Genomic DNA, 57,671 nt, shown 5'->3' with positions numbered 1-57,671 from the left:
GTAAGTACGCCTTCTAGACCAACAATGGTGTCATCAATACGAATGTAGTCTTCTGTTGAACCATCTTGATCAATATCGGTACGGCCAAAGTCTGGATAGAAAGGAACTTGTCCATCACCCGCTTTTTGATCGGTTTCAACGAAAAGACGACGGTCTGCGTTATCTTCCGTTTGTTGTTTCGCGTCTTCAGAACCTGCTGCGAAAAGCTGGTTCGGTTGCATGTTAATACGCTCATGCGCCAGTACCATGTTGTTACGACGACCTGAGTAGTCATAGCCAAAGGTACGAGTCACACGCATATCAAGCGCTTCGGTCGTTTTCACCAACATGCCTTCGTAGCGTTCAAGCGTTGCAGCGAAGTTCTCATCACTGTCTAGCGCTTCTATCGCCGTTGCTTCAGGTGCTTGTTGTTCGCCCTGTTTTAGCCATTGGTTGTTTTCAACTTTAAGCTGAGTATGGCTGTAATATTCTTGAACCTTACCTTTCACACACACTACGTCGCCCGCAGCCAGTTCTGAGCTCGATTGATTCGTGTGGATAAATAGACCTTCAGAAGTACTTGAATTGAAGTCATCATCAAGTGCTTGCAGGTAGAAACCTTTGGTTATGCCCGTTGTCACCGCACTCACAACACCTTTAACGAAGTACTCATCGTCAGTGATGTAAGGATAGCCATCAATGAACGGCGATGTTGCACCCTCGCCTTGGATCTCTTGAATGGTTGTGAATACTGGGTCAGAGCCATCTTGTGTACAAGTGAACGCTTCTGGCAGTTCAACACTGTCTAATGAACCTAAGCCTTCAATGCTGTCTTTTGGTAACGACACCCACTGTGAAGCATCGAATGTTGCCGAAGGGGTTTGTGTCGCTCGAACCAAAGTAACATCTTTACCCCAATCCACATCGCCCATCAAACCAACAATATCGTGTACCGAGTTATCTGAATTCAAGATAGCCAGCGGGTCGTCACCGTTATGGTTAGCAATCGACGCATTGAGAATGTCAGCGACGGCTTTAATCTCATCACTCGCACTCGTATGAGCGACAACAAGTACCTCACCAGGCGCTAAAACGTGGCCATCTAAAGGTAAAGTGGCGCCCCATGAGCCGTTGCCATTCGCAGACTTCGCCAGCGAGTAACCATCTAAATTCATGCTGCTATCGTCGTTATTAGCAATCTCAACCGCTTTGTTGTAGCTGCCGCCTTCCACATATTGTGAAATAAACAAATCAGCGTGTGCACTTGCTGTTAGCAAGCTACCAATTGCCACTGCTAGCAATGAAGGTTTGTGTAAAAGAGCCATCCGTTTCACCTGAGTTCATCGATTTATAGTTACTGCCGTCTATGGGCAGTCATGTATTTTGTGGTAACTATCAGGTTTATTTATGAAAGGAATAAGTCAGTTAGCAAGAAAATGAGGAACTTATCACTTAATAATCATCAATTGTTTGGCACGTTATGTATTTCCAACATAAATAGAAATAAGCAAGATTTTATAAACTCCAAAGAGAAGTAATAAGATCGCCTACACAGCATTAATATTATGAATATGTTAGCGAGATAATGCTTAGATCATCAATTCAAACAAGAGATTTACTGGGAGAGCAAATAGAACGGGCACTAAAAAGCCCAAAGTAAACAGCGTCTACTTTGGGCTTCAATTCTGAAACGAGTGGCTTTAGCTCACCCTACGGGCGAGTAACAAAACCAACTGCTTCGTATGCTTTTTTCAGTGTCACGGCAGCGCGCTCAGAGGCTTTTTCTGCACCCGCTTTCATTACTGCATCCATGTAAGCACGATCAGCACGGATACGGTGATATTCAGCTTGGATTGGCTCAAGCATCTCAACCAATGCTGCGCCTACGTCTTTCTTGAACGGACCGTACATTTCAACGCCTTGGTATTGCGCTTCGATCTCTTCGAACGTTTTACCCGTCGCGGCAGAGTACAGACCCATTAGGTTAGAGATACCCGCTTTGTTTTCCCAATCGTGAGCAATACGTGGCGGCGTTTCTGCATCCGTTTGCGCTTTATTGATCTTCTTGATGATCGACTTAGGCTCTTCTAGCAGAGTAATTACGTTCTTACGGTTGTCATCCGACTTAGACATTTTCTTAGTCGCATCTTGCAGGCTCATTACACGTGCATTCACTGTTGGAATGTAAGGTTCTGGTACTTGGAAGATTGGCGTTTCAGGGCCGTAGATGTTGTTAAAGCGATTTGCGATATCACGCGCTAGCTCTAAGTGTTGTTTCTGGTCGCTACCTACTGGCACCTGGTGAGCACCGTAAAGCAGAATGTCTGCAGCCATCAACACTGGGTAGTCGTATAGGCCTACGTTTACGTCATTTGAGTGACGTGCAGACTTATCTTTAAACTGAGTCATACGGCTCAGTTCACCCATTTGTGTGTAACAGTTAAGAAGCCAACCAAGTTGAGCATGCTCTGGTACGTGTGACTGAACAAATAGCGTGCTCTTCTTTGGATCAACACCGACAGCAAGACAGATTGCTAATGCGTCTAGGGTCGCTTCATGCAGTGCTTTCGGATCTTGGCGAACCGTAATTGCGTGAAGGTCTACAACACAGTATTGGCAATCGTAATCATCTTGCATCTGTTGCCATTGACGTAGAGCACCCAAGTAGTTACCGATACTTAGTTCACCAGATGGTTGAACACCACTCAATACGATGGGCTTGCTCATGCTTTTAATTCCTTTGCTTGTTCGCTAAGCTCGTTAACTTAGTTTCTTAACCTAGTGTCTGAAAAACTTAGCTTCTTAACTTTAAAATAGAAAGCCGCACAGCTCTTCTGTACGGCTCATCCAGTGTACTCATTGATAAGTATTTTGCTAGTAGGTTAGCTAACTTTTGTCCGCTTTATGCTGAAACTAGAACGACATCTAGTAATTGTGCAATGTTGTCTGCGACATAGTCAGGGTTTGATACTGAAATCGGCTCACCGTGGTTATAGCCGTAAGTCAGACCAAACGAGTGGCAGCCTGCGTTCTTAGCCGCTTTGATGTCGTTGCTTGAATCGCCTACCATCAGCATATCTTCAGCCTTCACATTATGCTTTTCCAGCAACCAGTTCAGCGCTACTGGGTTCGGCTTTTTCTCTGGGAAAGAGTCGCCACCCAACACATCAACAAAGTACTTATCGATACCGTGCTGCGCCAGAACATCTGGTACAAATTTCGATGGCTTGTTGGTGACAAGCGCCATGGTGAAGCCCGCTTTATCTAGCTCAGCTAACGTCTCTTTAACCGATGGATAAAGGTGGCTTAGCTTATGGCCGCCCTGCTCATAGAAATCATCAAACAGGATACGCGCTTTCTTCAAAAGATCAGGTTCAAGGCTTGGATCAACCGTAAGATTACGGCTCAATGAACGTCCAATAAGAACATCAGCACCATTACCCACATAGTCGCGAACTTGTTCTTCGCTTACTGAAGAAAAACCCAGTTCCTGACAAGCTTGGTCAGCGGCGACAGCCAAATCAGGCACGCTATCTAACAAGGTTCCATCCAAATCAAAGGCAATCAGTTTTATTGAGCTTAATGACATCTTACTTTCCTATTTATTATGTTCGTCTTATGAGTTGAGCTCCAAGACGTAAAAAAGGGGCCAATTAGCCCCTTAATTTAAATTTTTTGATTTTAGGTCAACAGACCCTAGTTCTACTTTTATGCGTTAACTTTTGCAAGCTCTGCACGCATCTCATCAATCACTTCTTTGTAATCTGGTTGATTGAAGATAGCTGAACCGGCAACGAACATATCTGCGCCCGCTTCTGCGATTTCACGGATATTATCTACCTTCACGCCGCCATCAATCTCAAGGCGGATATCACGGCCTGATTCATCAATAAGTTTACGAACAGCGCGCAGTTTATCGAGAGTGTGAGGAATGAAAGATTGACCGCCAAAGCCAGGGTTCACAGACATTAGTAGAATCATATCTACTTTATCTAAGATGTAATCAAGGCAAGAAAGTGGCGTTGCTGGGTTAAGTACGACACCCGCTTTACAGCCGTGTTCTTTGATTAGCTGTAGAGTACGGTCAACGTGCTCAGACGCTTCAACGTGGAAGGTAATCATTGATGCGCCGGCTTTAGCAAACTCAGGTACGATGCTGTCTACTGGCTTAACCATTAGGTGAACATCGATAGGAGCTGTGATGCCGTAGTCGCGCAACGCTTTACAGATCGGTGCACCAAAAGTCAGGTTAGGTACGTAATGGTTATCCATCACATCGAAGTGCACAACGTCGGCACCGGCTGCGAGTACTTTTTCTACGTCTTCACCAAGACGAGCAAAATCTGCAGACAAAATCGATGGAGCGATTAGAAAATCTTTCATACCAAACCTCTTAAGAGTGAGTAAATTGCGAATATCACCGCCTTGTGACATCTCGTACACGAATACAAGACTCAATCCCAAGACTATTTGGTGTGCAATTCTACCTAAGCACCTAAGCAGATTCTAGCAGTTCGAAAGATTAGTTTATGAAAGTACCCGTTGGTCACTCAATTTAATGAGTTCGAGGGTAATGGTGACGACTACAATTCTGTTGAAGCGTGTTGCTGGTTTTTCTCTTTATGAAAAAGTGCCAGTAACTCATCCACTTTATTACGCCCTGCACCATTACGGCTAATGGTGCGCTTAACCTTGACCACGTTCAGTTCCGCACCATGGTATAAACGGCGCGTTAAGGTAGTGTCATGGTTTGAAATCAAGACAGGGATGCCTCGTTCCATTGCCGCTCTTTCTGCAACATCAGCCAAGGCCGCTTGATCATCTAAGCTGAAGCCATTACCCGCATAAGAGGTAAAGTTAGCAGTACTAGACAATGGCGCATAAGGAGGATCACAATAAACCACACAGCCTTTACGGGCGCGGCTAAAGGTCTCGCTATACCCTTCACAAACAAACGTCGCTTTCTTCGCTTTCTCAGCAAAAAACTCCAACTCAGCTTCTGGAAAGTAAGGTTTTTTATAAGAACCAAATGGAACGTTAAAACCGCCCTTCTTGTTGTAACGACACAAGCCATTGAAGCCAAATCGGTTCATGTACAAGAAAGCTAACGAGCGATACATGACGTTATCTGTACCATTGAACTCAGCGCGAACATCTAAGAACACCTCTCTACGGTTATTCTCCGGACAGAACCAACGCTTCGCTTCAGTGATATAGGTTTCAGGATCGGTTTTAAGTAGATTGTATAGGTTGATAAGATCGGGATTGATATCTGCAAGCAGGTACTGTTCAAAATCAGTATTCAGAAATACTGAGCCGGCACCGACAAACGGTTCTACCAATTTACGAGCAGGTGGCAGGTGACGTTGGATGTCTTCAACTAGGCCATATTTACCACCAGCCCATTTTAGAAAGGCACGCTGCTTTTTCATTTACTGCTCTATCTATCAACTCAAAAATAAGGCTGCGGAATGTAACATATTTTGAGGCTAAGCTCAGGGTTATTTCGCACGTTCTATCTCTCGATGCACTTGATTCATCGATTTTGCCCAAGGTTCCAACTGCTGAAGTGGTTTTGATAACGCACTTACGGCATCTCGCGCGACTTGAATCGTTGGATAATCTTGATAAGTGATAATAAACCACTTGGTGTCGTTACGAAGTGTTGGGTAAATACGAACCTTGTCTTCGACGTCATATTCTTCAATAAAAGACTGAACATCTTCTAATGACGTCATCGCGCTCAACTGTAAGGTATAAGCGCGTGGCGAGATAGCTTGTAACTCTTCGCGAGCAAATGAGAAGGTGATCTTTTTCGTCGGCGGTGTTGATTCCGTTAGGTCAGTATCTTCATCAACTGAAACTTGTGACTCGTTTTTCGCCGCATCAGGTTGCGCGCTAACCGCGGCACCTGTGTTTTCTTCTACGGCAGCATCAATCGCACTGGTATCGGCACTTTTCGGCTTGTCATCAAGCAAGGCATCAACCACATCAGAAGTAATCACAACACGTTGCTGCTCTTGTTTCACCTCGCCAACACTGGCTGTACCTTCCACCACAACCGGTGGTAAAGATGAACTGTCATCGTCAGCACCTTGATAGCTCATGTCAGCTTCGGCTTCAGAATCTGAAGATCCGTCGACTCCGGCTTGCTCGGTACCACTTTCCACTTCAAACGTTGGGATAGCGGTTTGTTCAATGGGAGCGATAAGTGATTGCGCTTTATCGTCAGGGGTTGGTTGACTGAACATCCACCAATAGCCACCACCAATTAAAACCAACAACAAGGTCACCACCATCGCGATATTGATAGGTGAGCCAATAATTGAGCGAATAATAATCCTTTTTTCCACTTTCAATTCTCCTAAAGCCATTAACTCACCGGGCAAAGGTTGTGCTTTATTAAACGCACGTCGCACGCGAGTTTCAGACTCATCATCAACATATCGAATCACTAAGGATTCAAAGAAATGTTCCGCTTCTGGTTGAGAAAGATCATCGATCTCGAGGTCGATAGGCTTGTGTGGTTGCCCGTAACTAAGACGTGTTAGTAGCGTGTCTAGATGGCCAATTTCCGAGAAGAGAACGATATTGATCGTCCATTGAGGGTTTGATTGAGCTTCAAGTACCAACATCCATAATTCGGATACCAATAACTCAGACAGTCGGTGGGCATCATCTACAACGATAACCACATTACACGACTCTCCATCCAGTAGCCTTGCGAGGCTATCTGATAAAGAATCATGTTGATTAAACAGGGGATCAGAAACAATTTGGCTAAGAATAAGCGCGCGACGTTGTTGATCGTCTTGGCTTGGGTGACAAAGCAGTAAACACTGATTTTTTTCTGTCGACCATGCTTCAAGGTAACGTTGAGCCAACCAAGATCGGCCAGAGCCAGCTTTGCCCGCAACCGTTACAAGGTTTGAACCAAAGTTAGTCAAAAGCTGTAAGCGCTCTAGCAGCTCAACTTGAGATTCTAACTCTAATACTCTTAATTCATGAGCCAAACTCATTGGGGATCCCTACTGATAAGATCGATCAGTAAAACGCTTCAGCTGCCTAGAGTTTAGCTAGGCAACCTCACAACCAAATTTAAAGAGTACGGCAGAAATCAATCGCTTGTTTAATGATGTCTTGAGGCACATCAGCGACCACTTCAGCGGTACCAATACTTGTTGGTAATACCAAACGTAACTGACCAGACAGCACTTTTTTATCACGCATCATGTGCTTCATAAAGTCTTCAAAAGACATGCTTTCTGGCGTATGGATTGGCAGTTTCGCATTCTTGAGTATAGAAATAATTCGCTCAAGTTGCTGCTGAGAGATCAGTCCCTGTAATTGAGCGGTTTTCGCTGCCATTACAGTGCCTGACGACACAGCTTCACCATGTAGCCAATTACCATAGCCTAGTTCTGCTTCGATCGCATGACCAAATGTATGACCTAGGTTCAATAACGCTCTGATTCCTGACTCTTTTTCATCTATAGCAACCACTTCAGCCTTAATTGCACAACAACGAGCAATCGCGGTAATCAGTGCATCTTCATCAAGTTGATAAAGTTTCTCTAGATTCTGTTCCAACCAATCAAAGAAGACTTCATCGTAAATGATGCCGTATTTGATCACCTCAGCAATGCCCGCTGCGAACTCACGCTCTGGAAGCGTTGATAAGCAGTTAGTATCGATGATGACAGATTTTGGTTGGTAAAAAGCGCCGATCATATTCTTGCCAAGGGGATGGTTCACTGCAGTTTTACCGCCTACAGAGGAGTCCACTTGAGAAAGAAGGGTCGTCGGGATTTGAATGAAATCAATACCGCGCTGGTAGCAAGAGGCAGCAAAACCGACCAAATCACCGATAACACCACCACCCAAAGCAATCACCACCACATCGCGGCTGTAATTTCCTTCAAGCATGTAGCTCATCACTGAGTTGAACGTTTCAAGTGTTTTGTATTGCTCACCGTCTGGCAACTCTAAAAGAGAAGTTTGACAGCCTACTTGATCCAACAACGATAAAATTTTATCGGCATAAAGAGGCGCTACTGTCACATTACTGATAACAACAACTTTCTGTTTGCCTGATAAAAAAGAAAGGTACGCCGGGTCTTCAAATAACCCGGCGCCAATAGAGATAGGGTAGCTACGCTCAGCTAGATTGACCGTAATCCGTTCCATGGGTTTGCTCTCCGAAAAAATGAACTTAACGTTCTTCTAGCATTTTTACGATCTGGTTGGCTACCACTTTTGCACTTTGATCGTCGGTACGAACTGTGTAGTCCGCCACTTCGTCGTATAGTGCGTTGCGAGATACAGCTAGATCTTCTAGCACATCACGCGGGTTGTCTGTTTGAAGTAGAGGGCGTTTCTTGTCGCGGTTAGTGCGAGCAAGTTGCTTTTCAATTGTTGTTTCTAGGTATACAACAATGCCTCGTGCAGATAGACGGTTACGGTTTTCTTTGCTCAGCACTGAACCACCGCCTGTCGCAAGAACAATACCTTGTTCTTCTGTCAGATCGTTGATTACAGATTCTTCGCGCTTACGGAAACCATCTTCGCCCTCAACATCAAAAACCCATGCGATGTCTGCGCCAGTGCGCTCTTCGATCACAGTGTCAGAGTCTAGAAACTCCATATGAAGTTGGGAAGCTAGGTGTCTACCAATTGTACTTTTGCCGGCGCCCATTGGGCCAACAAGAAAAATATTGCGTTTCTCAGCCATGTTTTTAGCAGTAATTTACAACGTTAATTCAATGACATCGCCACAAGGTAGGTCAGTACAAGTACTGAAATTAAAAGGCCCGTGGCACCGATTCCTCACAGATAATTCGTGATAAGACCCGAAATTATCAAGGTTAGGTGCCACTAATGCAACTTTATTTTTAATCTAATTGTTCATTACTGAATCACAACTTTGGGTGTAACAAAAATAAGTAGTTCACTTTTACCCACATTTTCATAGCTACGACGGAATAATGCACCCAAAACTGGCAGGTCTCCTAACAGAGGAACTTTGTCCACTGTACTGCTCACACTGTGCTGAAATATCCCGCCAAGCACGACTGTTTCACCATTATTAACAAGCACTTGCGTCCCTATGCGTTGAGTATCAATGGCAACCGCCTCACCCGTTCCGGTTTTCACTACTTGCCCTGGTCTATCTTGAGTCACGCTTAAATCCAATACCAAACGATTGTCGGGCGTGATTTGTGGTGTCACCTTAAGACTCAACACCGCTTTCTTAAATGCGACCGAAGTAGCACCACTTGAAGACGACTCTAAATAAGGAATTTCAGTACCTTGCTCAATATAAGCGGGCTTTTTATTGGTAGTGATTAAACGTGGGCTGGAAATAATCTCAGCTTTTGACTCTTGTTGTAGTGCCGACAATTCAAGATCAAGCAAGGTATCTGAACCCAGTTTAGCCACCTGAAACGCAATGCTTGATGCATTAGGAGATGTCGCCCCTAGATTAACGTTGAGGAAATCGTCAATCGCACTATTCCCACCATTATCGTCATACGGCGTAATTTGCGATGGGTGGTTGCCCTCTATCGAGCCGCCAACTTTAAAACTACCGTTGGTGGAAGAAACACCCCAACGCACCCCTAACTCATCAAGGTTACCCTCGGTAACGGTTACGATGCGCGCCTCTATCTGGACTTGCTTCACGGGGATGTCCAAAGATTCAATGATGCCTCGTATCACGGCAATGTTTTCTTCCAGTTCACGAATCAATAGGGAATTGGTGCGTTCATCAATGGTGATCGAGCCACGATCGGACAACATGCTCACCGCACCTTCACCGCCAATCATGTCGGCAATGTCGGTGGCTTTAGCAAAATTAATCTTGATGATTTCCGACTTAAGCTCCCCTAACTCCTCTTCCAAGCGAGATTTCTCTAACGCTTGTTGCTCTCGAAGATCGAGTTCTGCTTTTGGCGCCACCAAAATAACATTGCCATCAACGCGCTTATCTAGTCCTTTAACTTGCAAGATAATGTCGAGAACTTGCTGCCAAGGTACGCCATCTAAACGTAAAGTGAGGTTACCCGCTACTGAGTCAGACACCACGAGATTGAAATCGTTGTAGTCAGCAATCAGCTGCAGGACATTTCGAACCGGGATATCTTGGAAGTTAATCGATATCAGTTTGCCCTCTTTTTCTAAAACGCTTTTCTCTTTGGTCGCTTCATTGATAACAGGCTTGCTGATCACCACCTCTATGAAACGACCTTTTAGGTTATATTCATACTGATAGTCACCAGCGATCGTCGCCAACAGTCGTGTGCTGGGCGTCTCTTTATAGACTTCAATACCTTCCACTAGGGTCGCGAAATCCTTCACATCCAAAAGATAAAGCTTATCGTCATTAACTTGAGTATTGAGTAATTCGATACTTAATCCTTCCTGAGCACGTTGAACATCCACCACAGCGGTGCTGGTTGCCAGCTCAATAATAATGACGGCGCCTTTATCTTTGTTTACCCTAAAATCAATATTTTCCAATTGATTAGGTAAGCTCTCGGCGTGACTGAGCACACTAAAGACCAACATCACAGACACAGCAAAACCTTGTAGAGCCTTGCTCACTAATCCACTTATTCCTTTAATCATATTTACATCTCATATCCACATCATGTGACATTGGTTTACTTCAGAGCCAGTCTAACGTTGCGCTGATGCCAACAACCTAAGCCATCTGGAAGAGTTTCATTAATCTGAACGTACTGGCTCGTCACTTTAGTAACTCGGCCATTATTTAAGCCGATAAACTGGCCTTTTTTGACGTTTACCACGTTCCCTTTGGGTGTTTGCACTAACCCAAACACACTTGTTCCGCTTCCCATGACGCCTCTTAAACGAAACTTACTCAACGGGTACTTTTCTAATTTCCCATTACGAGAACGCGCGCTAGGTTGCCAACAGTCCTTCTTAACTAAAGGCTGGTTTTGCACGATGGCTTCTTTAGGCAGTTCAAACGGAGGACGAAAGGCTCGGCGCTGATAAGTGGCGGCCAAAAACTCAGTCGCAGGAACCAATTGTTCCACCTCTTTTCTCGCTTTGGCCTCAACTTGCACTACAAAGTCTTCTAACGAATCTTCATGCGCTTTACAGCCCGTGAGCACAAGCAATAGTAATGTTGAATAAAACACGCTATTGGGTTTCATCATTGACCTCCGATTTAAATTGGTAGGTATAAGCTCGAACCCTGAAGTGCAGCGTGCTACTTTCTTGACTGACTCGCTGCCAATTCACGTCATCAAAGCTGATGATGCGTGGCAACTTAGCGATGGCCGCAGAGAAATCACCAATCTCGTGGTAGTCACCCGTCAGCTCGATGTTGAGCGGTAAACGATAGAGAAACTCTTTGTTCTGTTTCTGGCCCCAATCAATTCGCGTAAATGTCAGCTTATTATCCAATCCAAGCTCGTTCACAGAGGCCAACATACTGGCTAGCTCTTTTTGAACGGGCAATTGCTCTAATAGATAGTCATAACGGCTAGTTAGCTCATCCAGCTGGCTCTGAAGCTTAGGTAAGGCCGCAACCTTATTGGCCTTTATTCTCAAGGTCGCTTTTAATGTCTGCTCCTGTTGCTTCATCTGCTGCAGTTCATCGTCGAGCGGCAGCACATAAAGCCAAGTGCCAACACCTTGGATTAACACTACCAACACCAGGATCACGAGAAGCTGAGGCAACAATGGCCATTCGGTGATCTCATCAACATCGAGATCTTGCAAACTCATCCTGTTTTGCCAACTAATCTTATTTTGAAGGTTAGCCATGATGCGCCCCCTTCTCTTTTCTGCTCGCGGTTGTGCTCTCTGCGGTTGTGTTTTCTAAAGACACAGGGCTAAACACAAAAGAGACCTTAAAGGTCTGAAACTCTTTATTGAAGCGCTTGCGATTATGAACGATAGAGTGCATCTCGACCCCTTTCAGAGAATCTGAACGCTCGAGGTTGTCCAACATCGTAGCGAGACGAGCAGTACTGTCGCTAATGCCCGACATTTCAATCTCCTGACCATTCATCTTTATCTTGTCGACATACACGCCCTCAGGAATAAGCTCCGGCATCAGATTCATAAAGTCGGTGGTCTTGTTGCGACCAAGCTGCAACGATTCGACCACATCAAGCCTAGTCAGAATCGCTTTATGCTCCTGCTCTGCGACCTTTAATGACTGAATTTGTCGGTCGAGCTCGACAATATATCGATTGAGGTAACTAAGACGTGCTTGCTGCTTGGCTTGTTGGTCGTAAAAATAGTGACCAACCGCCCATTGCCCTGCAAGCGCGATGATGACACCAAGAATGATCAGATGGATAAAGCGCTTCTTATGCTGAGCGCGAATCTCATCACGCCACGGCAGCAGGTTAATTTGATGCAACATGCTTTTCTCCCTGCCACTTGAGTCCACTCATCGCCATACCCGCCGCAATACCGAAATGTTGCCAGTTCGTTGGTAATCGACGTCGCTTCGCCACCTTATTCTCAAATAGAGACAAAGGGTTCAGTGACTCGCAACTCAACTGAAATTGACGTTCTAGCTCTTCGGTTACCATAGGAATGCTGGCGCCCTCACCCATCAGCCAGATCCCTGAGATAGGTTGCTGTGCATTTCCTGATGAATAGAGCTGTAATTGACGCTTGAGCTTCTCAATCAAATTAACAATAAATTGATGTGTATCTTCAGTGGTGGCGAACACACTCTCGATATCACTTGTCGCACCATGGCTGCGAAGATCTTTGGTACCAAAAGCGATATCTTTATAAAACGGTGCCAAACCTTGTGGAATAATGCCTAACGACGTTTGGTCGATTCCCACATCCACCAGCAGCCAGTTTTTCTTTTCGGGGTACAGGCGCGATGCCATTTGCCAGGTGTTAAGCAACCCATGCGCCTGCGTGTCTACCACCACAGGTTTAAAACCAGCTTTGGTCAAAGCATCCGCTCGGCTATCCACCACTTCTTTACGAGTGGCGTATACCTGATAACTGCTTGTCGAACCTTTACCAAATCGTTTGTCTTCCAGCTTTACAAAATCTAAACTCAGCTCCTCTATCGGAAAGGGAGACTGATGAGCAAAGGTTTGATAGATCGAAAACTCTTTTTCTCTGTCTTCTAACTCACTCTCTATTTGCAGTACTTTGCTGATCACCGTGTTATCAGGTACTGAAATAGCGACGTTGCAACAGCCAAAAGGCAGCCCTTTCCTAAGTTCTTTAAGTTTCTTAACAGTTTTCTGATACTCCAAAGTATGGTTAGCTGTAAAAATGTCGTCCGAAATCGGCAGCTCTTTGTATCCCACTAGGGCATACAACTCCCCCACGGGTTTTAGTACCACGGCTTTGATGCTGTGATGATTTATATCTATACCTGTAATTAATGATGAACCCATGTGACCTAGCTCCTGAAGTGCCAAGCATTTCGTTGATTATCTAGGGGTTGTGATTATTAGTTAAATAAGCGTTAATAAACGAAAGCTAAGTTTTTAGCCTAGAGTACAAGGGTTTGCTGCTTATCAGCCTTAACTAATCAGGGATTATCCGGTGAAGTTCATAAAGCGATTATTCATATTTACATTGATTTGCATGATTCTTGGAGTCAGTACAATTTTTGGGTTTTATTATTACGTAAAACCAGAGTTGCCTGATGTTGCCACTTTGCGTGACGTGAAGCTCCAAACGCCAATGCAAGTCTTCAGTCAAGACGGTAAGTTGATCTCTCAATTTGGCGAAAAGCGTCGCAACCCAGTGACTTATGACGAGATTCCTCGCCACTTAGTTGAAGCTCTGATTGCCACCGAAGATAGCCGTTTTTACGAACACCCAGGTATTGACCCAATCGGTATCACCCGTGCAGCGCTCGTCGTTGCAATGTCGGGTTCAGCCAAACAAGGGGCGAGTACCATTACTCAGCAGCTTGCGCGTAACTTCTTCTTATCTAATGAGAAAAAGATCATGCGTAAGATCAAAGAGATCTTCATTGCGATCCATATCGAGCAACTGCTTAGCAAAGAAGAGATCATGGAGCTTTATGTAAATAAGATCTTCCTTGGTCACCGCTCGTACGGTTTTGGCGCGGCTGCGCGTGTTTATTTCGGAAAGGATCTCCCTGAGCTCACCCTGAGTGAAATTGCTACGCTGGCGGGTATGCCAAAAGCACCGTCCACGATGAACCCTATCTATTCGATTGAACGCGCGACTCACCGTCGTAACGTGGTATTACGTCGTATGTTAGACGAGAAATACATCACTCAAGCAGAGTTCGATGAAGCTCGTAGCGAGACATTGATATCGAAATATCACGGTGCAGAGATTGAACTGAGCGCGCCGTATGTTGCTGAAGTAGCACGTGCGTGGATGGTTGAACGCTATGGCGAAGCCGCTTACACATCAGGTATGAAGGTTTACACGACCGTTGATTCGAAACTGCAAAAAGCAGCGAACCAAGCGGCGATTAAGAACCTACTTGGCTACGATGAGCGTCACGGCTACCGTGGTGCAGAAAAAGTATTGTGGCAGACGGCTCAATCAGCTTGGGATCAGGAACAAATCGTTAAACACCTTAAGTCTCAACCAACCTATGGTGACTTAGTCCCTGCGGTTGTTACCGCGGTTGATTCGAAAAGCGCTCAAGTTTGGGTTAAAAACCAAGGTGAAGGCACTATTGAGTGGCAAGGCATGAACTGGGCGCGTAAATTCCTAACGGATAATCGCCAAGGACCAGCCCCTTCTCAAGCGAAAGAGATTCTTGCTGTTGGTGAACAAGTTTGGGTTCGCCATGAAGCAATTACAGGAGACGAAGTATCTGAAGAACCGACAGAAGAGTCAGCAGAGGCGAAGTCAGAAACACCTGTTGAATGGCGACTAAGCCAAGTACCCAATGCGAACACTGCTTTTGTTGCAATGAACCCGAACAACGGCGCGGTATTGTCGATGGTGGGTGGCTTTAACTTTGTTCACAACAAATTCAACCGTGCGACGCAATCTATTCGTCAGGTGGGTTCTGGTATCAAACCATTTATCTACTCAGCGGCGATTGATAAAGGCTTAACGTTAGCATCACTGATCAACGATGCGCCTATCAATCAATGGGATAAGAGCCAAGGTACCGCATGGCGACCAAAGAACTCACCACCGACCTACGTGGGTCCTACGCGTTTACGTATTGGCTTAGCTCAATCTAAAAACGTAATGGCTGTGCGTGTGCTGCGTGAAGTTGGTTTAGATGATACTCGTAATTACCTAACTCGTTTTGGTTTTGATATTGACGAAGTACCGCGCTCTGAAACCATTGCTCTAGGTGCGGGTAGCTTAACGCCAATGAAAGTAGCACAAGGTTATTCAGTATTCGCTAATGGCGGCTACTACGTTGAACCTTTCTACATCAGCCGCATTGAAACACCATATGGTGAGACTGAATTTGAAGCGACACCGAAAGTGGTGTGTAAAGACGATTGCCAACAGCCAATGACTGCAGACCCAATGGCGGATGAATTTGCAGAGCAAGACGTTGATGCCAAAGTACAATACGCACCTCAAGTTATCTCTGAACAGAACGCATTCCTTGTTCGTGAAATGATGTACAGCAACATCTGGGGCGGCGGTGACTGGAGTGCTGGCACAGGTTGGAATGGTACAGGTTGGCGAGCGCAGCCGTTGAAGCGTCGTGACATTGGCGGTAAAACCGGTACAACCAATGACTCGAAAGATACATGGTACAGCGGCTACGGCCCTGGCATGGTGGCAACGGTATGGGTTGGTTTTGATAACCACAACCGTAACCTAGGTCGAACTAAAGCGAACTCTAACCTTGGCAAGAGCCAGATTACCGGTGCCGAAGCGGGCGCTAAAACGGCAGAGCCTGCATGGGTTGACTTCATGGGTACAGCGTTAGCGGGCGTTCCTGCACAACGTAAAGAGATTCCGGAGAACATCGTTCGTGTTCGTATCGACCGTGAAACTGGCTTACTGACTAACAAGTTCGATAGCTCATCGATGTTCGAGTACTTCGAGAAAGGCACAGAGCCAACCGAATACATCACTGAACGTTTCAATGACGACATCTACTCAACCTCATCAGGCGAAGCAGTAGAAGAGCTGTTCTAACTAGGGTTTGTTGAACCTAGTAAGATGAACCAACAAAAAAGGGTTGATATGAATTCATATCAACCCTTTTTTTATATCTACACCTGAACGAACTCCACTCTAAACTCGAGTACTAAGCCGTTTTTTCCAATTGAGTTCGGATAGCCTCAGCCAGTTGCTCAAAACGCCCCTTTAGCGGAGAGCCCGGTCGGTAGGCAACAACAATGCGACGTGAAGGTGTTGGATTCACCGCTGGCACGTAACACACGCCATCTTTCTGTTTTTCTTTTGGAACCGATAACTGAGGTAACAAGGTAATGCCCGCCCCTGCCGCTACCATGTTACGCAGCGTTTCTAAGCTGGTCGCTTTAAAGCGTTCATCATCTTTTGCACCCGCAGCAAAACAGAAGCCCAAGGCTTGGTCACGTAAGCAATGACCATCGCCCAGTGCAAGTACGGTTTGTCCATTTAACTGCAGCATATCGACAGCGTCCTGCTGTGCCCATTCATGGTCACACGGTACGGCAACGCTTAATGGCTCGTCATAGACATCAATCTCTTTGAACGCCGCCGTTTCATCTACCGCAGCCAGCACCAAGCAATCAAGCTTGCCATCTTCTAACTGGCTCACTAACTGATGTGTCTGCGCTTCGTGCAGGTAAAGCTCAAGATCGGGGAAACTCTCTTTTAGATAAGGAATGATCTTAGGCAAAATGTACGGGCCAACGGTCGGGATAAAACCAATGTGCATCGGCCCCGTCATCGCTTCACCGTGTCCACTTGCCATATCTTTAAACGTCTTTACCTCGTTGAGGATGCGCTTGGCTTGCTCAACAAGTTGTAAACCTGATTCTGTAAATATTACCTTCCTTGGGCTACGCTCGGTTAACTGAAGTCCAATTTCATCTTCCAGTTTGCGTATTTGACCGCTCAATGTCGGCTGACTTACAAAGCACGCTTCTGCTGCTTTTCGAAAATGTTTGTGCTCAGCGAGCGCCACCAAGTATTCAAAGTCACGAATGTTCATGCTCAGTCTCTTACCTCAGGTTTTAATAAGAACAAGGGTTTTAATAGAAACATTTAAAAGAAAAATGCTCTTGATAGAATTTACCTATCAAAACCATAACATCAAACGATTAGAGCTATCAAAGGATTTATCTAATAATGGGCTCAACGAAACGAAACAGAGCAAAGAAAAACGTTAAGCTTTGATAGAACAAAATTAAAATACTATTTAAGGAAATCAATATGTTTGCATCTAAAGAAGGTCAATCAATCCCTCAAGTAACATTCCCAACTCGCCAAGGTGATGCATGGGTTAACGTAACGACGGAAGAGCTATTCAAAGACAAGACAGTTATCGTATTCAGCCTACCAGGTGCGTTTACACCAACATGTTCTTCAAGCCACCTACCTCGTTACAACGAGCTACACTCTGTATTCAAAGAAAACGGCGTTGATGACATCCTTTGTGTTTCTGTAAACGACACGTTCGTAATGAACGCATGGAAAGCAGACCAAGAAGCTGAAAAAATCACATTCATCCCAGATGGCAACGGTGACTTCACAGACGGCATGGGTATGCTAGTTGAGAAAAACGACATCGGCTTTGGCAAACGTTCATGGCGCTACAGCATGCTGGTTAAAAACGGCGTGGTAGAAAAAATGTTCATCGAAGAAGACGTACCAGGCGACCCGTTCAAGGTTTCTGATGCTGATACTATGCTTAACTACCTTGCTCCTGAACACAAAGAGCAAGAGTCAATCACAGTATTCACTAAGCCAGGCTGTCCTTTCTGTATGAAAGCGAAACAGAACCTAATCGACAAAGGTCTAAACTACGAAGAAGTGGTTCTAGGTAAAGACGCAACAACAGTAAGCCTACGTGCAATCTCTGGTCGCACTACCGTTCCTCAAGTATTCATCGGTGGCAAACACATCGGTGGTAGCGAAGAACTAGAAACTTTCCTAGGTTAATCACTTAGTCGCTAATAAACGCTTAGCAATTAAATAACCTAAGTAATTAAATAGCTTAGTAATACCCGCTAACCCACCCTCTTGTGGGTTAGCTATTCCAAACCACTCTTATCTGAACTTTGGAAAAAGATACAGCTTCTGACTCGCCAACTTTTAACTAACCTATAGTTAGTAACAAAAAGCAGTGAGTAACAAAAAGCAGTGAGTAACAAAAAGCTGAATCACAAGCTAAACCTAATAAAACAGAATCACAAAACTGACCCACAATCCTGACTCTCAAAAAATCACCAGAGTTGGAGGGGTTCGTTCACACTAAATTTAGCCATTGCGAGAAAATTATTATGAAACAAGTCAATGTAGATGTAGCAGTTATCGGGGGCGGTACAGCAGGTCTAGGTTCTTACCGCGCTGCAAAAGCACACACTGACAGTGTCGTGATGATTGAAGGCGGCCCTTACGGTACAACCTGTGCTCGTGTTGGTTGTATGCCATCTAAACTGCTTATTGCAGCTGCAGAAAGTGTGCATCACATCGAGAAAGCTCCGGCTTTTGGCGTTCACCCACAAGGTGATATCGTGATTAACGGCCGTGAAGTGATGGACCGAGTGAAGTTTGAGCGTGACCGTTTTGTTGGTTTTGTTTTAGAAGGTGTTGATGAAATTCCAGAGCAAGACAAGATCTCTGGCTACGCAAAGTTCTTAGACGACAACACGCTACAAATCGATGACCACACGGTTGTCACCGCTAAGCGTATTGTTATCGCGACCGGTTCTCGCCCTGCATACCCTGCAGTTTGGAATGAGCTTGGTGACCGCCTAATCATTAACGATGACGTGTTCAGCTGGGATGATTTACCAGAGTCGGTAGCGGTATTCGGCCCGGGCGTTATTGGCCTAGAGCTTGGTCAGTCACTGCATCGCTTAGGTGTGAAGACCAAACTGTTCGGTTTGGGTGGTCAAGTTGGCCCAGTGACCGACCCAGAGATAATGGCTTACGCAGATAAAGCGTTCAATGAAGAGTTCTACCTAGATGCTGACGTAAAAATCGAAAGCATGAAGCGCATTACCACTGAATCGGGTGAAGCTCGCGTCGAAATCCAGTTCATCAATAAGCAAGGTGAACTAGAAACTAACGTCGTTGAATACGTACTGGCAGCAACAGGCCGTCGTCCTAACACTGATAAGCTTGGCCTAGAGAATACCTCTCTAGAACTTGATGAACGTGGTGTGCCAATCGCCGACCACTACACGCTACAAACATCGTTACCATCGGTATTTATTGCCGGAGATGCAAGCAACCAACTGCCTCTGCTACATGAAGCAGCAGACCAAGCACGTATTGCGGGGGATAATGCAGGTCGCTTCCCTGAAATTCGCGCAGGCTTACGCCGCTCTAAAATCTCTGCGGTATTCTCTGACCCACAAATCGCGATGGTAGGTGAAACATACAAAGAGATCATAACCCGCTTAGGCACATGTGGTTGTTTCGCAACGGGTGAAGTGTCTTTCGAGAACCAAGGTCGTTCACGAGTGATGCTACGCAACAAAGGTATTCTGCACGTTTACGGCGAGCAAGGTACAGGCCGTTTCCTTGGTGCTGAGATGATGGGACCAAACGCAGAACATTTGGCTCACTTACTCGCATGGGCACACCAGAAAAAGATGACGGTTTCTGAAATGTTAGATATGCCGTTTTACCACCCAGTAATTGAAGAAGGTGTACGAACAGCGCTACGTGACCTCAACGCGAAACTGCACCTTGGTCCAGAGATGGTGAAACACTGTCTAGATTGTGGCCCTGGTTGTTAATCTCAGGCTATCGTTAGCAATGAGCAAACGCTAGATACTAAAAAGGAAAGCCATTGGCTTTCCTTTTTGTTTTTGGCCACGAGCAAATTATAGATTCCTGATTACGCTCCTTCGTCGCTTTCGGGAATGACGGTGATTTTCAAAACCCACCTAAGCTGAAGCAGACCAAAGTGACGCATCAGTTAAACCAAAACTTAACCGTCATTCCAGAACCGAGGAACGAGGTATCTGGAATCTCTTGAAGCCATTACTTGTCACTAAAGGCTTAGCGATTACTTCTCAGCAGCAATCACAGAGATCTCAACAAGTAGCGCTTCGCGAGCCATATCGCCCGTCACACATGCGCGAGCTGGAGCGTGACCTTCTGGAACCCATGCATCCCAAACTGCGTTCATTTCTTGGAAGTCTTTCATGTCTTTCAAGTAAATCGTTGCTGACAGCATGTGTTCTTTGTCGCTACCCGCTTGCTCAAGTAGGGCTTCCACTTTATCCAGCATCGTTTGTGTTTGCTCAGTGATGTCTTTGGTTGCATCAGCACACACTTGGCCACATAGGTAGATAGTGCCGTTGTGTTTAACAATACGGCTCATGCGTTGTTTGGTTTCTTGGCGCTCAATCATCGACTTTCTCTCTCTGTGTCACCGTGATCCAATATCTTGTGACGTGTTATTATCAAGGCAACAAGCATAACGCGAATCAAACCTAAGATGACATGCATTCATTGCAATAAAAGTGAAAAAATCCGTAACAAACTCGGCCGCTGCCAGCGCTGCATGAATCAGCTGATGGTGTTGTCGATTTTAAGTTGGGGAGCATGGTGGTTGTTTTTCAAAGAAGACCCAAAAACCATCAATGCCATCGCGTTGATGATGGCCGCTTTCGCATTCAGTGGCTTGCTGTCGTTACATTGGATAATGAAGTTTGTCGTGCTGCCTTTAAGGAACAAAAAGCGTTAACAGAGAGACGTTGCTAGATAAGTGATAAAGACTAGATAAGCGATAAAGGCTAGATACCCAATAAAATGACCCGACTTAGCAAGCCATCATCATTTCCCAAACAACAGATAGAAAAAAGCCCCAGAACCAATCGATTCTAGGGCTTTCTTAGAAAATTCTAAGAAAAAGCAGTGGTACTTTAATAGACCGGACTTTTCTTAATTTGTTCCCAAAAAAGATCAATTTTTTGATCTTTTTTTTAGGGGCTATAAAATCAATGCTTTATGCAACATTAACCTTAGCGATGATCTGCTCTACCAAGTTCACTTCCAAGGCCACTTCATCACACGCGTGTTGACGAGGGCACTGATCACAATCTTTCAGCACCTTCTCTGGCAGCAGAGATTTTGATGTCGGTAAGAAGTCATGCTTCATAAAGAACTCTGGAGTACGAGTCAGCACAAACACCTTCTTAATGGCCATTTGTCGTGCTTTATCAACCAAGTGCTGCACAATCGCGGTACCCTGCCCTTGACCTTGCCACCCAGCCTCAACACCGAGCGAGCGAATTTCCGCTAAACCAGAATCATACACATAGAGTGAGGCACAACCGGTCACCTCACCATGATGTTCTGCAACAGCAAACGAGCCAATATCACGCACCAGTTCATTACGAGAACGAGGTAGGTTTTCACCCATGTTCGCCCAGTAGGCCACCATGCCTTCCAACGCTTCAATATCCGTCAGACGAGCAGGACGAACCTTCACGATGGAAGTGTCACGCTGTGATAAACGCTTCTCAGCTTGGTCAACCGCGTAAGCCACTTGCTGTGGTGATACGCCGCCTAGCGCGCTACGTTTTTCAAGACACGATTCAATGGTCAGGATGTCATACACATCCTCTTCAATTACCTCAGAGAACTCTTTCATCTCTGCGATGGTTAACTCTTCTAATGCACAGCCTTTAGCAATCGCCGCCACTACCGTCACACCAACAATATGGTGAGCTTCACGGAAAGGAATACCTTTCGCTACTAGGTAATCAGCCAATTCAGTTGAGTTCGCGTAGCCTTGTTTCGCTGCTTCAAGTGTACGTTCGCCGTTCACTTTAATGCCGTCAAAACAAAGAGCAGCCATTTCCATACAATCATTCCAAGTGTCTAAAGCGTCGAACAGACCTTCTTTATCTTCTTGCATATCTTTGTTGTACGCCAAAGGCAGGGCTTTCACTGTCATCATCATTGCGGCTAATGAACCATAAACACGGCCAGTTTTGCCACGGATAAGTTCGAGCGCATCCGGGTTTTTCTTCTGTGGCATCAGAGATGAACCTGACGTCACGGTATCCGCTAACTCGATGAAGTTCGATTCACCTGAGTTGTAGAAAATCATATCTTCTGCAAGACGTGAAAGGTGAAGCATTGAAATAGAAGCGATCGACATCAGCTCCATCACATGATCACGGTCAGAAACTGAATCTAGAGAGTTGCGCGTTGCACGACGGAAACCTAAGTTGTGAGCTAACTCTTCACGGTCCATCGGGTAAGCAGTTCCTGCAAGGGCACCAGAACCCAGCGGACATGTATCTAGACGCTTAATCGCATCATTCAAACGCGAGTAATCACGCTCAAGCATTTCAACGTAAGCCAAGCACCAGTGAGCAAAAGTTACCGGCTGAGCACGTTGCAAGTGAGTGTAGCCAGGAAGCACGGTTTCTTGATGCTGAGAAGCAACATTCACCATTTGGCTTTGCAGACGGTCAAGCGCGAGTAGCAGTTGGTTGCCTTGTTGACGACACCATAGTTTAAGGTCGGTCGCTACTTGGTCATTACGAGAACGGCCAGTATGCAGTTTTTTGCCCAAATCACCGACTTTGCCGATAAGTTGCTGCTCAACCCAGCTGTGAATATCTTCTGCATCAGAACGTAAGATCTGTTCAGGATCTTCCATCACCTCGAGTTTTAGCTCGTTCAGTGCAAGCTCTAGTCTTTGCTGTTCTTCTTCTGTTAGAACATTGACCGATTGTAGAGCCTTTGACCAGGCAATAGAGCCCACAATGTCTTGCTCAGCCAATCGGTAATCAAAACGAAGAGAATCGTTAAAATCTTTGAACCGGGTGTCTGCTGCTTGGGTAAATCTACCGCCCCATAATGCCATTGTGTATCTCCTAATTGCACAGTGCTCACTGTTTTTTGCAAATGATAATTCTGATTAAGATTCAGTATTTTTCTGATGGTTTAAACTTACGGCAATTCAAAATGAAAATAAAGTATTAATTCATTATTTTCACATATTTATTCACCATGAGTTCATTCCATTGATTATTTTCAGCGTGGAGCGCGAATTATATGCCATTCGACAGTAAAAACCGAAGCTGATTTATTAAACAAACAGAAAGCAAAAAGCCCACTCACTAATCAATAGTAAATGGGCTTTGCATAATAATGTCTGTTTACTGGCCTTCAACCTTTCGCTAAAGGCTAGCTCACTAACTCATTGTTCGGATTACTTTTGGCTATTCAGAGCACGGATACGGCTTGATAGCGAGTAAAGACGGATGAAGCCTTCAGCGTGGCTTTGGTCGTAAACTTCATCTTCACCAAAGGTTGCAAACTCTTCTGAGTACAGGCTGTTGTCAGAACGCTTCTGAGTCACGGTTGCATGGCCTTTGTAAAGTTTGATAACCACTTCACCATTCACGTCTTGTGCTAGCTCATCTGTTGCTGCAAGAATTGACTTACATAGCGGAGTGAACCAACGGCCATCGTATACAAGGTGAGAAGCTTTAACACCCAGCTCTTCACGGAATTCGAATGCCGCTTTATCAAGAACCAATTGCTCTACTGCACGTAGTGCTTCCATCATGATTGTGCCACCTGGAGTTTCGTAACAACCACGAGACTTCATACCAACAAGACGGTTCTCTACGATATCGATACGACCAACACCGTGTTTAGCACCCTTCTCGTTTAGGTAAACCAGCGCGTTGTATGGCGTCATTGTTTCGCCATCAACCGCTACCACTTCACCTTTTTCAACTTTAAGCGTCACTGTTTCAGATTCGTTTGGCGCTTGCTCTGGGTCTACAGTCCAAGCCCAGCAATCTTCATCAGGGGCGTTCCATGTGTTTTCTAGAACACCACCTTCTGTAGAGATATGCCATGCGTTTGCATCACGCGAGTAAATCTTGGTAAGAGAAGCCGTACAAGGGATGTTACGCTCTGCGAGGTAATCTAGACACTCTTCACGGCTCACTAGATCCCATTCACGCCAAGGTGCAATTACGTGTAGGTCTGGTGCTAGTGCAGCAAATGCACCTTCAAAACGAACTTGGTCATTACCCTTACCTGTACAACCGTGACATAGAGCGTCTGCACCTACTTTACGTGCAACTTCAACCTGAGCTTTCGCAATGATTGGACGAGCCATTGAAGTACCTAACAAGTATTTACCTTCGTAGTAAGCACCTGTTTTAAGCGTTGGGTAGATGTAATCTGCCACCATCTCTTCTTTAAGGTCAGCGATGTAACACTCAGACGCACCAGAAGCTTTTGCTTTCTCTTCGATTCCAATCAGCTCTTCATCGCCTTGGCCTACATCAGCAACAAATGCGATAACTTCGCAGTCATAGTTCTCTTTCAACCATGGGATGATTACTGATGTGTCTAGACCGCCAGAGTAGGCTACTACAACTTTCTTTACGTTAACTTTGCTCATTTTCTTTCTCCTAGTTTCCATACTGCACATGGCGGTCAGCGTTGGAAATCACTTTAATAATTATATGTTTAATCTGTTTATCTAAATTCTTTAGTAGTCACTCGTAGTGAGGTCTACTGAGGTAAAAACTGTGTTCCTATGCTCTTACCTGCAAAAAGTTGTGTCAGCTTGTCTGGGTATCGCCAGGTTGCAACTTCAATTGGTCGTCCTAGGTCATTAGCCGCTTCTAGTGCAGCTTGTACTTTCACGATCATGCCATCGGTAATCACTTTACCTTTAATAAGGTCATCGGCTTGTTGCTGATTAAGGCTTGGAATCAGGTGGCCTTTACCATCCAATACACCACTGACATCAGAAAGCAGTACCAGTTCAGCATCAAGCGCGCCAGCTACAGCTACAGCAGCTTGGTCTGCATTGACGTTCATCAGTTGGCCTTGCTCAGTCAAACCAATCGAGCTAATGATTGGCAGTGCGCCAGCATTAAGAATGGCTTGCAGGACGGTTGAGTCGCCCGGCTCCGCTTTACCTACTGCACCCAATTCAGGGCTCAGCTCGCTGACTTTACATAGACCACCGTCTGCTAGGCTCAAACCAACGGCATTGATGCCGTCTTTAATCGCCTGACCTTGAAGCAATTTGTTGGCCGTGCCCGCTAGCGCACCAGCGATCAAAGGAATCTGATCATAAGGAGTAACACGTAGCCCTTCTTTCTTAACCGTTTCAAGGTTCAACTTATTCATCAAATCATCAACAAGGTAACCACCGCCGTGAACAATCACGATTGGTCGTTGTGCCTGTTGTTGGTAAGCAGAGATAGCACCAAATAACTTGCTAAGTGTTTCACCACAAGATAGCGCAGCGCCACCTAACTTTATGATTAATGGTTGATTATTAAGGCTCATATCTAGATTTCCTTACACTAACGCAGTTAATGGTGCAAAACCATAACGTAAATTCAAACACTGCATCGCTTGACTAGATGCACCCTTTAATAAGTTATCAATCGCTGAAACAACGATGATGTGCTGACCTTGTACCTTCCAGCCTAAATCGCAGAAAGGTGTTTGCTCTACATCTTGAATTCTTGGCAATGTCTCTTCGAGTAATCTCACGGCTGGTTTACCTTGATAAGCTTGCTCGAAGGCCTCTTGTATCTGTTGTTCTGTCACACCGTCAGCCAGTTTCATGGTAATGGTCGCTAAAATGCCACGCTTAAAGTTGCCTAGGTGCGGGGTGAAAATGACATCACATCCTAGATGTGCAGCCATTTCAGGTTGATGACGGTGGTTGAATACACCATAAGCTTGCAGGCTTACTTCGCAGAAGCTGTTGACCATACTCGCCTTGCGGCCTGCTCCAGTGACACCACTGGTCGCGTTAATCACCGGCCATTGATTCTCATCCAGTAACTTCGCTTCAACCAAAGGCTTAATCGCCAGTTGTGATGCGGTTGGGTAACAACCCGCGACTGCAACAAGCTGAGCCTCTTTGATTTCTTGCTCATTCCATTCAGCTAAACCGTAAGCAGCTTTGTCTAGCCATTGTTCGTGTTGATGTTCAAAACCGTAAAACTCTTGATAGAAGTTTTCGCCTTTAACTCTGAATGCACCCGATAGGTCGAACACTTGGCAATCGTTCTCAAGGAAGATTGGCGCTAGGTCGTGACTTACCTCGTGTGCAGTGGCTAAGAAAATCACATCAGACTGTTTAGCCACTTCTTCCGGACTTGTTAAAGGTTGCACTGGCATATCAATCAGGCCAGCTAACTTACCGTGCAGTGCAGCGATAGGTTTGCCTGCGTCTACACTATTGGCTGAGACATATAAACCTGATAGCGTGAGCTCAGGGTGTCTGTTTATCATTAGAGCCAGTTCTGCTCCTGTGTAGCCGCTTGCGCCAATGATCGTGGTTTTCAACATCTCAACACATCCATTCTTGAGGTAAGTTACATTTCAAATTTGACTATTCATACTTAATTTTTAGCTTTATTTGATTTCTTATGCATTAAATATGATTTAATATGTGTTTTACCGACTTATGGTTTTCCTGTCAATAGTAGAAGTGAAGTTATTATGCAATTACCGAGTTTTCTTGAGGTCTATAAAGGCCTAATTTCCACCGACTCCATTAGCTCCACCGATCCAAGCTGGGATCATGGCAACGAGAAAGTGATCGAAAAAATGGCTCAATGGTTTAAAGACGTAGGCTTTAGTGTTGAGGTGGTAGAGGTCGAACCCGGCAAGCATAATATGGTCGCAAAGATGGGTTCTGGCGAAGGGGGCTTATTGCTTGCAGGACACAGCGATACGGTGCCATTCGATGAAGGACGTTGGAATTTCGATCCTCACGCACTAACAGAACACAACAACCGCTTCTACGGATTAGGCACCGCCGATATGAAAGGCTTTTTCGCTTTCGTTTATGAAGCCGCGAAGAAGATGGATTGGAGCAAACAGACCAAGCCGCTCTATGTATTAGCAACCTGTGACGAAGAAACCACTATGTTGGGTGCACGTCATTTCACTGAAAATGCGCCGTTTAAACCGGATTACTGCATCATTGGTGAGCCAACCAGCCTAGTGCCGATTCGTGGTCATAAAGGCCATGTCGCTAATGCTGTTCGAGTCACGGGTAAGTCAGGCCACTCTTCAGATCCAGCTTTAGGCGTCAACGCCATCGAGATCATGCATGAAGTGCTGTTTGCTTTAATGCAGCTGCGTGACAAGCTAGTCAAGGAGTACCATCACCCGGGTTTTGCAATTCCAAGCCCGACGCTAAACCTTGGTCATATTCACGGTGGCGACAGCGCTAACCGTATCTGTGGCTGCTGTGAACTACACTATGACGTTCGTCCTTTGCCCGGTATCAGCTTAGATGGCTTGGATAACATGCTGCGCAGCGCGCTTAAAGAAGTAGAAGCAAAATGGCCGGGCAGAATTGAGATTACTCCACTGCACGAACCTATTCCGGGTTACGAGTGTCAACACGATCACCCATTTATCGGTGGCATGGAATCGGTGTGTGAAACTGAATCTCAAACCGTGAACTACTGTACTGAAGCACCTTTCCTTCAAGAGTTATGCCCAACTTTAGTGTTAGGTCCAGGCTCAATTGACCAAGCTCACCAACCGGATGAGTTCTTAAGCTTCGATTTTATTGACCCAACAATTGATGTTCTGAGTAAATCGATCCGTAAATATTGTTTCTAGTTATTACTTCCCTTCCAATATTTTCGTATATAAGCCATCCAAAAAGGTGGCTTTTATTCTGTTATCCCTGACACAGCCTGATCTTGTAATTAAATTTCACTTTTTCTCTAAGTTTTGAAAAATTTACTTCTCCCGCATTTTTAAACCTAATAATTGCAAACTTAGAATGCTTTATTTGACTAGATACAGCACTTTTCGCTAGATTGTGTACTTAACAAGGAACAATGGATGTAATTTTTTTACGAGGCAGGATGACAATGAACGAGAAATACGCCGCTCTCAAGAGTAACGTAAGCATGCTGGGACGCTTGCTAGGTAACACAATCCAAGATGCACATGGTGACGTTATCTTAGAGAAAGTGGAGACTATCCGTAAACTTTCCAAATCCGCCCGCGCAGGCAACAAAGCTGACCGTGACAGCCTAGTTGAAGAAATCAAAAACCTGCCGAACGAACAACTCACTCCTGTTGCTCGTGCATTTAACCAATTTCTCAACCTCACCAACATGGCAGAGCAATACCACACCATCTCTCGCCACTGTGAGGAGCATGTTTGCGAACCAGACGTGCTGCAATCTCTATTTTCTAAACTAAATCAAAATGACATCAGCAAGCTAGACGCGGCTCAAGCCGTTCGCGACCTGAACATTGAACTCGTTTTGACCGCTCACCCAACAGAAATCACTCGTCGAACCATGATCAACAAGCTGGTTAAGATCAACGAGTGTCTGTCTAAATTAGAATTAAGCGACCTATCACACAAAGAACGCGTGAAAACAGAACGTCGCCTAGAGCAGCTTATCGCTCAAGGTTGGCACTCTGATGTGATTCGTCAGCAACGCCCAACACCACTTGATGAAGCTAAGTGGGGCTTTGCGGTTGTAGAAAACTCTCTATGGGAAGCCGTGCCTGATTTCCTACGTGATATGGATGGCCGACTAAAAGGTTACCTTGGTGAAGGCCTACCAATCGATGCACGCCCAGTTCACTTCTCATCTTGGATGGGTGGCGACCGCGATGGTAACCCATTCGTAACGCACACCATCACCAAAGAAGTACTGCGCCTATCTCGCTGGAAAGCCGCTGATCTGTACCTAGGTGACGTGAACGAGCTGATTACCGAACTGTCGATGACGAAGTGTAATGATGCCGTTCGTGAATTGGCTGGCGATGAGCACGAAGCTTACCGTGCAATCCTTAAGAGCCTACGCACTCTGCTGAACAACACGCTAGAAGTGCTTGACGCAAAACTGCATGATGCTGAAGTACCGAAGAAAGAAACACTGCAGAACATCGACCAACTTTGGACACCACTTTACGCGTGTTACCAATCGCTGCACGAATGTGGCATGGGCGTAATCGCGGATGGTTCTCTGCTTGATACCCTACGTCGCCTAAAAGCATTCGGTGTGCATTTAGTTCGTCTCGATGTTCGTCAAGAAAGTACACGTCACTCAGATGTCCTATCTGAACTGACTCGCTACCTAGGCATTGGCGATTACGACCAGTGGAGCGAGCAAGACAAGATTGCTTTCTTAACCAATGAATTAAGCTCAAAACGCCCACTGCTACCGCGCGACTGGGAGCCATCTGAACAGGTCAAAGAGGTTTTAGACACCTGTAAGGTCGTTGCTGCTCAACCTCGCGAAGCCTTTGGTGCTTACGTAATTTCTATGGCTCGTACAGCATCGGATGTGCTGGCTGTTCACTTGCTGCTGCAAGAATGTGGTTGCCCGTACCGCATGGACGTATGTCCATTGTTCGAAACGCTGGACGACTTGAACAACTCAGAAGCAGTAATGAAACAGCTAATGAGCATCGATTTGTACCGTGGCTTTATCCAGAACCACCAAATGGTGATGATCGGATACTCTGACTCAGCAAAAGATGCCGGCGTAATGTCTGCAGGTTGGGCGCAATACGACGCAATGGACAAGCTGGTTAAGGTTTGTGAAGAAGAAGGCATTGAGCTGACTTTATTCCACGGTCGTGGCGGTACAGTTGGCCGTGGTGGTGCTCCGGCGCACGCTGCTCTTCTTTCTCAGCCACCGAAGAGCTTGAAAGGCGGCTTACGTGTAACTGAGCAAGGCGAAATGATCCGCTTTAAGCTTGGCTTACCAGATGTTGCTGTAAACAGCTTCAACCTTTACGCAAGTGCGATTCTAGAAGCGAACCTTCTGCCGCCACCAGAGCCAAAACAAGAGTGGCGCGACCTAATGGAAGTGCTTTCTCAAGTTTCTTGTGAGGCTTACCGCAACGTGGTTCGTGGCGAAGAGAAATTTGTACCTTACTTCCGTCAAGCGACACCAGAGCTAGAGCTCGGCAAACTGCCACTCGGTTCTCGCCCAGCAAAACGTAACCCGAACGGTGGCGTAGAAAGCCTACGTGCGATTCCATGGATCTTCTCTTGGAGCCAAAACCGTTTGGTACTTCCAGCTTGGTTAGGTGCAGGTGAAGCAATCCAATACTCAGTCGATCAAGGCCATCAAGCGCTACTTGAAGAGATGTGCCGTGAATGGCCATTCTTCTCTACTCGTCTAGGAATGTTGGAAATGGTGTACTCGAAGTGCAACATGGAGATTGCGAAGTACTACGACCAACGCCTTGTTGATAAAGAACTACTGCCGTTAGGTGAGTTACTGCGTGAACAGCTGCAAAAAGACATCAAAGCGGTACTAAATGTAGAGAACAACGAAAACCTGATGCAGAGTGACCCTTGGGGACTTGAATCGATTCGCCTTCGCAACATCTACGTTGAGCCACTAAACATGCTTCAAGCGGAACTGCTTTACCGTACTCGTAAGTGTGAAACACCACCAGCAGAGCTAGAAGAAGCACTAATGGTGACGATTGCAGGTATTGCAGCAGGTATGCGAAATACTGGTTAATTAGTGATTCCTACTATAACCTGAACAGCATTTACATCTACAAAAAGAACAAAAGGTCGCCATGTGCGGCCTTTTTATTTTGCCAGATAACCACTAGTAAGTATTTTGTCAGTTTTTTGGGTTATTTTGTCCATGTATTCTACTTTATGCTTATTATTTAGATATACTACTGCTCCGCTGCGGAAACACTCCAAAAAAATAATCTGCAGCAACTTGACCTATAAACTGGTCAACCTAGGTGATAAACGGCTTTGTAAGGTGACATAACCAACCGCCGAGTTGGTGCTACTTAGACATAACCAATATAACGTGCCATTAGAAGCACACTTGTTGTCTAAGTATTTGTTTACTGTTTACCATTTGGATTTCAGACATGTCATTACCACACGTAATTCTAACCGTTTTAAGTACACGCGATGCTACTGGTTACGATATCACAAAAGAATTCTCTTCAAGCATTGGTTACTTCTGGAAAGCTAGCCACCAACAAGTTTACCGCGAGCTAAATAAAATGGCTCAGAACGACCAGGTAACTTGCGTGCTTGAGCCTCAAGAAGGCAAACCTGATCGTAAAGTTTACTCTATCACTGACGCAGGCCGTGGCGCGCTAGGTGAATGGTTTGAACAACCAACTGCACACCCAACCGTTCGTGACGAGTTCTCAGCTAAGCTAATGGCTTGTGCTGTACAACCTGCTGACGCTTACCGTGTACAACTTGCTGAGCTAGTTGAAGAGTCTCGCAAACTGGTTTCTCACTACAAAGAAATCGAAGCAGCTTACTACGCAACGCCATCTACACTAGACAAGCAAGCACGCCTAGAGCGTTTAACGCTTCGTCGTAACCTACTTATCCGTGAAGCATGGATTGTTTGGGCGGACGAAGTACTGCTTGAACTTGGTGCTCTTGCTTAAGTTAAGTTAGACGCTAGAAAAGCAAAAGGCTTGAACTCTTAGAGTCCAAGCCTTTTTTGTATCTATCGGATTTGAGATTTACAGCAAATAGCGCTTTAACAAGGCTGAAGCTTAATTACAGCGCAGCAACTTGTGGGCGAACACCTAGAGTATGGCAAAGTGCGTAGGTCATTTCTGCACGGTTTAGCGTGTAGAAGTGGAAGTCTTTCACACCTTCACGGCTCAGCGTACGAACCATATCGATCGCTTGGCTCGCACCGACTAACTGGCGAGTCGTTGGATCATCATCCAAGCCTTCGAATTGCTTCGCCATCCAGCCCGGTACTTTTACGTTATTCATCGCAGCAAAGCGAGACGCTTGCTTGAAGTTAGAAACAGGTAAGATGCCTGGAACAATCTCAACATCCACACCAGCCGCTACACAACGGTCACGAAAGCGTAGGTAGCTTTCTACATCGAAGAAGAACTGAGTGATGGCACGGTTAGCACCCGCATCTACTTTACGCTTTAGGTTAATAAGATCAGATTGAGCGCTTTTTGCTTCAGGGTGAACCTCAGGGAATGCCGCTACTGAGATATCAAAATCGTGGCGAGATTTAAGTAGCTCGACTAGATCAGATGCGTACATCTCTGGCGCACCGCCGCCTGCTGGGATGTCACCACGCAACGCAACAATGCTTTCAATACCATTTGCCCAGTAGTCGTCGGCAATTTGAATCAACTCTTCGCGGCTCGCATCAATACATGTGAGATGTGGTGCTGCCACTAGACCCGTTTGGTTCTTAATTTCTTTAATGATTGAGTGGGTACGGTCACGTTCACCCGAGTTTGCACCGTAAGTTACCGATACAAATTTTGGTTGAAGTGTTTTAAGACGGTGAACAGAGTTCCACAAGGTCTCTTCCATCTTCTCACTGCTTGGTGGAAAAAACTCAAATGACACATTGATGTTGTCAGAAAGCTCAGCGATATTCTGATTTAAAGCGTCGATATGACTAGCGTGTGTGTATCCCATCTTACTCTCCCTGTGGCAAAAGCAACCACTAAAACTCAAATCCTTAAACGACGTTTAGACGTCTATATGTCTGTAGAATGTATTGAATACGATTTAATGTCAACAGATCCATTATGAATTTTTCTCAAGTAGATCGTGAGTAAAACTCAAGTCGTTAGATGGGTCGCAAAGCAGAAATAATGTAGAAAAAAGGCTGACAAACACATCGTGCTTTCAGCCTTATTTATCTTAGTGAATAGTATGCTATTTAGACACTAAACCAACCGATCTGAAAATCAAAACAGGCTAGACATTCTGTTTAGGTCAGATTGAATTGCACCAGCTGTTACTTCACGCCCTGCACCTGGGCCACGGATCACCAATGGATTATCTTTGTACCATTTGCTCTCAATCGCAAAGATATTATCACAGGGCAGTAAGTTCGCCAGAGCGTGCTCTTTAGACAGTGCTTCAACGCCTACGGTTGCCTTACCGTTCTTCTCCAAACGCGCTACGTAACGTAGAACTTTCTGTTGAGAGTGCGCTTTTTCCAAACGCTCAGCCAACTCTTCGCTTAGAACAGAAGCTTTATCGAAGAAGTCATCCACCGATAGCTCTTGCAGCTCTGCAGGTACGAGCGATTCGACTTTTACGTTTTCAGGTTCGATATCCAAACCCGATTCACGCGCCAGAATCACCAGCTTACGCATGACATCTGAGCCATCAAGGTCAGCACGCGGGTCCGGTTCCGTCAGGCCTTGTTGCCACGCTAAATCAACCAGCTCGCTGAATGGCACCGTGCCATCAAACTGTTGAAACAACCAAGATAAAGTGCCAGAGAAAATACCAGACAGCGCAATGATATCGTCACCGCTCTCACGCAGGTCTCGCACAGTGTGGTTGATAGGTAAACCAGCACCTACTGTCGCGTTGTACAGCCAGTGACGGCTGATCTTAGCAAAAGCATCTTGTACCTGATGGTAATACTCGCTCGATGCAGATCCTGCCACCTTGTTAGCCGAGATCAGGTGGATACCTTGTTGTGCAATTTGCAGGTACTTTGCAGCAAGCACTGGGCTTGCGGTGACATCGAGTACTACTGCTTCATCGTAACCCTGAATAGAACCTAAACGCTCTAGCCAGTCGTTACCATTGTTGGCAATCGCTTCATCATCAAAACGTTTACCAACTGAAGTCGCATCAATGCCTTGATCGTCGAACCAATAGGTTTGGCTATCAACCACCGCAACCAATTCAAAGTTCATTCCACGACGCTTTTCAAGTTCCGCTTTTTGCTCAGCAAACAGGCTTAACCAGCTTGAACCAATGTTGCCCTTACCACACAAAGCAATCGCAACACGCTTCTGCGCTTGGAACAGTTGAGAGTGAATACCTTTCACTAGGCTTGATGTTTCACTCTTACGAATCACGGCTACCAAGCTTAAGCCTGAGTTCGCTTCTGAGATGAACTCCACTGGCGAGCTCTTGAGCTGCTGGTAGAAACCGTAGCAATGGTTCGGGTTCTTAGTCACACCCGCCCCCACAGCAGCAATCAGAGAAAAACCTTCTTTCAGTTTAATCTCAGCTTCAATCGCGTGGTCTTGTAGATATTCTAATGCACCACCAGCGATCTCTTCCGTGTAAGCAAGGCGCAAGCAGTGTTGATCGGGTTCTAATTCATAAGCAAGCGGCTCTAATTGAGCACGCTTAAGCCCTTCAAGGACTTCACTCTCCAGACGGTCGAAATCATGGCCGTGACCAAAAGTCAGTTGCACGATAAGCACTTCATCCAAAGAAGTAATGATTTTTGCACCACGCCCCGATGCCAGTACTCGCTCTATCTGTGTAGAGCCCGCCTCCGGCTGGTAGCTGCAGCGCAAGCTTAAGTCCATAGCACTTTGAGCGACAGGCTGTAGCGTTCGGCTGTGTAGCACTGGAGCCGCAAGACGAGCGAGTTCACTCGCTTCATCAAGGCGAAGCAGAGGCAATAAGCACGCATCCGAAACCAAACGAGGGTCTGCGCTGTATACGCCCGCCACATCACTCCAGATTGTCACGCGTTCAACTTCAGCCAGAGCACCAATCACGGTTGCTGAGTAATCCGAACCGTTACGACCAAGCAGCACCGTTTCGCCTTCGCAGTTCTGAGCCATAAAGCCAGTAATTACCACGCGGCAATGTGCATGCTGCGCCAAGGCTTCTTTAATCAGAGGATAAGAGCGTGCGCGGTCAACTTCAGGTTGAGCACCCGCTTCTGCACGTAAAAAGGCACGCGCATCTTGAGCAACTGCTTGTAAGTCATGCTGGCACAACAACGTCGCCAACAAACGTGAAGACCAAACCTCACCATGACCCAGTACTTGTGCTTTTTGTGCTTCACTCAAGGGAGCTGTAAGCTCACCCAAAGCGGTAAATTCTTGTTGAATGGTTGCCGTTAGTTGCGAGGCAGCTTCACCTTCAAGCAGAGCCTCAATCAGTTCAAGTTGAAACTGACGAAGGGTTTGCAGGCATTCATGAGCAATACGACCATCTTTGTCGAGCGCTTCGACAAACTCAATTAAGCGGTTGGTTGTTTTGCCTGCGGCCGATACCACCACCAAATCCGTCGCTGATGAATATTCTCTAAGAATGTTGACCACGCGTTGGTAACACTCAGGGTTCGCTAAACTGCTGCCACCAAATTTATGTAGCTGGCGAAAGGTTGCCATTATTAAACCTCCCCTTCAGCAATAAAGCGTTGTGTTTTTTCAAACGCTTGCTTGAGATCGTCGATTAGGTCTTCCGCATCTTCAAGGCCAACAGAAAGGCGCAGTAATTGTTGAGAAACACCCGCTTCTGCCAATGCTTCTTCGCCCATCGCACGGTGAGTCATCGACGCAGGGTGACAAATCAGGCTTTCAACCCCACCCAGTGATTCAGCCAAAGAAAATAGCTCTAACTTATCTACAAAATATTTAAGTGCTTCAAAAGAGCCCGCAAACTCAAAGCTCAACATGGAACCAAAGCCCAACTGCTGTTTCTTCGCGATCTCGTGACCCGGGTGTTCAGGAAGGCTTGGGTGGTAAATAGTGCCCACCAGATCTTGTTGTTGCAGCGCCGTCAGAATTTCACGTGAACTCTCTTCGTGAACACGCATACGCGCACCTAGCGTACGAATACCACGTAGAGTCATGTAACTATCAAATGGTGTGCCGGTCGCACCAATACAGTTGCCCCACCATGCAAGCTCTTCAGCGTGCTCTTCAGTTTTCGTCACGACAACGCCACCAATAACATCTGAGTGTCCGTTGATGTATTTGGTGGTTGAGTGGATAACAAAATCAGCACCCAGCTCTAAAGGCTTTTGGAACACAGGCGTCAAAAATGTGTTATCGACAGCAACCAGAGCACCAACCTCTTTCGCTTTACGGCAAGTCTCTGCAATATCAACCACACGAACTAACGGGTTCGATGGCGTTTCTATTAAGATCAACTTTGGCTTGAGCGCGATCGCCGCATCCAACGCTGCTTGATCCGATTGATCAACGAACAAGACTTTGAAGTCACCTTTTAACGAGCGGGTATTAAACAGGCGGTAAGTACCACCGTAGCAGTCGTGTGGTGCGATAATAAGATCATCACCGCCTAAGAAAGCGGATACCCACAAGTTAAGTGCCGAAGTGCCACAGTTAGTCACCACAGCACCTTTGCCAGACTCAAGCTCAAACAATGCCGTTTCTAATAAACCACGGTTTGGGTTACCAGAACGGGTGTAATCGTACTTTGGCACTTCACCAAAAGCGGGAAACCCATAGTTAGTCGAAAGATAAATAGGTGGGACAACGGCATGGTGTTGCGTGTCTGACTCGATACCAGTACGTACTGCGATTGTTGCTGGCTTCCGGCTGCTCATAGGTGCTTCCTTACAAGTTTTGCTTCTGAGAATCACAGCGGCTTGTCGGCATTCTGCGGCTGTGTTAGATATATGTTATTCACTTTACTTTCATAAATGTGAGACGTCAACACTTCTGGACGTCTATATGTCTTTGCTTATGGCAGTAAATCCCGCTAAAATCACCACTATTAATTTATTCTAACAACTAAAGTGATGAAGGTACGCAATGGCCGACTGGAATGGTGAATACATAAGCCCATATGCTGAGCATGGAAAGAAAAGCGAACAAGTAAAAAAAATTACAGTTTCTATCCCTCTAAAAGTGTTAAAGGTTCTTACTGACGAGCGCACTCGCCGCCAGATTAATAACCTACGCCATGCAACAAACAGTGAGCTACTGTGCGAAGCCTTTCTACATGCGTACACAGGCCAACCACTGCCAACGGATGAAGATCTCCGTAAAGACCGTCCAGACGACATCCCGACTGAAGTGAAAAAGCTGATGACAGAGATGGGTATCGAATTCGAAGCGTTTGACGAAGAATAAAAACAACTCAGTCACTGCCTTCAATATTGATTCGCTATAGCTGAACCTTATTTGTCACATCACCCACTACGTTATCGGTAGCTGCTCTGTGAATGATAGACATAAAAAAACCGACTCCTATGAGTCGGTTTTTTATTATTCTTTTTCGCTCAATAGAGCAACAGCTATTACGCTATTAAGGCATTAAGGCATTAAGGCATTAAGGCATTAAGGCATTAAGCCATATAGTTAGCAGGCATCTCAATACGAGCTACGCCAGATTCAACGGCCGCTACTGCAACCGCTTTTGCTACGCGAGGAAGTAGACGTGGGTCCATTGGCTTAGGAATGATGTAGCCTTTACCAAACTCCAGTGCAGTCTCACCTGCAGCAGCGAGTACTTCAGCCGGAACTTCTTCTTTCGCTAGTTCACGAATCGCTTTAACCGCAGCCAGCTTCATCTCATCATTGATTTCGCTCGCACGCACATCAAGCGCACCACGGAAAATGAATGGGAAACAAAGTACGTTGTTTACTTGGTTCGGGTAATCGCTACGGCCTGTACCCATGATAAGGTCAGAACGAACTTCATGAGCAAGCTCTGGCTTGATCTCTGGATCTGGGTTTGAACATGCAAACACAACAGGCTTATCAGCCATCAGCGTGAGTGCTTTAGCTGGTAGCAGGTTAGGACCCGATACGCCCAAGAACAGGTCAGCGCCTTCAATAACATCTTCAAGCGTGCGCTTGTCCGTGTTATTTGCGAATAGCGCTTTGTATTCATTCAAGTCTTCACGACGAGTGTGGATTACACCTTTACGGTCAAGCATGTAGATCTTCTCACGCTGAGCGCCACACTTAATCAGCAGTTCCATACAAGCAACCGCTGCTGCGCCAGCACCTAAACAAACGATCTTACACTCTTCAAGCTTCTTACCTTGAAGCTCAATCGCGTTCAGCATACCTGCAGCCGTTACAATCGCTGTACCGTGTTGGTCATCGTGGAAAACAGGGACATCACAACGCTCAATCAGGCGACGCTCAATCTCAAAACAGTCAGGTGCTTTGATGTCTTCTAGGTTAATACCACCGAATGTATCTGCGATATTCGCAACCGTATCAATGAACTCATCGATTGTGCGGTGTTTTACTTCAATATCGATAGAATCTAAACCAGCAAAACGCTTAAACAGTAGCGCTTTACCTTCCATAACAGGTTTAGAAGCAATAGGGCCAAGGTTACCTAGGCCAAGAATCGCTGTACCGTTAGAGATAACTGCAACCATGTTGCCTTTACCTGTGTACTTATAAACGTTATCAACGTTCTGTGCGATCTCGCGAACAGGCTCAGCCACGCCTGGGCTGTATGCAAGTGCTAGGTCTTCTGCAGAGTTTGCAGGCTTCGTCAGTTCTACGGCAATTTTGCCTGGAATTGGGAACTCATGGTAATCAAGAGCTTGCTGACGGAATTGTTCTTGAGGCGATAACGCTTGAGAGGATTGATCTTGGCGGCTGTCTTCAGACATAGGTGTAGGTTCCTAGGATATTATTATTTGGGGGATCTTGTTCATGTTAATAGATGTACTTCAAAGTTCCTAGGTGGTTAAAGCCTCTGTCTCATTAAAAAACGAGATTTCACTACTAATAAGACCAGTGAGCAGTTGAAATTACTATCGCTTGTTGAACTTTCGAGCGGATTTCAAGAATGAAGTGTTGGGTGTAAGTTATGAAACAAAACTCAAGCGGGTTGCCTGTCGTTTCGAGAAGTTGATGGCTGAATAAGATTCAGCGTTTTCTTAAATTTCAGGCAACAAAAAAGGACACCGAAGTGTCCTTTTTATGTCTAAATAGCGAGAATTACTTCTTGCTAGAAAGAGCACCGAAACGCTTGTTGAAGCGATCAACACGGCCGCCAGTATCTACGATACGTTGCTTACCAGTGTAGAATGGGTGACATTTGTCACATACGTCTAGGTGGATAGATTCTTTTGCAAGCGTTGAGTTGAACTCAAATGTGTTGCCGCAAGAACAAGTTGCAGAAACTGCTTTGTATTCTGGGTGGATACCAGTTTTCATGGGATAACCTCAAGTAGGCCGTGTCGCTATACGATTCTAAGCCGCACACCACACGTAGTTAAAAAATAAAATAAAGACACCGCTGCATCACTAAACTGCGATAAAGCCATACCTTTAAGGCGCAGTATAGTAATGAATCTATAAGGCAGGATCAACTGATTTGATACATTTTTCACCAATAGCCTCTTTTATTTCCTTTGTCGGCCTGAGATTTCGGGCTATCGTTATCTTCCCGCGTTAACTCGATACTCTCATCCAAACTGCTCCTCGAATTTAACGCCCTTATCCATTAGACTGTTCGCTCTCGTCAACTCAGATAAAGCTGTCCCTTTATGCGTCCAATGATTGCCCGCGTGGCACTGCCTGTTCCACTAGACAAGCAGTTCGATTACAAGATTCCTAACCACCTATTCCCGATTATTGGTGGACGAGTCTCTGTGCCTTTTGGACGACAAACCTTAACAGGTATTGTTACAGCTCTGGTTAACGAATCTGAATTCGAGCTAGACAAGCTCAAGCCCATTAAAGCCTTATTAGACAACCAACCCGTTTGGCCGGAATCGGTCTACTCACTCTTGGTATGGTGTAGCCAGTTCTATCAGTATCCACTGGGTGAAACCTTGGCTAATGCTCTACCAAGCGCTTTACGAAAAGGCAAAGCTGCCGACTTCGCAACGCTTGTCGAGTGGCAATTGACCCCATCAGGCAGAGATCAACTGATGCAAGGCTTTGGTCGTGCGGTTAAGCAAGCCAAAGTGATGCATATGCTTGAGCACGGCCCTGTTCCTCATCAAGAATTCATTGATGAAGAAGTCGGGAGCGCGGTGCTTAAGACTTTGGAAGAGAAAGGTTGGATAGAGTCGGTAGAGAAAAAGCCAAAGCGCCAACCGTGGCCAGTTGAACTTGAAAACGAACAAGACAAGCCGAAGCTCAATGCTGAACAAGCGATCGCGATTGCGACAGTAAATAGCCAAACCGATTTTAGTTGCTTCTTGCTCGAGGGGGTTACCGGCTCAGGTAAGACCGAAGTCTACCTGAATATGATCAAGCCGATTCTCGAGCAAGGTAAACAAGCGTTAGTCTTGGTACCGGAAATAGGCCTCACTCCACAAACGATTAATCGCTTTAAGCGTCGTTTTAATGTGCCTGTTGAGGTGATTCACTCTGGATTAAACGATTCTGAACGACTGAATGCTTGGTTATCAGCGCGAGACAAAATAGCGGGCATTGTGATTGGTACGCGCTCGGCTCTGTTCACTCCCTTCGCTGATCTGGGAATTATCATTGTCGATGAAGAGCACGACTCCTCTTATAAGCAGCAAGATAGCCTACGCTACCACGCTCGTGATGTAGCCATCATGCGTGCTCATAAAGCACAGATTCCGGTTGTGTTAGGCTCGGCGACTCCGGCCTTTGAGACGCTGCACAACGCACAGATCGGTAAATACAGTTACCTCACTCTGACCTCACGCGCGGGTGTCGCACTGCCGACCACCAATAAGGTGTTGGATGTTAAAGGTGAATATCTAGAAAGTGGCTTGTCTGCGTCGTTGATTGCTGAAATGCAAAGACACCTCAAAGCAGGCAACCAAGTGATGTTGTTTCTCAACCGTCGTGGGTTCTCTCCCGCATTAATGTGTCACGATTGTGGTTGGACAGCCGAATGTAAGCGTTGTGATGCCTACTACACCTATCACCAGTACAGTAATGAAATGCGCTGCCACCATTGTGGTTCGCAACAGCATATCGTGCACAATTGCCAAGGCTGTGGTTCAGCTAACTTGGTGACGGTGGGTGTAGGTACCGAACAGTTAGAGGCTCAACTTGGTCAGCTCTTCCCTGAATACAAAACCATTCGTATTGACCGAGACAGCACCCGCCGCAAAGGCAGCTTAGAAAGCGCGCTAGAGTCGATTCGTAAAGGTGAATACCAAATTCTTATCGGTACACAGATGCTTGCTAAAGGTCACCACTTTCCTGACGTGACACTTGTGGCGTTATTGGATGTGGACGCGTCTTTATATAGTAGTGACTTCCGCGCCTCTGAACGGTTGGCGCAACTGTTTACTCAAGTCGCCGGTCGAGCAGGCCGTGCCAGTAAGCCGGGTGAGGTTATCTTACAAACTCACCATCCAGAACATGGCTTGTTACAAGCGTTGCTGCACAAAGACTATAACCACTTTGCCCAAACCGCATTGGCCGAGCGTAAACAAGCGATGCTGCCACCTTATACCTTTATGACTCTGTTTAGAGCGGAAGCCAATGACACACGTTTGGTGGAAGAGTTCTTGCGTCAGGTTCGTCATACATTAGAATCGCATCCGTTGTTTGACCAATATTGCATGGTTCTAGGCCCCACCCCAGCGCCACTGGCCAAGCGAGCGGGTAAATCACGCTGGCAGTTGATTCTACAAACTCAGACTCGTTCGTTAATGCAGAAGTTATTAATGAGTGCCAAGCCGGCAATTAATATGTTACCTGCTGCGAAAAAAGTCCGTTGGTCACTCGATATTGAGCCGCAAGATTTGAGCTAAACCTACTTGGGTTAAAACTAATGATAAGTTTGTTCACAAATATTTCATATTTCTCGTGAGCAACCTCACACTAGTCATGTGATTTTTGTTAATCTAGCCGTAACTTTACACGGATGAAACGAATAAAATATTGCAATAAAAAAAGTGTTAGCAACACTTTCATAATATCTATCCGATTGTATTAATTATTCACGCCTTAAATACTTAGGCGACAAAGGAACTTAAAAGAGGGTTTAATTTATGGCGACAATGAAGGATGTTGCCCAGCTAGCAGGCGTCTCAACGGCAACGGTATCACGTGCATTGATGAACCCTGAAAAAGTCTCGGTTTCGACTCGTAAACGAGTTGAGACAGCAGTACTTGAAGCTGGATACTCACCCAATACATTAGCTAGAAATTTACGTCGCAACGAATCAAAAACCATCATCACTATCGTTCCTGATATCTGTGACCCTTACTTCGCCGAAATCATTCGTGGTATCGAAGATGCCGCTGTAGAGAATGACTACCTCGTTCTACTGGGTGACAGTGGTCAACAAAAGAAGCGTGAGTCTTCATTTGTTAACTTGGTCTTCACAAAGCAAGCAGACGGTATGCTACTGCTTGGCACTGATCATCCGTTTGATGTCAGCAAGCCTGAGCAAAAGAATTTACCGCCAATGGTTATGGCGTGTGAATTCGCACCTGAGCTTGAACTGCCAACGGTTCACATCGACAACCTAACCTCTGCATTTGAAGCCGTGAATTACCTCGCTCAGTTAGGTCATAAGCGCATCGCTCAGATCTCTGGACCAACGACTGCAACCCTGTGTAAGTTCCGTCAACAAGGCTACCAACAAGCATTGCGCCGCGCTGGAGTATCAATGAACCCAGCTTACAGCACTGTGGGCGATTTCACCTTTGAAGCTGGTGCGCAAGCGGTTCGTCAATTACTCGCACTTCCTGAACAACCTACAGCGATCTTCTGTCATAACGATGCGATGGCGATTGGTGCGATTCAAGAAGCGAAGAAGCTAGGTTTACGCGTTCCTCAAGACCTATCGATTGTTGGCTTCGATGACATCCAATTCGCTCAATACTGCGATCCACCGCTAACCACTATTTCTCAGCCTCGCTATGAGATTGGACGCCAAGCGATGTTGATGATGCTTGATCTATTGAAGGGCAACGATGTGCAAGCAGGTTCGCGTCTGCTTGAAGCTAAATTAGTCGTTAGAGGCAGCACCGCACCACCTCGAATGTAACCCTCAGAAATACCCTTATAAATCTGCGGCACATTTTGATGTGCCGCTTCCATTTCTGCACTATTATCCTCGCGCAATCTGGATTACCATGAGGACAGAATCAGCAACTATTGAATTGTCTTGTGGCTAATAGAGATTATGTAAAGCGCGGTCGTGGCACGAAAAAACCGACCAAGAAACAAGCCCCTCGCCGTAAACCTTGGCGCAGTGGTCTTTTGGCGATCCTCCTTGCCGGTGGTTTTGGTTATGGACTTTACTTATTGAGTAATGATCCTGAGCCGCCAGCACCAACACCTGTGGCTACCAAACCAAAACCTAAGCCAAAACCAGCGAAAGTGATTCCACCGCCTCCAGAAGAGAAGTGGGACTACGTTGAAACGCTGCCAAGCCGCGAGATTGAAGTTAAAGCCAAAGAGCAAGAGATCTCTAAGATCCCTTACGTGATGCAGTGTGGCGCTTACAAAACGTCAGCACAGGCAGAAACGCGCAAGTTAGATATTGCGTTCCAAGGTATCTCGAGTGAAATCCGTAAAAAAGACGGCAGTAGCTGGTACCGTGTGGTTCTAGGGCCATACAAGTTGAAGCGTGACGCCGAGCGCGATCGCCATAAGCTGCAACGGGCAAAAATCGAACCTTGCGCTATTTGGAAAGACACCGATTAGATTTAGCGATAGTCGCAGTCTTAATCTTAGCAAAAGCCGAAAACCAAACTCCGAAAGCCTCCCATTGTGGAGGTTTTCTTTTATTTACTCCCTTTAGTCAGTTTTCCTTACAACTTCCGCCGATAAGTTGCGCGACATCGCTCGCCCTTCCTTGAATTATCCGAGCACCAACCTCATATACTTTTTATACCCAAAGATAAGAAATATTAAGAGGCCCTACTCGTGACTACCATTGTATCTGTACGTCGTAATAATAAAGTCGTCATCGCGGGTGATGGACAAGTATCTCTAGGCAATACTGTAATGAAGGGCAATGCCCGTAAAGTACGTCGCCTATACAACAATAAAGTACTGGCTGGTTTTGCTGGCGGTACGGCAGATGCTTTCACGCTATTCGAAAAATTTGAAAGCAAGCTGCAAATGCACCAAGGCCACCTAACCAAAGCTGCCGTTGAGCTGGCGAAGGATTGGCGTAGCGATCGTGCTCTACGTAAATTAGAAGCACTGCTAGCAGTCGCGGATGAAACCGCTTCACTGATCATTACTGGTAACGGTGACGTCGTTCAACCAGAGAACGACCTGATTGCGATCGGTTCGGGCGGTAACTTCGCTCAAGCAGCAGCGACTGCACTATTAGAAAATACTGATTTAGATGCTCGTGAAATCGCAGAAAAGTCGCTGAACATTGCTGGCGATATCTGTGTATTCACCAACCATCACCACACTATTGAAGAACTAGAAAGCACCGTTGAGCTGCCAAAGCCAGAGTAACGACCGCTTCCATCAATAACGTTGTATTCAACAGTGATTAAAGAATTAAGGAAAAACCATGTCTGAGATGACTCCTCGCGAAATTGTTCACGAACTCAATCGCCACATTATCGGCCAAGACAACGCTAAGCGTTCAGTGGCTATCGCTCTACGTAACCGCTGGCGTCGTATGCAGCTTGAAGAAAGCCTGCGTGTTGAAGTTTCGCCAAAAAACATCCTGATGATTGGCCCAACGGGTGTGGGTAAAACTGAAATTGCTCGCCGTCTAGCGAAACTCGCTAATGCGCCGTTCATCAAGGTAGAAGCGACTAAATTCACCGAAGTTGGCTACGTTGGTAAAGAAGTTGAGACCATCATCCGAGATCTAACGGACGTTGCGATCAAGATGACACATCAACAAGCGATGGAAAAAGTACAATACCGCGCTGAAGAGCAAGCTGAAGAACGTATTCTTGATGCACTTCTACCACCAGCACGTGATGCTTGGGGTCAGAACGAGCAATCAACGGAAGACACCACCTCTTCAAACACTCGCCAAATTTTCCGCAAGAAACTGCGCGAAGGTAAGCTAGACGACAAAGAGATTGAAGTTGATGTAGCCGCGCCGCAAATGGGCGTTGAAATCATGTCACCTCCTGGTATGGAAGAGATGACCAACCAGCTGCAAGGCATGTTCCAAAACCTAGCGGGCGACACCAAGAAAAAGCGTAAGATGAAAATCAAAGACGCATTCAAAGCACTGACGGAAGAAGAAGCTGCGAAGCTTGTGAACCAAGAAGAGCTAAAAGAGAGCGCGATCTTCAACGCTGAAAACAACGGCATCGTATTCATCGATGAGATCGACAAAATCTGTAAGCGTGGCGACAGCTCAGGCCCAGACGTATCTCGTGAAGGTGTTCAGCGCGACCTACTGCCTCTAATCGAAGGCAGCACAGTATCAACGAAGCACGGCATGGTTAAAACTGACCACATCTTGTTTATCACATCAGGTGCTTTCCAAGTGGCTAAGCCATCTGACCTGATCCCTGAACTGCAAGGTCGTCTACCAATCCGCGTAGAACTTGAAGCACTATCAGCACATGACTTCAAACGTATTCTTACTGAACCAAAGGCGTCACTGACCGAGCAGTACATTGCCCTGATGAAAACAGAAGATGTCGGCATTGAGTTCACTGAAGATGGCATCAACCAGATTGCAGACGCAGCATGGCGTGTGAACGAAACCACTGAAAACATCGGTGCGCGTCGTTTACACACAGTCATGGAGCGCCTAATGGATGAAATTTCATTTGACGCAACAGACCGAGCAGGCAGTAAATTGCTGATTGATGAAGCTTATGTAATATCTAAGCTTGGTGAGCTCGTAGAAGACGAAGACCTAAGTCGCTTCATCCTGTAGCACACAAAACTCCAACTTATTGCTCTATCTCAAAGAAATAGCAGCTAATAAGCGAATTCAAGGCCCACTTTCGAGTGGGCTTTTTATTACCCGAAAAATGGGCGTATACTCAAATCACAGTTTGAAACGAAGACTTACAAAGAAATAGACCTACGATGAAACAATCTCTACTGATTTGGCTTGATGCCGCACGACCAAAAACTCTGCCTCTCGCACTCGTCTCTATTCTTACAGGAAGTAGTTTAGCATTCGCCGGCGGTCAGTTTTCTCTATCAATAGCCCTACTGGCTTTTTTAACTGCCACCTTATTACAAATTCTGTCGAACCTAGCCAATGACTATGGCGACGCAGTAAAAGGCACCGACAACGAAAACCGTCTGGGGCCAACACGCGCAATGCAATCCGGCGCGGTGACCGCGAAAACCATGAAGCAAGCGATCATCCTCAACATCGTGTTTACCATGCTCGCTGGGCTGATTCTTATTTTTCATGCCTTAACCTCGATTGAGAGTATCTTATCTTTCATCGCGTTAGGCGTATTAGCCATAATGGCTGCCATCGCTTACACAGTGGGCAATAAACCTTATGGTTATATTGGCCTTGGCGACTTATCGGTATTTATCTTCTTCGGTTTGTTAGGCGTTTCAGGCACATACTTCCTACACACTGGTCATGTTGAACCAAGCCTATTTCTTCCGGCCTTAGGCTGTGGATTAATGGCGGTTGCGGTACTCAACATCAACAACATGCGTGATATAGAGAACGACAGCGAATGTGGTAAGCGCACTATGGCGGTTCGCCTAGGGCAACGCAAAGCCAAGCACTATCATTTTGCACTGCTTGGTCTCGCCCTTGCTTCTTTCGCTATCTACCTACTGATTCAAGAAAAACCGGTCTGGATCAGCCTGCCGTTTTTATTGAGCATTGTTATTGTTTACAAACATGGCAAGGCCGTTTGGGAAACCGAAAAACCAGCGCAGATTGCACCAATGATGCCAGTGATTGTGAAATGCTCACTGGTCACTAACCTATTGTTTGCAGGGGTTGTCGTAGCTCAAACTCTATTGAGTTAAATGAGACTAATCATTGCAAAGGGATCAAGCACCGATATACTCAAAGTAAGCTCATTGTTCAAAAGGTATACTAATGGAATACAACACTTCAGCACTGTGCGACATATATTTGGATCAAGTTGATGTCGTGGAGCCCATGTTTAGCAACTTCGGTGGACGTGCATCCTTCGCAGGACAGATCACGACATTAAAGTGTTTTGAAGACAATGCTTTGATTCGCTCCGTATTAGAGCAAGATGGTCTGGGACGTGTGTTGTTAATCGATGGTGGCGGCTCACTACGCAAAGCGCTGATCGATGCTGAGATTGCCCTACTTGCCGAAGACAATGAGTGGGAAGGTATTGTGGTTTACGGCTGTGTTCGTGAAGTCGATGAGCTAGAAGACATGAACATTGGTATTCAGGCTTTGGCTTCTATCCCTGTTGGTGCGAGCCAAGAAGGTGTCGGCGAATTGGACGTACCGGTCAACTTTGGCAGCGTGACCTTCTTACCGGAAGATTACCTCTACGCTGACAACACCGGCATTATTCTTTCGGCAGAGCCTTTAGATGTAGAACTTGATCTGGATGTTGAAGAAGAAGAGATCGAGTAACTCTCACTCAGCTTCAAATAATAAAACAAACCATAAGAACACGAAGCATAAGAATACAAACAAAAACGCCCGCTACTCAGTAGCGGGCGTTTTTTTAAATCTGAAGAGTCAATTACTCTACGTCATCCATTTTACCAAGAAGGTTACGGATGCGATCTTGCCACGCTGAATGCTCTTCCTGCATTTGCTGAGTTTTTTGCTCTAGCTCGTGACGGCTTTCTTTAAGCTCACCAGCTTCTGTTGCTAGTGCTTGTTTCTCTTCTTTAAGCTCTTCCACTTCCATTTGAAGAAGTGCAATTGTATCTACTGCTGTTTGAATTTTTGCTTCTAGCTGCTCTAGTACTTCAAAAGACATTCTGGCCTACCTTTAAGTTATCCGTTTGATGGTGAAGGTCTACTCCACTTATTTCCCCATTCTACTCAGCAGAGCAAGGATAAACACTCAATATATTCGATATTTTGCGCCATTCGATGAAAAAAACAGCGCTTTTTACCGAATATTGACGTGAATTATTACTACCGCGACAACAGACTGATTATTTTGATGAATATTACCTGTTTTCACCCGCAAATTGATCAAGAGCAATCCCCAAAAAACAAAAAGGCAAACGTTTCCTTTGGGATATGGTAAAATTCGCCGCGAAATTTCTATTCCCCTTTTGAAAATTTTGGAGTCCGCATGAAACGCGATTTAGCAATGTCATTCTCTCGTGTCACTGAAGGTGCAGCACTAGCTGGTTACAAGTGGCTTGGCCGCGGCGATAAAAACGCTGCAGATGGCGCTGCTGTAGAAGTAATGCGTAGCCTACTGAACAAAACCGAAATTAGCGGCGAGATCGTTATCGGCGAAGGTGAAATCGATGATGCACCTATGCTATACATCGGCGAAAACGTCGGTATTGGCGGTGATGCAGTAGATATCGCCGTTGACCCAATTGAAGGGACACGCATGACAGCAATGGGCCAATCAAATGCATTGGCTGTATTGGCTGCAGGCGAAAAAGGTAGCTTCCTAAAAGCGCCTGACATGTACATGGAAAAATTGGTTGTTGGCCCTGGTGCAAAAGGCGTGATTGACCTAGAACTGCCACTGACAGAAAACCTAGAAAACATTGCGAAAGCACTAGGTAAAACACTCGATACGCTGGTAGTAACCACACTGGCTAAACCACGTCATGATCAAGTGATTGCCGACATGCAAGCGATGGGCGTTCGTGTATTCGCAGTGCCAGACGGTGATGTTGCTGCTTCTATCCTCACGTGTATGCCAGACAGTGAAGTCGACGTAATGTACTGCATTGGCGGCGCGCCTGAAGGCGTGGTTTCGGCTGCGGTTATTCGCGCACTCGACGGCGACATGCACGCACGTCTGCTTCCTCGTCATGAAGTAAAAGGCGATACAGAAGAGAACCGCAAACACGGTGAGCTTGAGCTAGAGCGTTGTGCTGAAATGGGCGTAACGGCGGGTATCGTGTTGAAGATGGAAGACATGGCTCGTAGCGACAACGTTGTATTCTCTGCAACGGGTATTACTAAGGGTGACCTACTAGAAGGCATCACTCGTACAGGCAATATCGCAACTACAGAAACACTGCTTATCCGTGGCCGCTGTCGTACTATTCGTCGCATCAAGTCTATTCACTATCTAGAACGTAAAGACCCAGAAGTGATTGGTCACATCCTGTAAACCTAAACTAGGTTCAACAGAACACGCGAAGGCTGATACCAAGTATCAGCCTTTTGTTTTATTGGCCATCAATAACCTGTGCATTTCACCTACGCCATAGTAAATGGTTTGCTTTATAAACACCTTGCCTCATAATAGTAAGGTTCATTAGGTAGAGATAGTATGAAAACAAGCGACAAAATCTTACAGACCATTAAGCGTCAAGGCGCGGTAACCGCGAAACAACTGTCAGAAGAATTTGGCATGACGACAATGGGTGCCAGACAGCACCTACAAAGTTTGGAAGATGACGGTATTCTTGCGTTTCATGATGTTAAAGTAAAAGTGGGTCGCCCGACTCGCCACTGGTCCCTGACTCAACAAGGCCATGGTCAATTTTCAGATCGACACGGTGAGCTCACCATTCAAGTGATCGATGCTGTCGAGAATCTGTTTGGTAAAGAGGGGTTAGCTAAGGTTGCGGCCGAGCGTGAACAACACACCCTTAAGCAATATCAAACCGCGCTGTCTGATTGTGACTCGCTGATCAGCAAGCTTAAAAAACTCACCCAGCTGCGTGAAGACGAAGGCTACATGGCTGAACTTCAAGAGCATGACGATCACTACATCTTGATCGAGAACCACTGCCCTATCTGCAAGGCTGCGACTCGCTGCCCTAGCCTGTGCCAATCTGAGCTCAATGTTTTCAAAGAATTACTCAAAGATGAATGTCATGTGAGCCGCACTGAACACATCATTACTGGCGAGCGTCGTTGTACTTATACCTTAACGCCAAGTTACTGATCCTGTCTCAATATTGAGAAAACACCAATAGATTAAAATTTGTACAAATTTCTTTCTTAAGCTTAAAGCATATGAAACATGCTTAATGCTAAGGAAGGAATCATGGCACATCCACAGCCCAATCAAAAACTGCCCCCTTTTGATGAACTGGTCCAACTCGCGAAAAGCGATCCGAAAGCATTCAATCAATTCAAACACGAGATGTGCGAACAGATGATTTGCTCAGCCTCAGAGACCATGCAAAACAGGCTTCGCGCTCAACAAAGTCATATCGATTTAGTCGTCAGCCGCTGCAAGAATCCACATCACGCTAATGTTGTTCTGATGCAAGAGCTGCGCTGTCAGGTCTGTAAATTCCAAGATGCACTCAAAGGCCGCTGCGATTTTGAAGAATCTCTGCCTGAAAATGTCGTGCCTTTTAGACCCAATACAGAACCAAAAATGTACTGAAAGCTAAAATGTATTAGTGAAAAAAACGCATTAAAAACAAAATGCCTTAGAACAAAAAAGGGAGCGCAATGCTCCCTTTTTACTGATGAATCATCCAATCTTTAAACGGGATCTTCACCGTAATCATTGCGGCCTTCAGTGCCTTTCATCAAACCACATTCTACCAAGATCCACAAACCACACACTAGTGCAGCAACCGTTGCCACCATGTGAATAGGCGATACTGGCTCTGTCGTAGTCGCAGCCATAGGTGATGCAAGTCGCCCGAGTACGAGCGGTACATTCAGCAATAGCCAGTAGTTAGACTTGTTGCGGTCATGCCAGCGCTTAGCGGTAACAGCAAGATCTGGAATAACAAGTAATAGAAGGAAGATTGGTAACAGGAGATAGGAGTATGCTGGGAACAAAACCGAGATACCGGTGGCAAAACCAGTAATCGCGATATAGTAGAAAATATTCCAAATCCAGTAAGTCTTACGACCAATTCTCCCTTTGAAAGAGAGCAGTAAATCTTTCATCGACATCTTAAATACTCAAAAAATTAATACGCTACCAAAAAGTTAGCAGCAAATAGTTAGTTAATCACTTTTAGTTCGTTGATTATTTTTAGCTAGTTAATCACTTTCTGAAAGCAACTTTTATCCATATCCCTTATGTTGACCGTTAGGCTGCGGATATGGCTTGCCTGTTCTTGTAAGGTTTGCATCAACAAACGCGACAATTCTCTTTTCTGTTCTTCGGTACGCCCTGAAAGTAACTCGAAGCTAATATGAACAAAATCCACATTGTCCTCTTCATCACCGACCAACCAGTTATGACAGCGCAATGAACGAGACTTCACAGAAGGTACATCAAACAAACCACAGTTTAATGTAACTTGATGAAGATCTTCTAGTAAACCTTGGATATTCACTCGCTCATCCACTGAATTTGAGTACTCTAGAACTAGATTCGGCATTATTACTTCCTATTGTTAACGCAATCGTTTGTCCCTTAATAGCAACTAACGATGAAAAATCCGAGAAGTTAGCTATTATTCTGTCTGCCGGATCACTGATATATGCTCAAAATCTACTCTGACCATTGAGTAAGATCCAAGAAAGTCATGACCACAGTCATGATCTGTTGATATTATTCTGTTATATTATTTCGTAATAAAGTTTACTTTTTTACATTCGATTTATTTAAATACTTTGGAGATATTCCTATGCGTCATCCTGTAGTTATGGGTAACTGGAAACTAAACGGCAGCAAAGAAATGGTTGTTGATCTACTAAACGGTCTTAACGCTGAACTTGAAGGCGTAACAGGCGTAGACGTAGCAGTTGCTCCACCAGCACTTTTCGTTGATCTTGCTGAGCGTACGCTTACTGAAGCGGGCAGCGCGATCATCCTAGGTGCTCAAAACTCTGACCTAAACAACAGCGGTGCATTCACTGGCGACATGTCTCCAGCAATGCTTAAAGAGTTCGGCGCATCTCACATCATCATCGGTCACTCTGAGCGTCGTGAATACCACGCTGAGTCTGACGAATTCGTTGCTAAGAAATTCGCATTCCTAAAAGAGAACGGCCTAACTCCAGTTCTTTGTATCGGTGAGTCTGATGCACAAAACGAAGCAGGCGAAACTGTTGCTGTATGTGCTCGTCAACTTGACGCTGTTATCAACACTCAAGGTGTTGAAGCTCTTGAAGGCGCTATCATCGCTTACGAACCAATCTGGGCTATCGGTACTGGTAAAGCAGCTACAGCTGAAGATGCACAACGCATCCACGCTCAAATCCGTGCACACATCGCAGAGAAATCTGAAGACGTTGCTAAGAAAGTTGTTATCCAATACGGCGGTTCTGTTAAGCCAGAAAACGCAGCAGCTTACTTCGCACAACCAGACATCGACGGTGCTCTAGTTGGCGGCGCAGCTCTAGACGCGAAAAGCTTCGCAGCTATCGCTAAAGCAGCAGCTGAAGCAAAAGCTTAATTTAAACTTCACCGTTTAGATTAGATGAAAGGTCAACTTAGGTTGGCCTTTTTTGATCTCGCTCGAAAACCACCACCCCCAACCTCTTTTTTGTACTGAGCTCTTTGTAACTTAATAACATTCCGGTTTATTGGACTGCGTTATGAAAATTTATATACAAGCTCATCTAAACACATTTCGAAAACATCTCAGAAACAACATGCCTCAACCAGAACGCAAGCTATGGTTTTATATACGGAACAAGCAGCTTGGTATTAAGTTTCGCAGACAACATAGCATCGGAAAGTACGTCGTGGATTTCTTCTGCTGTGAACTAAAACTGGCTATTGAGATCGATGGTAATAGCCACTTTACAGAACAAGCTCAGGCTTACGATCACCAGCGCACACGAGACTTAAACAAGATTGGAATCAAGGTGCTTCGCTTTACCAATAATGAGGTTAATCAGAATCTTGAAGAAGTTTTGGTAAAGATCATGAATTCAATTCCCAAATAAACTTCTATGTACATATCCCCCTCTAACTCCCCCTTATTTCAACATTCTCGATTACCCTGCCGATCTAAGATAAGGGGGAGAACTTTCTTTGTGTACTTAGATTTCTAGGCTAACTGAAACCACAAAGTGTTCAATGAATCGCTATTTGGAAAACTTATATTAATAGCTAAAATTTGTTGTAGTCGGTATATGTTCCAACAAATACGGAACTGTTCCTCCCCTTTCCAAAGAAAGCTAAAGGTATCTGTGAACCTGACTTAAGGGGAGGCTAGGAGGGGATTTTACAATGAATCAAAAGAACGACAGGCACAAAAAAACCGCTGATAAATCAGCGGTTTTTAAATTCTTTAAGCGAACGCTAAACGTGGCTTAGAACAACTCTTCTGCAACGCGGAACAGCTCAGAACGGTCTGGGTTCTGCATGTTCTCGATACAGTCGATGATGTCGTGGTGAACAAGCGCTTCTTTCTCGATACCAACACAACGACCACCGTGGCCTTCTTGAAGAAGGTGAACAGCGTAGTTACCCATGCGAGAAGCCAGTACTCGGTCAAATGCAGTCGGGCGACCACCACGTTGGATGTGACCAAGAACCGTTGCACGAGTTTCACGACCTGTTGAAGCTTCGATCTCTTTCGCTAGTTCATTCGCATCCATCATTAACTCAGTTAGAGCGATAATTGCGTGCTTCTTACCTTTCGCAATACCATCTTGGATATTGCTGATAAGCTGATCTTTATCTAGGCCAGTCTCAGGTGTGATGATGTACTCACAACCACCCGCGATTGCTGACATAAGCGTAAGGTCACCACAGTGACGGCCCATGATTTCAACAATAGAAATACGTTGGTGAGAAGAAGACGTGTCACGTAGACGGTCGATTGAATCAATAACAGTGTTAAGCGCTGTTAGGTAGCCGATTGTGTAGTCAGTACCCGCGATATCGTTATCGATTGTGCCTGGAAGACCGATACATGGGTAACCCATCTCAGTCAGTTTCTTAGCACCCATGTAAGAACCGTCACCACCGATAACAACTAGTGCTTCGATACCGTGCTTCTTAAGGTTCTCGATGCCTTTCTCACGAACCGCAACGTCTTTGAACTCAGGGAAACGTGCAGAACCTAAGAAAGTACCACCACGGTTGATCACGTCAGATACGCTTGAACGGTCAAGCTTTTCGATACGGTCTTCAACAAGGCCTTGGTAGCCATCGTAAATGCCGTAAACTTCAATGCCAACTGATAGCGCAGTACGAACTACACCACGAACTGCTGCGTTCATGCCTGGAGCGTCACCACCACTGGTCAAAACACCGATCTTCTTAATCATGCTCACCCTCGATTTTTGGGAATCTATTATTCAATTCTTATTCTTGCTGATTGTATATCAACAAGATTTTAAATCTATATTTGTGCGTTATGTTACATTTCCTCAACAGGAATAGCACTTAAATCGCGTAAAATTATGTAACATTTCTACTTCTGTAAGAGTATTACAGTTTTACTCAGTAACTTTGTTGATTCACATCAGAATCAACATTAATTGTTACTAAGGTGGTTTTTGAATCACCGAAGAATTAGTAATTTTTACTCACTTTAGTTCAAAAGCCACCTACTTACCATTTGCCAACCCTTTTTTAGCTCGCTTACCATGAGTGAAATTTCTGCTGCTTCTCGGGTCCAAATACGACCGAATACGGGTCTTGATGAATTAATACATCAGCATCAGGGAAAACGGAGATAAGCTTGTCTTCTACTTCGTCAGAAATGCGGTGCGCTTCAATAAGTGGGATATTATCTTCGAGTTCTAAATGCAATTGAATGAACCGAACAGGCCCTGAACGACGCGTTCTTAGTTGATGCACGCCAAGCACACCTTCCACACTCAGCGATGTCTCTTTTATCTGTTTTAATTCTTCATCTGGCAGCTTTCTATCAAGCAAAGATTGAATGGCTTCTGTTGCCATTTGGTAGGCACTGTAAAGAATGTAGATACCGATACCAATCGCGAATACCGAGTCCGCTTGACCAATGCCAAACCAGCTCAGTGCTAGCGCGAGCATGATCGCTGCATTCATATAAAGGTCGGATTGATAATGCAGTGAATCGGCGGCTATCGCTTGGCTGCCCGTTTTGCTGACAACATGTTTTTGGAATCGAACCAAACCAAAGGTCATTACGATCGCGAACAAGCTGACATAAATACCAATTTCAGGAGAGTTCAGCTCATGCGGTCGGAAGAAACGCTCAATACCATTAAGAATAAGGAAACAAGCGGAACCGGAAATAAACATCGCTTGTGCTAATGCAGCAAGAGATTCTGCCTTACCATGACCAAAGGTATGCTCTTTATCGGCAGGCTGAAGAGAGTAGCGAACCACCACTAGGTTGACGACAGAAGCGGCGATATCCAACAGCGAATCAACCACAGAAGCTAATAAACTGACTGAACCTGTCACCCACCACGCAGCAACCTTCACAACCAATAATATGGAGGCAATGATGGTGGCAGCCCAAGCGGCGAGCGTAACTAAACGTGCGTATTCTTGTTTCATAAATTGGCTATAAAGTGACTGGTAGCACAAAGTATAACCCGCAAACAACCGATTGAATATGACAGCCATGATGTAATACATTCATTTTTGAAGATCAAAAAAGCGGCACTAGGCCGCTTCTTTCTAAACACTTTCAATCAATTCAGCTTTCTCAAGCCATGAATTACTTGTCTTTGTTCATGCGTTTTTCCATTTTGTCAGCACACTTCGCCATGCGCTCTTGTTGGATTTCTTTCAGCTGAGTCTTTTGCTCAGGCGTTAGTACGCTCATCATTTGGTGTTGCTTCTTAAGCATCGCAACACGACGCTCTGTTTGCTTCTCAACCATTCGGCTTGCTAGGTCGTTTGCTGCAGCTTCATCAAAAGTATCAGCTAGAACTAGATCTTGAACTTTCTCGTGATGCGCTTTCATTTGCGCCATTTTATCTGCTTTGTTGCCTGAGTGTTTTGCTTTCATCTCAGCGCGGTTCGCTTCGCGCATCTCTTTTAGTTCTGTTTTTTGAGCATCCGTCAGGTCTAGTTGGCGCATCACTTTCTTATCGAAGCCACCACACTTACCGTGCATACCTTTGTGATCACCTTTATCACCACCGCCGTATGCAAACGCACTCGCTGTACCTAACATAAGTGGAAGTGCCGCAGCTACTAGTACAAGTTTCTTAGTCATTTTCATAATTGTTGCCTCGATTCGGTATAATAAGTCATGTATTGCGTCTGTTTCTCAGCGCTTAGATATAGATTAGTCTTTCCCTCGTAAAGTGACGTTTAGAAAGCGTAAAGAATCGTAAAGAGTGAAAGTTGACGAATAATTAGCAGTATTATTAACCTGTAAATAGTAGATAACCGATTAAGGCTTCCCAATGGCGAACATTCTTCTTATTGATGACGACACAGAACTAACCAGCTTACTTAAAGACATCCTAAGCTTTGAGGGCTTCACTGTTTCCGAAGCCAATGATGGCTATGCGGGGCTTGACGCTATCAATGATGAGATTGATCTGATTCTTTTGGATGTGATGATGCCGCGCCTTAACGGTATGGAAACGCTAAAGAAACTGAGAGAAAACTGGGAAACACCAGTATTGATGCTGACTGCCAAAGGCGAAGAGATCGACCGTGTTATTGGCCTTGAACTTGGCGCAGATGATTATTTGCCAAAGCCGTTCAGTGACCGAGAACTGCTCGCTCGTATTCGTGCCATCTTGCGTAGAACACAGACTAACACCGCGCCTAAATCAGCCAGCGACATCATTCAATACCAAGACATCGAAGTATTCCCTGGCAAGCAAGAGGCTTACTGTAATGGACAGATTATCGATCTCACCACCACAGAATTCGCTTTACTGAGCCATCTCATCCAAAACCCAGGACAAGTGATCACCAAGGAAGCACTGAGCTTGGATGTTTTAGGCAAAAGGCTGGCGGCGTTTGACCGTGCGATAGACATGCACATCTCCAATCTACGCAAGAAGATTCCAGAACGTACTGACGGTAAGTCTCGCATCAAAACCTTACGAGGCCGTGGCTACTTATTGGTAGAGGAAGATTAATGCGCATCCCTAAAATCACCAGCTTATATGGACGTATCTTTGCTATCTTTTGGTTCACCATGTTACTGGTGCTTTTGTCGGTGCTGTCACTTCCCCATTTAGACCCTCGAGTGGCGCGAGATGTGCCTGCAGATCACCTCGATAAACTCGAGCGTATCGCTAAAATCACAGAGAAACGCTACGCCAAAGAACCTAATCTAGGCAAAATTGTGTTCCAACTAGAGGCACCACGTAGCCGCAAGGATTCTCGTGCTCGTATCTATTTAACCGACCTAGAAGGCGCTGTCCTTACGTCGAAAAGACATTCGGACTATAAGCTTAAAGCGATTCGCAACTTTGTTACCTCGATTGATAACCCTGAAGTACCAAAACAGAAACTATACGGACACTACATGGTGGCAGGGCCAGTACCTATCACACTCGCTGGTGAAGAATTACTGATGTATGCCGGAGTAAAATGGAACCAACCACCGCCATTTTTGCTACGACTGTTTGATAGACCTTTACAACTGTTGCTTGCGGTAATGCTAGCAAGCACCCCGCTATTGCTATGGCTAGCTTGGGCATTGAGCCAACCCGCACGTAGGCTAGAGCGCGCAGCGCAACGCGTAGCAAAAGGGCAATTTGAGGTCGACCCTCAACTTGAAAAAGGCACCTCAGAATTCAGACAAGCGGGTGAAAGCTTTAACCAAATGGTGGAAGCGGTAAACCAGATGATTTCGGGGCAACAGCGCCTACTTTCTGATATCTCACACGAACTGCGCTCGCCATTGACTCGTCTACGCATGGCTAATGCACTGGCAATTCGTAAGCAAGGTGAGAGCCAAGAATTAGAACGTATTGATACCGAAGCGCAGCGTTTGGAACAAATGATCAGTGAGCTACTGACGCTAT

General features: G+C 45.5%; 53 protein-coding genes (1 of these 53 running past the window's edge). 23 read left to right on the top strand and 30 right to left on the bottom strand.

Annotated features, from left to right (window positions below):
- The 13 genes from AACR09_RS08955 to pilM form a co-directional block, all read right to left on the bottom strand.
- On the bottom strand, positions 1 to 1,304 hold the 5' portion of the coding sequence (locus tag AACR09_RS08955; protein ID WP_193834812.1) for an ExeM/NucH family extracellular endonuclease. It extends 1,291 nt beyond the left edge of the window; 1,304 of the gene's 2,595 nt are visible here — the first part of the coding sequence; it begins with the start codon at positions 1,302 to 1,304; its stop codon lies beyond the left edge, outside the window.
- A 385-nt stretch (positions 1,305 to 1,689) separates the two neighbouring features.
- Positions 1,690 to 2,706: a tryptophan--tRNA ligase gene (gene trpS, locus AACR09_RS08950; RefSeq protein ID WP_004729658.1), complete on the bottom strand. Its 1,017-nt coding sequence runs from the start codon at positions 2,704 to 2,706 to the stop codon at positions 1,690 to 1,692.
- Between the two features lie 175 nt (positions 2,707 to 2,881).
- On the bottom strand, positions 2,882 to 3,568 hold the full coding sequence (locus tag AACR09_RS08945) for a phosphoglycolate phosphatase (protein WP_017077621.1): 687 nt from the start codon (positions 3,566 to 3,568) through the stop codon (positions 2,882 to 2,884).
- Positions 3,569 to 3,687: 119 nt separating this feature from the next.
- On the bottom strand, positions 3,688 to 4,362 hold the full coding sequence (gene rpe, locus AACR09_RS08940; protein WP_029222055.1) for a ribulose-phosphate 3-epimerase: 675 nt from the start codon (positions 4,360 to 4,362) through the stop codon (positions 3,688 to 3,690).
- Positions 4,363 to 4,562: 200 nt separating this feature from the next.
- Positions 4,563 to 5,411, bottom strand: a complete 849-nt coding sequence (locus AACR09_RS08935; RefSeq protein ID WP_004729661.1) for a Dam family site-specific DNA-(adenine-N6)-methyltransferase — start codon at positions 5,409 to 5,411, stop codon at positions 4,563 to 4,565.
- 69 nt (positions 5,412 to 5,480) lie between these two features.
- Positions 5,481 to 6,998 carry an SPOR domain-containing protein gene (locus AACR09_RS08930; protein WP_017091297.1) on the bottom strand — a complete coding sequence of 506 codons (1,518 nt, stop codon included), beginning with the start codon at positions 6,996 to 6,998 and terminating at the stop codon, positions 5,481 to 5,483.
- A gap of 79 nt (positions 6,999 to 7,077) precedes the next feature.
- The gene (aroB, locus tag AACR09_RS08925; RefSeq protein ID WP_004729663.1) at positions 7,078 to 8,166 is read right to left on the bottom strand and encodes a 3-dehydroquinate synthase; all 1,089 of its coding nucleotides are present in this window, start codon (positions 8,164 to 8,166) and stop codon (positions 7,078 to 7,080) included.
- A 25-nt stretch (positions 8,167 to 8,191) separates the two neighbouring features.
- The gene (gene aroK, locus AACR09_RS08920; protein WP_004729664.1) at positions 8,192 to 8,710 is read right to left on the bottom strand and encodes a shikimate kinase AroK; all 519 of its coding nucleotides are present in this window, start codon (positions 8,708 to 8,710) and stop codon (positions 8,192 to 8,194) included.
- A 176-nt stretch (positions 8,711 to 8,886) separates the two neighbouring features.
- A complete protein-coding gene (locus AACR09_RS08915; RefSeq protein WP_193834810.1) occupies positions 8,887 to 10,605 on the bottom strand; it encodes a type IV pilus secretin PilQ in 1,719 nt (572 codons plus the stop codon).
- 35 nt (positions 10,606 to 10,640) lie between these two features.
- On the bottom strand, positions 10,641 to 11,162 hold the full coding sequence (locus AACR09_RS08910; RefSeq protein ID WP_416222631.1) for a pilus assembly protein PilP: 522 nt from the start codon (positions 11,160 to 11,162) through the stop codon (positions 10,641 to 10,643).
- A complete protein-coding gene (locus AACR09_RS08905) occupies positions 11,146 to 11,775 on the bottom strand; it encodes a type IV pilus inner membrane component PilO (RefSeq protein WP_193834808.1) in 630 nt (209 codons plus the stop codon). The genes AACR09_RS08910 and AACR09_RS08905 overlap by 17 nt, the downstream gene beginning before the upstream one ends.
- Positions 11,768 to 12,382 (bottom strand): PilN domain-containing protein, encoded by a 615-nt coding sequence (locus AACR09_RS08900; RefSeq protein ID WP_193834806.1) that lies wholly within the window; start codon positions 12,380 to 12,382, stop codon positions 11,768 to 11,770. The genes AACR09_RS08905 and AACR09_RS08900 overlap by 8 nt, the downstream gene beginning before the upstream one ends.
- Complete coding sequence (gene pilM / locus AACR09_RS08895) at positions 12,366 to 13,391, bottom strand: type IV pilus assembly protein PilM (RefSeq protein WP_193834804.1); 1,026 nt, start codon at positions 13,389 to 13,391, stop codon at positions 12,366 to 12,368. Before pilM ends, AACR09_RS08900 begins: the two co-directional genes overlap by 17 nt.
- A gap of 151 nt (positions 13,392 to 13,542) precedes the next feature.
- Here pilM and AACR09_RS08890 point away from each other — a divergent pair, with 151 nt between their 5' ends.
- Positions 13,543 to 16,104, top strand: a complete 2,562-nt coding sequence (locus AACR09_RS08890) for a penicillin-binding protein 1A (RefSeq protein ID WP_193834802.1) — start codon at positions 13,543 to 13,545, stop codon at positions 16,102 to 16,104.
- A gap of 112 nt (positions 16,105 to 16,216) precedes the next feature.
- Here the strand turns inward: AACR09_RS08890 and oxyR are convergent, their stop codons facing one another.
- Positions 16,217 to 17,110, bottom strand: a complete 894-nt coding sequence (gene oxyR, locus AACR09_RS08885; protein WP_017080198.1) for a DNA-binding transcriptional regulator OxyR — start codon at positions 17,108 to 17,110, stop codon at positions 16,217 to 16,219.
- Here oxyR and AACR09_RS08880 point away from each other — a divergent pair.
- The 3 genes from AACR09_RS08880 (at position 17,109) to AACR09_RS08870 (ending at position 19,868) form a co-directional block, all read left to right on the top strand.
- Positions 17,109 to 17,288: a hypothetical protein gene (locus tag AACR09_RS08880; protein WP_017080197.1), complete on the top strand. Its 180-nt coding sequence runs from the start codon at positions 17,109 to 17,111 to the stop codon at positions 17,286 to 17,288. The genes oxyR and AACR09_RS08880 overlap by 2 nt on opposite strands.
- Before the next feature lie 43 nt (positions 17,289 to 17,331).
- Positions 17,332 to 18,060, top strand: coding sequence for a glutathione peroxidase (locus tag AACR09_RS08875; protein ID WP_004729672.1), 729 nt, complete (start codon positions 17,332 to 17,334; stop codon positions 18,058 to 18,060).
- Between the two features lie 341 nt (positions 18,061 to 18,401).
- Positions 18,402 to 19,868 carry a dihydrolipoyl dehydrogenase gene (locus AACR09_RS08870; protein ID WP_065606445.1) on the top strand — a complete coding sequence of 489 codons (1,467 nt, stop codon included), beginning with the start codon at positions 18,402 to 18,404 and terminating at the stop codon, positions 19,866 to 19,868.
- 272 nt (positions 19,869 to 20,140) lie between these two features.
- Here AACR09_RS08870 and AACR09_RS08865 read toward each other — a convergent pair whose 3' ends face one another.
- Positions 20,141 to 20,488, bottom strand: a complete 348-nt coding sequence (locus AACR09_RS08865; protein WP_004729674.1) for a RidA family protein — start codon at positions 20,486 to 20,488, stop codon at positions 20,141 to 20,143.
- An 87-nt stretch (positions 20,489 to 20,575) separates the two neighbouring features.
- On the opposite strand from AACR09_RS08865, the gene AACR09_RS08860 reads away from it, so the two are divergent.
- Positions 20,576 to 20,824 carry a DUF3624 domain-containing protein gene (locus tag AACR09_RS08860; RefSeq protein WP_029235154.1) on the top strand — a complete coding sequence of 83 codons (249 nt, stop codon included), beginning with the start codon at positions 20,576 to 20,578 and terminating at the stop codon, positions 20,822 to 20,824.
- A 261-nt stretch (positions 20,825 to 21,085) separates the two neighbouring features.
- Here AACR09_RS08860 and argH read toward each other — a convergent pair whose 3' ends face one another.
- From argH to argC, 4 genes are all read right to left on the bottom strand, one after another.
- Complete coding sequence (argH, locus tag AACR09_RS08855; protein WP_004729676.1) at positions 21,086 to 22,960, bottom strand: argininosuccinate lyase; 1,875 nt, start codon at positions 22,958 to 22,960, stop codon at positions 21,086 to 21,088.
- A gap of 348 nt (positions 22,961 to 23,308) precedes the next feature.
- Positions 23,309 to 24,520: an argininosuccinate synthase gene (locus tag AACR09_RS08850; protein ID WP_009848894.1), complete on the bottom strand. Its 1,212-nt coding sequence runs from the start codon at positions 24,518 to 24,520 to the stop codon at positions 23,309 to 23,311.
- A gap of 113 nt (positions 24,521 to 24,633) precedes the next feature.
- Complete coding sequence (gene argB / locus AACR09_RS08845; RefSeq protein ID WP_193834800.1) at positions 24,634 to 25,422, bottom strand: acetylglutamate kinase; 789 nt, start codon at positions 25,420 to 25,422, stop codon at positions 24,634 to 24,636.
- A gap of 12 nt (positions 25,423 to 25,434) precedes the next feature.
- Positions 25,435 to 26,439 carry an N-acetyl-gamma-glutamyl-phosphate reductase gene (argC, locus tag AACR09_RS08840; protein WP_017080192.1) on the bottom strand — a complete coding sequence of 335 codons (1,005 nt, stop codon included), beginning with the start codon at positions 26,437 to 26,439 and terminating at the stop codon, positions 25,435 to 25,437.
- A gap of 153 nt (positions 26,440 to 26,592) precedes the next feature.
- Between argC and argE the strand changes: the two genes are divergently transcribed.
- From argE to AACR09_RS08825, 3 genes are all read left to right on the top strand, one after another.
- A complete protein-coding gene (argE, locus tag AACR09_RS08835) occupies positions 26,593 to 27,729 on the top strand; it encodes an acetylornithine deacetylase (RefSeq protein WP_009848891.1) in 1,137 nt (378 codons plus the stop codon).
- Between the two features lie 251 nt (positions 27,730 to 27,980).
- The gene (ppc, locus tag AACR09_RS08830) at positions 27,981 to 30,617 is read left to right on the top strand and encodes a phosphoenolpyruvate carboxylase (RefSeq protein WP_017077604.1); all 2,637 of its coding nucleotides are present in this window, start codon (positions 27,981 to 27,983) and stop codon (positions 30,615 to 30,617) included.
- 373 nt (positions 30,618 to 30,990) lie between these two features.
- A complete protein-coding gene (locus AACR09_RS08825) occupies positions 30,991 to 31,530 on the top strand; it encodes a PadR family transcriptional regulator (protein ID WP_004729682.1) in 540 nt (179 codons plus the stop codon).
- 115 nt (positions 31,531 to 31,645) lie between these two features.
- On the opposite strand, the gene metF is transcribed toward AACR09_RS08825, so the two are convergent.
- From metF to AACR09_RS08810, 3 genes are all read right to left on the bottom strand, one after another.
- Complete coding sequence (gene metF, locus AACR09_RS08820) at positions 31,646 to 32,545, bottom strand: methylenetetrahydrofolate reductase (RefSeq protein WP_004729683.1); 900 nt, start codon at positions 32,543 to 32,545, stop codon at positions 31,646 to 31,648.
- A gap of 275 nt (positions 32,546 to 32,820) precedes the next feature.
- Positions 32,821 to 35,232, bottom strand: coding sequence for a bifunctional aspartate kinase/homoserine dehydrogenase II (locus AACR09_RS08815; protein WP_017080191.1), 2,412 nt, complete (start codon positions 35,230 to 35,232; stop codon positions 32,821 to 32,823).
- Between the two features lie 2 nt (positions 35,233 to 35,234).
- A complete protein-coding gene (locus tag AACR09_RS08810; RefSeq protein WP_029222061.1) occupies positions 35,235 to 36,416 on the bottom strand; it encodes an O-succinylhomoserine (thiol)-lyase in 1,182 nt (393 codons plus the stop codon).
- A gap of 208 nt (positions 36,417 to 36,624) precedes the next feature.
- Between AACR09_RS08810 and metJ the strand changes: the two genes are divergently transcribed.
- Positions 36,625 to 36,945, top strand: coding sequence for a met regulon transcriptional regulator MetJ (gene metJ, locus AACR09_RS08805; protein WP_004729686.1), 321 nt, complete (start codon positions 36,625 to 36,627; stop codon positions 36,943 to 36,945).
- 215 nt (positions 36,946 to 37,160) lie between these two features.
- Here metJ and AACR09_RS08800 read toward each other — a convergent pair whose 3' ends face one another.
- Both AACR09_RS08800 and rpmE read right to left on the bottom strand, forming a co-directional pair.
- On the bottom strand, positions 37,161 to 38,450 hold the full coding sequence (locus AACR09_RS08800) for a malic enzyme-like NAD(P)-binding protein (RefSeq protein WP_017077602.1): 1,290 nt from the start codon (positions 38,448 to 38,450) through the stop codon (positions 37,161 to 37,163).
- Between the two features lie 331 nt (positions 38,451 to 38,781).
- Positions 38,782 to 39,000: a 50S ribosomal protein L31 gene (rpmE, locus tag AACR09_RS08795; protein ID WP_004729688.1), complete on the bottom strand. Its 219-nt coding sequence runs from the start codon at positions 38,998 to 39,000 to the stop codon at positions 38,782 to 38,784.
- A 332-nt stretch (positions 39,001 to 39,332) separates the two neighbouring features.
- Here rpmE and priA point away from each other — a divergent pair, with 332 nt between their 5' ends.
- The 7 genes from priA (at position 39,333) to rraA (ending at position 47,276) form a co-directional block, all read left to right on the top strand.
- On the top strand, positions 39,333 to 41,534 hold the full coding sequence (gene priA, locus AACR09_RS08790; protein WP_193834798.1) for a primosomal protein N': 2,202 nt from the start codon (positions 39,333 to 39,335) through the stop codon (positions 41,532 to 41,534).
- A gap of 240 nt (positions 41,535 to 41,774) precedes the next feature.
- A complete protein-coding gene (cytR, locus tag AACR09_RS08785) occupies positions 41,775 to 42,779 on the top strand; it encodes a DNA-binding transcriptional regulator CytR (RefSeq protein WP_004729690.1) in 1,005 nt (334 codons plus the stop codon).
- A 122-nt stretch (positions 42,780 to 42,901) separates the two neighbouring features.
- Entirely contained in the window at positions 42,902 to 43,441 is a 540-nt protein-coding gene (gene ftsN, locus AACR09_RS08780) for a cell division protein FtsN (RefSeq protein WP_029222060.1), read from the top strand.
- A 222-nt stretch (positions 43,442 to 43,663) separates the two neighbouring features.
- Entirely contained in the window at positions 43,664 to 44,212 is a 549-nt protein-coding gene (hslV, locus tag AACR09_RS08775) for an ATP-dependent protease subunit HslV (RefSeq protein WP_004729692.1), read from the top strand.
- Between the two features lie 58 nt (positions 44,213 to 44,270).
- Positions 44,271 to 45,611 (top strand): HslU--HslV peptidase ATPase subunit, encoded by a 1,341-nt coding sequence (hslU, locus tag AACR09_RS08770; protein ID WP_017077598.1) that lies wholly within the window; start codon positions 44,271 to 44,273, stop codon positions 45,609 to 45,611.
- A gap of 155 nt (positions 45,612 to 45,766) precedes the next feature.
- Complete coding sequence (locus AACR09_RS08765; protein ID WP_017080187.1) at positions 45,767 to 46,684, top strand: 1,4-dihydroxy-2-naphthoate polyprenyltransferase; 918 nt, start codon at positions 45,767 to 45,769, stop codon at positions 46,682 to 46,684.
- A gap of 73 nt (positions 46,685 to 46,757) precedes the next feature.
- Positions 46,758 to 47,276, top strand: coding sequence for a ribonuclease E activity regulator RraA (gene rraA / locus AACR09_RS08760; RefSeq protein WP_004729695.1), 519 nt, complete (start codon positions 46,758 to 46,760; stop codon positions 47,274 to 47,276).
- Positions 47,277 to 47,388: 112 nt separating this feature from the next.
- On the opposite strand, the gene zapB is transcribed toward rraA, so the two are convergent.
- On the bottom strand, positions 47,389 to 47,631 hold the full coding sequence (gene zapB, locus AACR09_RS08755; RefSeq protein ID WP_004729696.1) for a cell division protein ZapB: 243 nt from the start codon (positions 47,629 to 47,631) through the stop codon (positions 47,389 to 47,391).
- A gap of 324 nt (positions 47,632 to 47,955) precedes the next feature.
- Here zapB and glpX point away from each other — a divergent pair, with 324 nt between their 5' ends.
- From glpX to AACR09_RS08740, 3 genes are all read left to right on the top strand, one after another.
- On the top strand, positions 47,956 to 48,963 hold the full coding sequence (gene glpX / locus AACR09_RS08750) for a class II fructose-bisphosphatase (RefSeq protein WP_004729697.1): 1,008 nt from the start codon (positions 47,956 to 47,958) through the stop codon (positions 48,961 to 48,963).
- Positions 48,964 to 49,125: 162 nt separating this feature from the next.
- Complete coding sequence (locus tag AACR09_RS08745) at positions 49,126 to 49,746, top strand: helix-turn-helix transcriptional regulator (protein ID WP_004729698.1); 621 nt, start codon at positions 49,126 to 49,128, stop codon at positions 49,744 to 49,746.
- 102 nt (positions 49,747 to 49,848) lie between these two features.
- Positions 49,849 to 50,196, top strand: a complete 348-nt coding sequence (locus AACR09_RS08740) for a DUF3135 domain-containing protein (protein ID WP_017086006.1) — start codon at positions 49,849 to 49,851, stop codon at positions 50,194 to 50,196.
- Positions 50,197 to 50,297: 101 nt separating this feature from the next.
- Here AACR09_RS08740 and AACR09_RS08735 read toward each other — a convergent pair whose 3' ends face one another.
- The gene (locus AACR09_RS08735) at positions 50,298 to 50,720 is read right to left on the bottom strand and encodes a DUF805 domain-containing protein (protein WP_004729700.1); all 423 of its coding nucleotides are present in this window, start codon (positions 50,718 to 50,720) and stop codon (positions 50,298 to 50,300) included.
- A gap of 86 nt (positions 50,721 to 50,806) precedes the next feature.
- On the bottom strand, positions 50,807 to 51,154 hold the full coding sequence (locus tag AACR09_RS08730) for a 5-carboxymethyl-2-hydroxymuconate Delta-isomerase (RefSeq protein WP_004729703.1): 348 nt from the start codon (positions 51,152 to 51,154) through the stop codon (positions 50,807 to 50,809).
- A gap of 249 nt (positions 51,155 to 51,403) precedes the next feature.
- On the opposite strand from AACR09_RS08730, the gene tpiA reads away from it, so the two are divergent.
- The gene (gene tpiA / locus AACR09_RS08725) at positions 51,404 to 52,174 is read left to right on the top strand and encodes a triose-phosphate isomerase (protein ID WP_004729704.1); all 771 of its coding nucleotides are present in this window, start codon (positions 51,404 to 51,406) and stop codon (positions 52,172 to 52,174) included.
- A gap of 142 nt (positions 52,175 to 52,316) precedes the next feature.
- Complete coding sequence (locus tag AACR09_RS08720; protein WP_193834796.1) at positions 52,317 to 52,670, top strand: endonuclease domain-containing protein; 354 nt, start codon at positions 52,317 to 52,319, stop codon at positions 52,668 to 52,670.
- Positions 52,671 to 53,039: 369 nt separating this feature from the next.
- Here the strand turns inward: AACR09_RS08720 and pfkA are convergent, their stop codons facing one another.
- From pfkA to AACR09_RS08705, 3 genes are all read right to left on the bottom strand, one after another.
- Entirely contained in the window at positions 53,040 to 54,002 is a 963-nt protein-coding gene (gene pfkA, locus AACR09_RS08715) for a 6-phosphofructokinase (RefSeq protein WP_004729705.1), read from the bottom strand.
- A gap of 316 nt (positions 54,003 to 54,318) precedes the next feature.
- Positions 54,319 to 55,227: a CDF family cation-efflux transporter FieF gene (gene fieF, locus AACR09_RS08710; protein WP_026012358.1), complete on the bottom strand. Its 909-nt coding sequence runs from the start codon at positions 55,225 to 55,227 to the stop codon at positions 54,319 to 54,321.
- A gap of 163 nt (positions 55,228 to 55,390) precedes the next feature.
- Complete coding sequence (locus tag AACR09_RS08705; RefSeq protein WP_193834794.1) at positions 55,391 to 55,900, bottom strand: CpxP family protein; 510 nt, start codon at positions 55,898 to 55,900, stop codon at positions 55,391 to 55,393.
- A 187-nt stretch (positions 55,901 to 56,087) separates the two neighbouring features.
- Here AACR09_RS08705 and AACR09_RS08700 point away from each other — a divergent pair, with 187 nt between their 5' ends.
- Both AACR09_RS08700 and AACR09_RS08695 read left to right on the top strand, forming a co-directional pair.
- Positions 56,088 to 56,777: a response regulator gene (locus tag AACR09_RS08700; RefSeq protein ID WP_017077587.1), complete on the top strand. Its 690-nt coding sequence runs from the start codon at positions 56,088 to 56,090 to the stop codon at positions 56,775 to 56,777.
- The coding region (locus AACR09_RS08695) for a HAMP domain-containing protein (RefSeq protein ID WP_228010487.1) at positions 56,777 to 57,671 on the top strand (895 nt) is incomplete at its 3' end. The genes AACR09_RS08700 and AACR09_RS08695, both read left to right, overlap by 1 nt.

Origin of the sequence: Vibrio sp. OPT20, assembly GCF_963889365.1 — a bacterium.
GTDB classification, from domain to species: Bacteria; Pseudomonadota; Gammaproteobacteria; order Enterobacterales; family Vibrionaceae; genus Vibrio; species Vibrio splendidus.
The sequence above is the reverse complement of the archived record's forward strand: the minus strand, read 5'-3'. Positions and strand labels throughout refer to the sequence as shown.

Bases quoted from the DNA above. Each gene is read 5' to 3' on its own strand.
- trpS (WP_004729658.1), bottom strand. From the start codon at position 2,706: ATGAGCAAGCCCATCGTATTGAGTGGTGTTCAACCATCTGGTGAACTA.
- AACR09_RS08945 (WP_017077621.1), bottom strand. From the start codon at position 3,568: ATGTCATTAAGCTCAATAAAACTGATTGCCTTTGATTTGGATGGAACC.
- rpe (WP_029222055.1), bottom strand. From the start codon at position 4,362: ATGAAAGATTTTCTAATCGCTCCATCGATTTTGTCTGCAGATTTTGCT.
- AACR09_RS08935 (WP_004729661.1), bottom strand. From the start codon at position 5,411: ATGAAAAAGCAGCGTGCCTTTCTAAAATGGGCTGGTGGTAAATATGGC.
- AACR09_RS08930 (WP_017091297.1), bottom strand. From the start codon at position 6,998: ATGAGTTTGGCTCATGAATTAAGAGTATTAGAGTTAGAATCTCAAGTT.
- aroB (WP_004729663.1), bottom strand. From the start codon at position 8,166: ATGGAACGGATTACGGTCAATCTAGCTGAGCGTAGCTACCCTATCTCT.
- aroK (WP_004729664.1), bottom strand. From the start codon at position 8,710: ATGGCTGAGAAACGCAATATTTTTCTTGTTGGCCCAATGGGCGCCGGC.
- AACR09_RS08915 (WP_193834810.1), bottom strand. From the start codon at position 10,605: ATGATTAAAGGAATAAGTGGATTAGTGAGCAAGGCTCTACAAGGTTTT.
- AACR09_RS08910 (WP_416222631.1), bottom strand. From the start codon at position 11,162: ATGATGAAACCCAATAGCGTGTTTTATTCAACATTACTATTGCTTGTG.
- AACR09_RS08905 (WP_193834808.1), bottom strand. From the start codon at position 11,775: ATGGCTAACCTTCAAAATAAGATTAGTTGGCAAAACAGGATGAGTTTG.
- AACR09_RS08900 (WP_193834806.1), bottom strand. From the start codon at position 12,382: ATGTTGCATCAAATTAACCTGCTGCCGTGGCGTGATGAGATTCGCGCT.
- pilM (WP_193834804.1), bottom strand. From the start codon at position 13,391: ATGGGTTCATCATTAATTACAGGTATAGATATAAATCATCACAGCATC.
- AACR09_RS08880 (WP_017080197.1), top strand. From the start codon at position 17,109: ATGCTCAGTCTCTTACCTCAGGTTTTAATAAGAACAAGGGTTTTAATA.
- oxyR (WP_017080198.1), bottom strand. From the start codon at position 17,110: ATGAACATTCGTGACTTTGAATACTTGGTGGCGCTCGCTGAGCACAAA.
- AACR09_RS08875 (WP_004729672.1), top strand. From the start codon at position 17,332: ATGTTTGCATCTAAAGAAGGTCAATCAATCCCTCAAGTAACATTCCCA.
- AACR09_RS08870 (WP_065606445.1), top strand. From the start codon at position 18,402: ATGAAACAAGTCAATGTAGATGTAGCAGTTATCGGGGGCGGTACAGCA.
- AACR09_RS08865 (WP_004729674.1), bottom strand. From the start codon at position 20,488: ATGATTGAGCGCCAAGAAACCAAACAACGCATGAGCCGTATTGTTAAA.
- AACR09_RS08860 (WP_029235154.1), top strand. From the start codon at position 20,576: ATGACATGCATTCATTGCAATAAAAGTGAAAAAATCCGTAACAAACTC.
- argH (WP_004729676.1), bottom strand. From the start codon at position 22,960: ATGGCATTATGGGGCGGTAGATTTACCCAAGCAGCAGACACCCGGTTC.
- AACR09_RS08850 (WP_009848894.1), bottom strand. From the start codon at position 24,520: ATGAGCAAAGTTAACGTAAAGAAAGTTGTAGTAGCCTACTCTGGCGGT.
- argB (WP_193834800.1), bottom strand. From the start codon at position 25,422: ATGAGCCTTAATAATCAACCATTAATCATAAAGTTAGGTGGCGCTGCG.
- argC (WP_017080192.1), bottom strand. From the start codon at position 26,439: ATGTTGAAAACCACGATCATTGGCGCAAGCGGCTACACAGGAGCAGAA.
- argE (WP_009848891.1), top strand. From the start codon at position 26,593: ATGCAATTACCGAGTTTTCTTGAGGTCTATAAAGGCCTAATTTCCACC.
- ppc (WP_017077604.1), top strand. From the start codon at position 27,981: ATGACAATGAACGAGAAATACGCCGCTCTCAAGAGTAACGTAAGCATG.
- AACR09_RS08825 (WP_004729682.1), top strand. From the start codon at position 30,991: ATGTCATTACCACACGTAATTCTAACCGTTTTAAGTACACGCGATGCT.
- metF (WP_004729683.1), bottom strand. From the start codon at position 32,545: ATGGGATACACACACGCTAGTCATATCGACGCTTTAAATCAGAATATC.
- AACR09_RS08815 (WP_017080191.1), bottom strand. From the start codon at position 35,232: ATGGCAACCTTTCGCCAGCTACATAAATTTGGTGGCAGCAGTTTAGCG.
- AACR09_RS08810 (WP_029222061.1), bottom strand. From the start codon at position 36,416: ATGAGCAGCCGGAAGCCAGCAACAATCGCAGTACGTACTGGTATCGAG.
- metJ (WP_004729686.1), top strand. From the start codon at position 36,625: ATGGCCGACTGGAATGGTGAATACATAAGCCCATATGCTGAGCATGGA.
- AACR09_RS08800 (WP_017077602.1), bottom strand. From the start codon at position 38,450: ATGTCTGAAGACAGCCGCCAAGATCAATCCTCTCAAGCGTTATCGCCT.
- rpmE (WP_004729688.1), bottom strand. From the start codon at position 39,000: ATGAAAACTGGTATCCACCCAGAATACAAAGCAGTTTCTGCAACTTGT.
- priA (WP_193834798.1), top strand. From the start codon at position 39,333: ATGCGTCCAATGATTGCCCGCGTGGCACTGCCTGTTCCACTAGACAAG.
- cytR (WP_004729690.1), top strand. From the start codon at position 41,775: ATGGCGACAATGAAGGATGTTGCCCAGCTAGCAGGCGTCTCAACGGCA.
- hslU (WP_017077598.1), top strand. From the start codon at position 44,271: ATGTCTGAGATGACTCCTCGCGAAATTGTTCACGAACTCAATCGCCAC.
- AACR09_RS08765 (WP_017080187.1), top strand. From the start codon at position 45,767: ATGAAACAATCTCTACTGATTTGGCTTGATGCCGCACGACCAAAAACT.
- rraA (WP_004729695.1), top strand. From the start codon at position 46,758: ATGGAATACAACACTTCAGCACTGTGCGACATATATTTGGATCAAGTT.
- zapB (WP_004729696.1), bottom strand. From the start codon at position 47,631: ATGTCTTTTGAAGTACTAGAGCAGCTAGAAGCAAAAATTCAAACAGCA.
- glpX (WP_004729697.1), top strand. From the start codon at position 47,956: ATGAAACGCGATTTAGCAATGTCATTCTCTCGTGTCACTGAAGGTGCA.
- AACR09_RS08745 (WP_004729698.1), top strand. From the start codon at position 49,126: ATGAAAACAAGCGACAAAATCTTACAGACCATTAAGCGTCAAGGCGCG.
- AACR09_RS08740 (WP_017086006.1), top strand. From the start codon at position 49,849: ATGGCACATCCACAGCCCAATCAAAAACTGCCCCCTTTTGATGAACTG.
- AACR09_RS08735 (WP_004729700.1), bottom strand. From the start codon at position 50,720: ATGTCGATGAAAGATTTACTGCTCTCTTTCAAAGGGAGAATTGGTCGT.
- AACR09_RS08730 (WP_004729703.1), bottom strand. From the start codon at position 51,154: ATGCCGAATCTAGTTCTAGAGTACTCAAATTCAGTGGATGAGCGAGTG.
- tpiA (WP_004729704.1), top strand. From the start codon at position 51,404: ATGCGTCATCCTGTAGTTATGGGTAACTGGAAACTAAACGGCAGCAAA.
- AACR09_RS08720 (WP_193834796.1), top strand. From the start codon at position 52,317: ATGAAAATTTATATACAAGCTCATCTAAACACATTTCGAAAACATCTC.
- pfkA (WP_004729705.1), bottom strand. From the start codon at position 54,002: ATGATTAAGAAGATCGGTGTTTTGACCAGTGGTGGTGACGCTCCAGGC.
- fieF (WP_026012358.1), bottom strand. From the start codon at position 55,227: ATGAAACAAGAATACGCACGTTTAGTTACGCTCGCCGCTTGGGCTGCC.
- AACR09_RS08705 (WP_193834794.1), bottom strand. From the start codon at position 55,900: ATGAAAATGACTAAGAAACTTGTACTAGTAGCTGCGGCACTTCCACTT.
- AACR09_RS08700 (WP_017077587.1), top strand. From the start codon at position 56,088: ATGGCGAACATTCTTCTTATTGATGACGACACAGAACTAACCAGCTTA.